Source organism: Natronococcus amylolyticus DSM 10524 (assembly GCF_000337675.1).
Taxonomy (GTDB): domain Archaea; phylum Halobacteriota; class Halobacteria; order Halobacteriales; family Natrialbaceae; genus Natronococcus; species Natronococcus amylolyticus.
In genome coordinates, this window is record NZ_AOIB01000026.1 from 54,443 (window position 1) to 109,862 (window position 55,420).

General features: G+C 66.7%; 55 protein-coding genes, 1 tRNA gene and 1 pseudogene (2 of these 57 cut by a window edge). 23 read left to right on the forward strand and 34 right to left on the reverse strand.

Going from position 1 to position 55,420, the window contains the following annotated elements:
- Both C491_RS12005 and C491_RS23255 read left to right on the forward strand, forming a co-directional pair.
- Window positions 1-765, forward strand: the 3' portion of a protein-coding gene (locus C491_RS12005) for an alpha/beta fold hydrolase (RefSeq protein WP_005556581.1). It extends 60 nt beyond the left edge of the window; the window shows 765 of its 825 coding nt (coding positions 61-825); the start codon falls outside the window, past its left edge; its stop codon occupies window positions 763-765.
- Between the two features lie 60 nt (window positions 766-825).
- Window positions 826-972, forward strand: coding sequence for a hypothetical protein (locus tag C491_RS23255; RefSeq protein WP_005556583.1), 147 nt, complete (start codon window positions 826-828; stop codon window positions 970-972).
- A gap of 39 nt (window positions 973-1,011) precedes the next feature.
- Here the strand turns inward: C491_RS23255 and cruF are convergent, their stop codons facing one another.
- From cruF to C491_RS12020, 3 genes are read right to left on the reverse strand one after another with little or no spacing between them, the layout of a single operon-like run.
- Window positions 1,012-1,875, reverse strand: a complete 864-nt coding sequence (gene cruF / locus C491_RS12010; protein WP_005556585.1) for a bisanhydrobacterioruberin hydratase — start codon at window positions 1,873-1,875, stop codon at window positions 1,012-1,014.
- Window positions 1,868-2,752, reverse strand: coding sequence for a prenyltransferase (locus tag C491_RS12015; RefSeq protein WP_005556587.1), 885 nt, complete (start codon window positions 2,750-2,752; stop codon window positions 1,868-1,870). The genes cruF and C491_RS12015 overlap by 8 nt, the downstream gene beginning before the upstream one ends.
- 37 nt (window positions 2,753-2,789) lie before the next feature.
- On the reverse strand, window positions 2,790-4,271 hold the full coding sequence (locus tag C491_RS12020; RefSeq protein WP_005556589.1) for a phytoene desaturase family protein: 1,482 nt from the start codon (window positions 4,269-4,271) through the stop codon (window positions 2,790-2,792).
- A 105-nt stretch (window positions 4,272-4,376) separates the two neighbouring features.
- Between C491_RS12020 and C491_RS12025 the strand changes: the two genes are divergently transcribed.
- Window positions 4,377-5,075 carry an SDR family NAD(P)-dependent oxidoreductase gene (locus C491_RS12025; RefSeq protein ID WP_005556590.1) on the forward strand — a complete coding sequence of 233 codons (699 nt, stop codon included), beginning with the start codon at window positions 4,377-4,379 and terminating at the stop codon, window positions 5,073-5,075.
- Here the strand turns inward: C491_RS12025 and C491_RS12030 are convergent, their stop codons facing one another.
- The 3 genes from C491_RS12030 to C491_RS12040 all read right to left on the reverse strand — a co-directional run bounded on the left by C491_RS12030 (window position 5,076) and on the right by C491_RS12040 (window position 6,348).
- Window positions 5,076-5,282, reverse strand: a complete 207-nt coding sequence (locus tag C491_RS12030; RefSeq protein ID WP_005556592.1) for a hypothetical protein — start codon at window positions 5,280-5,282, stop codon at window positions 5,076-5,078.
- Between the two features lie 205 nt (window positions 5,283-5,487).
- Window positions 5,488-5,772: a translation initiation factor eIF-1A gene (locus tag C491_RS12035; RefSeq protein ID WP_083909307.1), complete on the reverse strand. Its 285-nt coding sequence runs from the start codon at window positions 5,770-5,772 to the stop codon at window positions 5,488-5,490.
- A gap of 63 nt (window positions 5,773-5,835) precedes the next feature.
- The gene (locus tag C491_RS12040) at window positions 5,836-6,348 is read right to left on the reverse strand and encodes a hypothetical protein (protein ID WP_005556595.1); all 513 of its coding nucleotides are present in this window, start codon (window positions 6,346-6,348) and stop codon (window positions 5,836-5,838) included.
- Window positions 6,349-6,786: 438 nt separating this feature from the next.
- On the opposite strand from C491_RS12040, the gene C491_RS12045 reads away from it, so the two are divergent.
- Window positions 6,787-8,376: a hypothetical protein gene (locus C491_RS12045; protein WP_005556597.1), complete on the forward strand. Its 1,590-nt coding sequence runs from the start codon at window positions 6,787-6,789 to the stop codon at window positions 8,374-8,376.
- A 150-nt stretch (window positions 8,377-8,526) separates the two neighbouring features.
- Here C491_RS12045 and C491_RS12050 read toward each other — a convergent pair whose 3' ends face one another.
- Complete coding sequence (locus tag C491_RS12050) at window positions 8,527-9,483, reverse strand: succinylglutamate desuccinylase/aspartoacylase family protein (RefSeq protein WP_005556598.1); 957 nt, start codon at window positions 9,481-9,483, stop codon at window positions 8,527-8,529.
- A gap of 117 nt (window positions 9,484-9,600) precedes the next feature.
- Between C491_RS12050 and C491_RS12055 the strand changes: the two genes are divergently transcribed.
- The gene (locus C491_RS12055) at window positions 9,601-9,981 is read left to right on the forward strand and encodes a RidA family protein (RefSeq protein WP_005556601.1); all 381 of its coding nucleotides are present in this window, start codon (window positions 9,601-9,603) and stop codon (window positions 9,979-9,981) included.
- Between the two features lie 230 nt (window positions 9,982-10,211).
- Here C491_RS12055 and C491_RS12060 read toward each other — a convergent pair whose 3' ends face one another.
- Complete coding sequence (locus tag C491_RS12060) at window positions 10,212-11,420, reverse strand: alanyl-tRNA editing protein (RefSeq protein WP_005556602.1); 1,209 nt, start codon at window positions 11,418-11,420, stop codon at window positions 10,212-10,214.
- Window positions 11,421-11,502: 82 nt separating this feature from the next.
- On the opposite strand from C491_RS12060, the pseudogene folP reads away from it, so the two are divergent.
- Together folP and C491_RS12070 are read left to right on the forward strand one after the other, a co-directional pair.
- Window positions 11,503-13,918, forward strand: a pseudogene (gene folP / locus C491_RS12065) (dihydropteroate synthase).
- 167 nt (window positions 13,919-14,085) lie between these two features.
- A complete protein-coding gene (locus C491_RS12070) occupies window positions 14,086-14,745 on the forward strand; it encodes a helix-turn-helix domain-containing protein (protein ID WP_005556610.1) in 660 nt (219 codons plus the stop codon).
- A 39-nt stretch (window positions 14,746-14,784) separates the two neighbouring features.
- Here C491_RS12070 and C491_RS12075 read toward each other — a convergent pair whose 3' ends face one another.
- Window positions 14,785-15,507 (reverse strand): fumarylacetoacetate hydrolase family protein, encoded by a 723-nt coding sequence (locus tag C491_RS12075; protein WP_005556612.1) that lies wholly within the window; start codon window positions 15,505-15,507, stop codon window positions 14,785-14,787.
- A 106-nt stretch (window positions 15,508-15,613) separates the two neighbouring features.
- Between C491_RS12075 and C491_RS12080 the strand changes: the two genes are divergently transcribed.
- Complete coding sequence (locus tag C491_RS12080) at window positions 15,614-16,501, forward strand: sulfurtransferase (protein ID WP_005556614.1); 888 nt, start codon at window positions 15,614-15,616, stop codon at window positions 16,499-16,501.
- A gap of 324 nt (window positions 16,502-16,825) precedes the next feature.
- On the opposite strand, the gene C491_RS12085 is transcribed toward C491_RS12080, so the two are convergent.
- Window positions 16,826-17,086 (reverse strand): amphi-Trp domain-containing protein, encoded by a 261-nt coding sequence (locus tag C491_RS12085; RefSeq protein WP_005556616.1) that lies wholly within the window; start codon window positions 17,084-17,086, stop codon window positions 16,826-16,828.
- 66 nt (window positions 17,087-17,152) lie between these two features.
- Complete coding sequence (locus C491_RS12090) at window positions 17,153-18,160, reverse strand: amidohydrolase family protein (protein ID WP_005556617.1); 1,008 nt, start codon at window positions 18,158-18,160, stop codon at window positions 17,153-17,155.
- A 199-nt stretch (window positions 18,161-18,359) separates the two neighbouring features.
- On the opposite strand from C491_RS12090, the gene dhaK reads away from it, so the two are divergent.
- The 3 genes from dhaK to dhaM are packed head-to-tail and all read left to right on the forward strand — an operon-like array spanning window position 18,360 to window position 20,505.
- Window positions 18,360-19,364, forward strand: a complete 1,005-nt coding sequence (gene dhaK, locus C491_RS12095) for a dihydroxyacetone kinase subunit DhaK (RefSeq protein WP_005556619.1) — start codon at window positions 18,360-18,362, stop codon at window positions 19,362-19,364.
- An 8-nt stretch (window positions 19,365-19,372) separates the two neighbouring features.
- A complete protein-coding gene (gene dhaL / locus C491_RS12100; protein ID WP_005556621.1) occupies window positions 19,373-20,119 on the forward strand; it encodes a dihydroxyacetone kinase subunit DhaL in 747 nt (248 codons plus the stop codon).
- Window positions 20,119-20,505, forward strand: a complete 387-nt coding sequence (gene dhaM, locus C491_RS12105) for a dihydroxyacetone kinase phosphoryl donor subunit DhaM (protein ID WP_005556623.1) — start codon at window positions 20,119-20,121, stop codon at window positions 20,503-20,505. The genes dhaL and dhaM overlap by 1 nt, the downstream gene beginning before the upstream one ends.
- Before the next feature lie 31 nt (window positions 20,506-20,536).
- Here the strand turns inward: dhaM and C491_RS12110 are convergent, their stop codons facing one another.
- Both C491_RS12110 and C491_RS12115 read right to left on the reverse strand, forming a co-directional pair.
- Window positions 20,537-20,746: a hypothetical protein gene (locus C491_RS12110; RefSeq protein WP_005556624.1), complete on the reverse strand. Its 210-nt coding sequence runs from the start codon at window positions 20,744-20,746 to the stop codon at window positions 20,537-20,539.
- A 101-nt stretch (window positions 20,747-20,847) separates the two neighbouring features.
- The gene (locus C491_RS12115) at window positions 20,848-21,264 is read right to left on the reverse strand and encodes a hypothetical protein (RefSeq protein WP_005556626.1); all 417 of its coding nucleotides are present in this window, start codon (window positions 21,262-21,264) and stop codon (window positions 20,848-20,850) included.
- Between the two features lie 135 nt (window positions 21,265-21,399).
- Between C491_RS12115 and C491_RS12120 the strand changes: the two genes are divergently transcribed.
- Window positions 21,400-23,499 carry a cation:proton antiporter gene (locus C491_RS12120; RefSeq protein WP_005556627.1) on the forward strand — a complete coding sequence of 700 codons (2,100 nt, stop codon included), beginning with the start codon at window positions 21,400-21,402 and terminating at the stop codon, window positions 23,497-23,499.
- A 327-nt stretch (window positions 23,500-23,826) separates the two neighbouring features.
- Window positions 23,827-25,656 carry an asparagine synthase-related protein gene (locus tag C491_RS12125; protein ID WP_049891821.1) on the forward strand — a complete coding sequence of 610 codons (1,830 nt, stop codon included), beginning with the start codon at window positions 23,827-23,829 and terminating at the stop codon, window positions 25,654-25,656.
- Window positions 25,657-25,667: 11 nt separating this feature from the next.
- On the opposite strand, the gene C491_RS12130 is transcribed toward C491_RS12125, so the two are convergent.
- The 11 genes from C491_RS12130 to C491_RS12180 form a co-directional block, all read right to left on the reverse strand.
- Window positions 25,668-26,447, reverse strand: coding sequence for an adenosylcobinamide amidohydrolase (locus C491_RS12130; protein WP_005556631.1), 780 nt, complete (start codon window positions 26,445-26,447; stop codon window positions 25,668-25,670).
- Window positions 26,435-27,463 carry a threonine-phosphate decarboxylase gene (locus tag C491_RS12135; RefSeq protein ID WP_005556632.1) on the reverse strand — a complete coding sequence of 343 codons (1,029 nt, stop codon included), beginning with the start codon at window positions 27,461-27,463 and terminating at the stop codon, window positions 26,435-26,437. The genes C491_RS12130 and C491_RS12135 overlap by 13 nt, the downstream gene beginning before the upstream one ends.
- Window positions 27,453-28,496 carry a nicotinate mononucleotide-dependent phosphoribosyltransferase CobT gene (cobT, locus tag C491_RS12140; protein ID WP_005556635.1) on the reverse strand — a complete coding sequence of 348 codons (1,044 nt, stop codon included), beginning with the start codon at window positions 28,494-28,496 and terminating at the stop codon, window positions 27,453-27,455. Before cobT ends, C491_RS12135 begins: the two co-directional genes overlap by 11 nt.
- Window positions 28,487-29,047 (reverse strand): NTP transferase domain-containing protein, encoded by a 561-nt coding sequence (locus C491_RS12145; protein WP_049891850.1) that lies wholly within the window; start codon window positions 29,045-29,047, stop codon window positions 28,487-28,489. The genes cobT and C491_RS12145 overlap by 10 nt, the downstream gene beginning before the upstream one ends.
- Window positions 29,047-29,802, reverse strand: coding sequence for an adenosylcobinamide-GDP ribazoletransferase (gene cobS, locus C491_RS12150; protein WP_005556639.1), 756 nt, complete (start codon window positions 29,800-29,802; stop codon window positions 29,047-29,049). Before cobS ends, C491_RS12145 begins: the two co-directional genes overlap by 1 nt.
- Complete coding sequence (gene cbiB / locus C491_RS12155) at window positions 29,799-30,755, reverse strand: adenosylcobinamide-phosphate synthase CbiB (protein ID WP_005556641.1); 957 nt, start codon at window positions 30,753-30,755, stop codon at window positions 29,799-29,801. The genes cobS and cbiB overlap by 4 nt, the downstream gene beginning before the upstream one ends.
- Before the next feature lie 55 nt (window positions 30,756-30,810).
- Window positions 30,811-31,449 carry an HAD family hydrolase gene (locus C491_RS12160; RefSeq protein ID WP_005556643.1) on the reverse strand — a complete coding sequence of 213 codons (639 nt, stop codon included), beginning with the start codon at window positions 31,447-31,449 and terminating at the stop codon, window positions 30,811-30,813.
- Between the two features lie 69 nt (window positions 31,450-31,518).
- Window positions 31,519-32,718 carry a M24 family metallopeptidase gene (locus C491_RS12165; RefSeq protein ID WP_005556645.1) on the reverse strand — a complete coding sequence of 400 codons (1,200 nt, stop codon included), beginning with the start codon at window positions 32,716-32,718 and terminating at the stop codon, window positions 31,519-31,521.
- Window positions 32,719-32,767: 49 nt separating this feature from the next.
- A complete protein-coding gene (locus C491_RS12170; RefSeq protein ID WP_005556647.1) occupies window positions 32,768-33,379 on the reverse strand; it encodes a translation initiation factor IF-2 subunit beta in 612 nt (203 codons plus the stop codon).
- Between the two features lie 66 nt (window positions 33,380-33,445).
- Complete coding sequence (locus C491_RS12175) at window positions 33,446-33,832, reverse strand: DUF5789 family protein (RefSeq protein ID WP_005556649.1); 387 nt, start codon at window positions 33,830-33,832, stop codon at window positions 33,446-33,448.
- Window positions 33,833-34,336: 504 nt separating this feature from the next.
- Window positions 34,337-34,410: transfer RNA gene (locus C491_RS12180), tRNA-Tyr, on the reverse strand.
- A 115-nt stretch (window positions 34,411-34,525) separates the two neighbouring features.
- On the opposite strand from C491_RS12180, the gene C491_RS12185 reads away from it, so the two are divergent.
- The 3 genes from C491_RS12185 (at window position 34,526) to ftsZ (ending at window position 36,601) form a co-directional block, all read left to right on the forward strand.
- On the forward strand, window positions 34,526-35,047 hold the full coding sequence (locus C491_RS12185; protein ID WP_005556651.1) for a double zinc ribbon domain-containing protein: 522 nt from the start codon (window positions 34,526-34,528) through the stop codon (window positions 35,045-35,047).
- Between the two features lie 199 nt (window positions 35,048-35,246).
- Window positions 35,247-35,426: a ribbon-helix-helix domain-containing protein gene (locus C491_RS12190; protein ID WP_005556653.1), complete on the forward strand. Its 180-nt coding sequence runs from the start codon at window positions 35,247-35,249 to the stop codon at window positions 35,424-35,426.
- Between the two features lie 2 nt (window positions 35,427-35,428).
- Entirely contained in the window at window positions 35,429-36,601 is a 1,173-nt protein-coding gene (ftsZ, locus tag C491_RS12195; protein ID WP_005556654.1) for a cell division protein FtsZ, read from the forward strand.
- A gap of 321 nt (window positions 36,602-36,922) precedes the next feature.
- Here ftsZ and ncsA read toward each other — a convergent pair whose 3' ends face one another.
- Together ncsA and C491_RS12205 are read right to left on the reverse strand one after the other, a co-directional pair.
- Window positions 36,923-37,897 carry a tRNA 2-thiolation protein NcsA gene (gene ncsA / locus C491_RS12200; RefSeq protein ID WP_005556656.1) on the reverse strand — a complete coding sequence of 325 codons (975 nt, stop codon included), beginning with the start codon at window positions 37,895-37,897 and terminating at the stop codon, window positions 36,923-36,925.
- A gap of 51 nt (window positions 37,898-37,948) precedes the next feature.
- The gene (locus C491_RS12205; RefSeq protein WP_005556658.1) at window positions 37,949-38,668 is read right to left on the reverse strand and encodes an alpha/beta hydrolase; all 720 of its coding nucleotides are present in this window, start codon (window positions 38,666-38,668) and stop codon (window positions 37,949-37,951) included.
- A 181-nt stretch (window positions 38,669-38,849) separates the two neighbouring features.
- Here C491_RS12205 and C491_RS12210 point away from each other — a divergent pair, with 181 nt between their 5' ends.
- From C491_RS12210 to C491_RS12220, 3 genes are all read left to right on the forward strand, one after another.
- Window positions 38,850-39,323 (forward strand): DUF4442 domain-containing protein, encoded by a 474-nt coding sequence (locus C491_RS12210; RefSeq protein ID WP_005556661.1) that lies wholly within the window; start codon window positions 38,850-38,852, stop codon window positions 39,321-39,323.
- Between the two features lie 78 nt (window positions 39,324-39,401).
- Window positions 39,402-40,052: a DUF7095 family protein gene (locus C491_RS12215; protein ID WP_005556662.1), complete on the forward strand. Its 651-nt coding sequence runs from the start codon at window positions 39,402-39,404 to the stop codon at window positions 40,050-40,052.
- 46 nt (window positions 40,053-40,098) lie between these two features.
- A complete protein-coding gene (locus C491_RS12220; RefSeq protein WP_005556664.1) occupies window positions 40,099-40,293 on the forward strand; it encodes a hypothetical protein in 195 nt (64 codons plus the stop codon).
- 354 nt (window positions 40,294-40,647) lie between these two features.
- Here C491_RS12220 and C491_RS12225 read toward each other — a convergent pair whose 3' ends face one another.
- The 4 genes from C491_RS12225 to C491_RS12240 form a co-directional block, all read right to left on the reverse strand.
- Entirely contained in the window at window positions 40,648-41,454 is an 807-nt protein-coding gene (locus tag C491_RS12225; RefSeq protein ID WP_005556666.1) for a class I SAM-dependent methyltransferase, read from the reverse strand.
- A 63-nt stretch (window positions 41,455-41,517) separates the two neighbouring features.
- Window positions 41,518-42,390, reverse strand: coding sequence for a deoxyribonuclease IV (locus tag C491_RS12230; protein WP_005556668.1), 873 nt, complete (start codon window positions 42,388-42,390; stop codon window positions 41,518-41,520).
- A gap of 114 nt (window positions 42,391-42,504) precedes the next feature.
- Window positions 42,505-43,341: a lipoate--protein ligase family protein gene (locus tag C491_RS12235; protein ID WP_005556670.1), complete on the reverse strand. Its 837-nt coding sequence runs from the start codon at window positions 43,339-43,341 to the stop codon at window positions 42,505-42,507.
- A gap of 74 nt (window positions 43,342-43,415) precedes the next feature.
- On the reverse strand, window positions 43,416-44,555 hold the full coding sequence (locus tag C491_RS12240) for an ABC transporter substrate-binding protein (RefSeq protein WP_049891825.1): 1,140 nt from the start codon (window positions 44,553-44,555) through the stop codon (window positions 43,416-43,418).
- A gap of 195 nt (window positions 44,556-44,750) precedes the next feature.
- Here C491_RS12240 and C491_RS12245 point away from each other — a divergent pair, with 195 nt between their 5' ends.
- From C491_RS12245 to C491_RS12260, 4 genes are all read left to right on the forward strand, one after another.
- Entirely contained in the window at window positions 44,751-45,653 is a 903-nt protein-coding gene (locus tag C491_RS12245; protein ID WP_005556674.1) for a serine/threonine-protein kinase RIO2, read from the forward strand.
- A gap of 188 nt (window positions 45,654-45,841) precedes the next feature.
- Window positions 45,842-46,378 carry a hypothetical protein gene (locus C491_RS12250; protein WP_049891826.1) on the forward strand — a complete coding sequence of 179 codons (537 nt, stop codon included), beginning with the start codon at window positions 45,842-45,844 and terminating at the stop codon, window positions 46,376-46,378.
- 221 nt (window positions 46,379-46,599) lie between these two features.
- Entirely contained in the window at window positions 46,600-47,748 is a 1,149-nt protein-coding gene (gene dgoD, locus C491_RS12255) for a galactonate dehydratase (RefSeq protein ID WP_005556678.1), read from the forward strand.
- Between the two features lie 77 nt (window positions 47,749-47,825).
- Window positions 47,826-48,566: a sugar phosphate isomerase/epimerase family protein gene (locus C491_RS12260; protein WP_005556680.1), complete on the forward strand. Its 741-nt coding sequence runs from the start codon at window positions 47,826-47,828 to the stop codon at window positions 48,564-48,566.
- 36 nt (window positions 48,567-48,602) lie between these two features.
- On the opposite strand, the gene C491_RS12265 is transcribed toward C491_RS12260, so the two are convergent.
- From C491_RS12265 to C491_RS12280, 4 genes are all read right to left on the reverse strand, one after another.
- Window positions 48,603-50,132: a S8 family peptidase gene (locus tag C491_RS12265; RefSeq protein WP_005556681.1), complete on the reverse strand. Its 1,530-nt coding sequence runs from the start codon at window positions 50,130-50,132 to the stop codon at window positions 48,603-48,605.
- 135 nt (window positions 50,133-50,267) lie between these two features.
- Window positions 50,268-51,764, reverse strand: coding sequence for a S8 family serine peptidase (locus C491_RS12270; protein WP_005556683.1), 1,497 nt, complete (start codon window positions 51,762-51,764; stop codon window positions 50,268-50,270).
- Between the two features lie 85 nt (window positions 51,765-51,849).
- Window positions 51,850-55,176, reverse strand: a complete 3,327-nt coding sequence (locus C491_RS12275; protein ID WP_005556685.1) for a M14 family metallopeptidase — start codon at window positions 55,174-55,176, stop codon at window positions 51,850-51,852.
- 51 nt (window positions 55,177-55,227) lie between these two features.
- A protein-coding gene (locus C491_RS12280) for a S8 family peptidase (RefSeq protein ID WP_005556687.1) crosses the window boundary here: on the reverse strand, window positions 55,228-55,420 show its end. 1,289 nt of this gene lie beyond the right edge of the window; only the last 193 of its 1,482 coding nucleotides appear in the window; its start codon lies beyond the right edge, outside the window — the gene reads right to left on this strand; its stop codon occupies window positions 55,228-55,230.

Below are 55,420 nucleotides of genomic sequence, written 5' to 3' on the forward strand. Positions count from 1 at the left end.
GGGACGGAAATCGCGTTCGAACGGACGGGGAGTGGGCCGCCACTGCTGCTCGTTCACGGGATGGTCGGCGATCGCGATAATTGGGAGGCGTTAGAACTCCGTTCTCCCCTTGCGGAACACTTCACGGTCTGTACGATGGATCGTCGTGGGCACGGCGACAGTGGTGGGGAGGGACCGTATGAAATTGAACGAGTCTTCGAAGATATCATCACCGTCGTGGAGGAAATCGAGGAACCGGTAGCGCTCTTTGGACTTTCGACCGGAGGAGTCTACGCGTTAGGAGCAGCATCACGAACCGACAATGTACGCGCATTACTCCTGTACGAACCCTCACTACAGTTCGGCCAGGGAGCGGAGGCTGCCGAGTCGTACACGGAGATGATGAGCCTGTTGGACACCGGAAAAGCCGAGGAGGCACTTCTGGTGGCGTTGGAAGACTTTGGACACCTCTCGTCGGAGGAGATCAATCTGATTCAATCATCACCGTTGTGGCAGGAGCAGATGGAGTTGGTTCACACCGTGCCATGGGAGATTGAAGCGATTACGGGATATGAGTTCGATCCGGATCAGTTTAGAAACATGAGTACACCAACCTTGTTGATTACGGGAAGCGAGTCGGCCCGCCCGTACAAGGACGGGATAAAACGGACCGAGGAGGCGCTCCCGGACGTTCACGTCGCCACAATTGAAGGTCACGGACATGCCGGATTAGCTACTGCATCGGAACGGTTCCTCGAGGAGGTACTCACGTTCGCCGGTGAATAGCTTAAACGCCCCCGATATCGGGGCTGTGATTTCGTTGTCTATCGGTTCGAACGATGAGTCATGAGCACGCAACACGATCCCCTCGAGCTCGACCAGGAGAACGCCCGCTTCGCCGCGACCGGACTTGCCGTCTGGCTGGCCCTGACGGTCCTCGCGATCGTCGTACTGCTCCTATTCGGACCGGCGATCAGCGCCATTTTCGTCTGAGCCGGTCCGAAACCGAACGCCGTTCTCGCGTCAATCCGATCAGCTCCCGCCCGGGAGCGCCGTCTTGATCATCTCGAGGTCGTACCGGTCGGTCCGGAACAGCCCCAGACAGAACAGTCCGGCGACCCCGGCGGCGATCCAGTTGCCGTAGAGCAGGTTGATCGAGCCCCACAGCAGGACGAAGCTGACCAGGTCATCGAGGATGAACACACAGGAGCGAACGCGCTCGAGCAGCGCCGCCCGGTCGAAGGCGAGATCGACGAGGACGACGGCGACGGTGCCCGAGATCGCCCAGCCGACGTAGTTCGAGAGAGGGACGCCGTAGTACCCGCCCGACTCGAACGCCCAGAAGCCGATCGCGACGGCCGCGGGATCGAGCACGAGGTCGATCGCGACGACGGCGGCGATCGCCGCGGGGATCCGGACGAGCGCCGACTCGGCCCGATCCCCGAGCACCAGCATCGTCAGCAGGTAGGCGTTGAGCACCAGCGGGATGAAAAACAGCGGCAGCGCCAGGGGCACCTCGCCGAGCAGCATCGGCCCCAGCTGGATCGTGTACTCGAAGGCGCCGTAGGGCCAGTCGGTCCGCACACCGACGATCTCGATCGCGTAGGTGTAGGCTGTCAGGAGTCCGAGACAGCCCGCGGCCCACCAGCCGATCCGGGGAAGGAGGCCGACGACCAGCGGCGAGCGCATCACGGCCGTCCCGAAGAGGATCAACAGGGGGTTGTACGCCAGCGGCTCCGGCAGGAGCCCCTCGGCGCTGGCGACCAGCGTGAGCGCACCGATCGCCGGAAATACCACCGCGATCGTAAACCGGTTCTCGCGGATGACGTCCTCGAGTCGCTGCTGGAGGTCGGCTCGGTTCCACTCGGTCGGTCGTCCCGTCGTCAGCTCATCCATACAGAATCACCCAGAGTCCGCCCATCGTCAACGCCGCACCGACGACCGTGTTGATCGCCGGGAACCACCAGTAGGCCCGATCGACGGCCACGCTCGAGGTCGCGATCGCGACGACGAGCAGCGGGTAGACGGTCATCGCCGCGCCGAGGCGGGGATCGAGCGCGGCGAACGCGAGCGCGCTCGCGAGCCAGCAGGCGCCGCAGTAGGCGTAGGTTCGGCTCTCGCCGAGAGCCGTCGCCGTCGTCCGAATCCCCGTCTTCCGATCGGGTTCGATGTCGGGGATCGCAGAGAAGGTGTGCATCCCCATCGCCCACAGCCAGCCGCCGACGACGGCGAGGACGGGCGGCTGCGAGCCCGCGACGGCGGCGTACGCCGCGGCGCCGGGCATGATGTAGAGCCCGTTCGAGACCGAATCGAGCAGCGGGGTCGTCTTGAACCGCAGCGGCGGGGCGCTGTAGGCCGCGCCGAGGACCAGAAACCCCGCGATCCAGGGCCAGGCCGCCCGCGGGACGAGCGGGAACAGCGCGAGTCCGAGTCCGCCCGTCAGCGCGACCGCGGGTGGGACCGTCCGCTGGCCTCGATAGCGCGCCTCGCGGTCCTCCTTCTTCGGGTTCGCCGCGTCGATCTCGCGGTCGAAGATGTCGTTGACGCCGTAGAGGAAGACGTTCGCCGGCACCAGGAAGTACAGGAAGAGAGCGATTGCGGCGGGCTCGAGCAGCTCCCCGACCGACGAGGCGCCGTAGGCGACCCCGACCAGTACGGGCCCGGCCAGATAGAGCCAGAACCGAGGCCGCGAGAGGACGAGCAGGTACGACAGCTCGTCGACGACGCCCCCGTTCGCGCCGGTCCCGTCGGCGGGGTTCGAATCGTCGGTCATCACTGCGGCGTCCTCCCTGCGACGTCTCGCATCCGACTCACCCGTGATCCTCGAGGACCGCCTCGGCGGTCAGTTCGCCGCTGATGAGACACATCGGGACGCCGATTCCCGGGGTCGTATCCCCGCCGACCATGTAGAGCCCGTCGACTCGCTTGGCCCGATGGGGCGGCCTGAAGAGGGCGGTCTGGCGGAGCGTGTGGGCGAGACCCAGCGCCGTCCCGTTGTAGCTGTTGTACCGATTCGCGAAGTCCTCGATACAGAACCGTTCCTCGAGGACGATCCGGTCCCGGAGGTCGGTCCCGGTGTGGTCGGCGAGATCGTCGAGAACCAGGTCGCGGTACTGTTCTCGCTGTTCGGGGGTATCCTCGAGTCCGGGTGCGATCGGGACGAGCACGAACAGGTTGCTGTGGCCGTCGGGGGCGACGTCGTCGTCGGTTTCGGAGGGGACACAGCAGTAGTAGGCGGGATCGTCGGGCCAGGCGGGCTCCTCGAAGATCTGATCGAAGTGCTCCTCCCAGTCGGTCGGGAGAACGAGGGTGTGGTGGGCCAGCTCGTCGACGTCGCCCTCGACACCCAGGTACAGCAGGAACGCGGAGGGGGCGTAGGTGCGCGAGTCCCAGTAGTCGGCGTCGTACCCCTGCCGTTCCTCCGGCAACAGCTCCTGATCGGTGTGGGGGTAGTCGGCGTTGCTGACGACCAGATCCGGTCGCAGCGGGCCCTCCGGGGTCTCGACGAGGAAGGCGCCCTCCCGACCCTTGATCCCGGTCGCGGGGCGGTTCGTCTCGTACTCGACGCCCAGCTCCCGGCCCAGCTCGGCGATCCCGTCGATGACGCCGCCGACCCCGTCCTCGGGGTACCAGACGCCGAGGTTGAAATCGACGTGGCTCATCAGGTTGTACAGCGCAGGGGTGTTCTTCGGCGACCCACCGAGGAAGACCAGCGTGTACTGCATGATCTGTTGCAGTTTGGGGTGGTCGAAGTAGTCCTCGACGTGACCCTGCATCGACCCCAGAAGCGACAGTCCTCGAGCCTGTCTGGCGACGTCGAGATCGAGGTAGTCCCGGAGCTTCGAGCGGTCCTCGTAGACGAAGTGTTCCATCCCGACCTCGTAGTTCTCGCGAGACTTCTCGAGGTAGCGCTCGAGGGCCTCGCCGGCGCCGTCCTCGTAGCTCTCGAAGACCCGCTTCGTGCGCTCGAGCTCGGGCGTGACGTCGACCTCGTCCCCGTCCTTGAAGAAGATCCGGTAGTGGGGGTCGAGGTGGGTCAGCCCGTAGTAGTCGGTCGGCGTTCGGTCGAAGTGATCGAAGAAGCGCTCGAAAACGTCGGGCATCAGGTACCACGAGGGACCCATGTCGAACCGGAACCCGTCGCGCTCGAGCCGGCTCGCGCGGCCACCGAGCTGTTCGTTCTTCTCGATGACCCGCACGTCGGCGCCCGCGTCGGCCAGGTAGCAGGCCGTCGAGAGCCCGCCGACCCCGGCGCCGATCACGACGACCGACTCTCCGTCAAGCGATTGCATACATTCCCTGAACGTCGGCCCGAGTATAAACGTACGTCATCCCTGTTCGGATTTCCGGACGTCCGCCGTCGATGGGTTCCTGTAGCCCCGCTCCCTACGCCAGCCATGGATGAGCTGACAGTTCTCGTGACCGGTGGCACGCGCGGGATCGGACGGGCCGTCGCCGACGCGTTCGCGGACGAGGGTGCGACCGTGGTCGTCGGCGCTCGAGACGGCGACGCGGTCGAGGAAACCGTCGACACCCTCGAGGAGCGCGGAGCGACAGCCGCGGGCGTTCGGACGGACGTCCGCGACGAGTTCGACGTCGAGCGGCTGGTCGAGACGGCCTCGCGGACGGGGCCGGAGGGCGGGATCGACGTGATCGTCGCCGCGGCCGGCGTCTACCACGGCGAGGCTGGCGCGACGCCGACCGATCGGGAGTCGTACGCGGCGTTCGACGACCACTGGCGGAGCAACGGTCGGGGCGTGTTCGCGACGATTCGCGAGGCACTCCCGCACCTCAACGAGGGAGCGCGGGTGCTCGTGCCGACCGGGGCGGTCGCGCGGGAGGGCAAACAGGGGTACGGCTCGTACGCGATCTCGAAGGCGACGGCGGAGGCCGTCGCACGCGGGTTCGCGGCCGACACCGACTCCGTCGTGGGCTGTCTCGACCCGGGGCAGGTCGGGACCCAGCTCTCGGGCGGAAGCGGTCGGGATCCAGACGACGTCGCGGGGATGTTCGTCTGGGGCGCGACCGACGCACCAGCCGACGACCTCGACGGGTCCGTTCTCGGTCTTCGGGAGTGGAAGCAGGCGACGCGGTAGCTACTCGTCGTTCTCGTCGTCTCGGGCGTGTTCCCGGCCGAACGTCGACAACGACTCCCAGCCGAACTCGTCGCCCAGCGTCTCGATCGCCTCGCCGATCGACGCCCGGTCCTCGAGTTCCCGCTCGGTTTCAGGACGGCCGACGACCGTCTCCTCGTCGTTGTACTCGCCCTCGAAGACGGATCGACTCGCCGTGTCGAAAAACATCGGCGTTCCCTCCGTCGTCGAGCCGACGTACTCGACGTCGCCCTCGCGCTCCCGTCCCTCATATACATACGCGAACAGCTGTGATCAAACCGCACAACCGTTGGTGTTGACGGGCAAGCCGGGACGGAGCTACCGCTCGAGACCCCGGCGGCGAGGGGTGCGGCGACGCCACTGGGAGGCGGGAGGGAACTCCGCGATGAAAATTTCAGTCGATGTGACCTTCGCGGCGAAGCTGATCGGCGTCCTGGCTGGTGTAGCGCCACTCGATGGTCGCCTTCTCGTCCTGCCAGTCCCAGGGTTCGGCGACGACGATATCGTCTTGCTCGATCCAGGTTCGGTACTTCATTCGTCCCGGAATGCGGCCGAGCCGTTCCTCGCCGTCGGCACACTGGAGCTGGACGTGGTTGCCCCCGAGGTGTTCGGTCACAACGGCGAATACTTCATCGTCGTTGGGCATACGGAGGTTCCGTCGCCCGGAGTTTTCTGACACAGGCTATCTACGACGGCCATACGTTTAAATGATTGGCGAGACGCAGTGCCGTGGGTCCGAATCTCACAGCTCCCGCTCGGAATCGGGGTTCTCGAGGTCCCACAGCAGCTCCGGCAGGAAGGCGTCGAGGTTGTCAATCACGACCCGGTCACTGACGTTCAGCCCCTCACAGTGGTCGTGTGCGGAGTCACGAATGTCGACGTGGAGGTCGCCGTCCTCGCGCCAGACGCCGAGCGGGAAGACCGAACACCGGGTCGGTTTCCAGTCCTCCTCGAGGTGCAGCGAACAGAGGCCGTCCTCCCGGAGGAACGCGCAGGCACAGCCGTCGTCGGCGACGTGGTCGTCGCGCCCTTTCTCCTCGCGGGTGACGAACTTCTCGCCGCGAAACTCCGTCGTCGTCTCGGCGAGGTTCGCCCGCTTTGCGAGCTCGAGGAGGTCGTCGCCGTACAGCAAGACGCCGTGCTGGCAGCACCAGGTGCAGTCCTCGACGCACTCGAAGGTCAGCTCGGGGTCGAACTCGACGACGACCTCGCGGCCCGGATAGACCTCGACGCGGGGAGAAGCCTCGGTGCTCACACCTGCCGAGAGGGGGCGTCCGCGGAAGTGCCTTTCCTCTCGGCTCGGCGCTCGCGCCGACTCTCGAGCGTCGATCCGCGTTCGGAAGTTACCAGTCTTCCACGAGTCGTTCGACGAGGAGGAGTCCGTTTCACGGCGGTGTACACCATGATGATCGCTGAAAGTCGGTCCGCACCCGATCGCACGATGGAAGCGCGGTTCGGAACGAGCGCGGTTTCCCACTCACTTCGTTTGTTCCGAACCGTGGAGCGAGCGGGAGCGGAGTGACCGTGGACGATCGGTATGCAAGCCGTTTCGGGTGTTGCTATAGCTGAGAAGAACGCCGTGCCGTACGCAGGTTAAATACCTCCCGAGATATCGTGGGTTGGTCAGGTGTACATTCCCACCGCTTGGAAAGTGTGTGTAGCATATAAACTGATCTGGTTCGGATATCGTTATATGAAGGGGAAGCCGAACATCATCGACAAGGACACGATCTCTGTAGTTTCACAACTCGATCCCGACCACATTCCAACCGCTACTCGACGGCGGTTCGTCGAACTGTTCGGGGCCGGTGCAATGGTTGGTCTCGCCGGCTGTATGGGCGACGATGACGAGTCAGCGGAAGAGTCGGAGCCCGAAGAGGAGGAAGACGAGGAAGGCGAACTGCTCGACCTCTCACTGGAGATCCCTTCGGCTATCGAGGACGGCTCTCCGACGTATGACGGGCGACTCAGCTTCCACGATTACACCAACGTCAGTCAAGGGCTCTACATGGGCGGAGCAGTCGCACGGGGAAGCGAGTTCGGCCACGAGAACTACCGCGCGGAGCTGGCCGACGACTACATGCGTGAGATGGGTGAGGAATGTCTCGACTGTCTCGACGAGGTGATGGATAGCTTCTGGGAGGACGGCGCGCTCACGCCGGAGTTGCGAGAGCGTGATGGAGGCTGGGAGCCCGTCGACAGTGTCGATATCACAGAGTATCCGCTCGCCGTCTACACGTATCAGGCCCACCACCGTGGCCCACGATGGGAGGATGAAGGCCACGACGACGTCTACAACGGGCTCGTGTTCAGCTGTGCGCCGTACATCTCCTCGCTCGGCTACTACCTTCTCGAGAACCACTACGAAGACGGACAGTTCTATCACGACACCGACCGCTCCGAGTTCGATACCGAGAGCATGGCGAACGGGCTAAACGCCATTAATGGCATCGGCTACGCGTGGGTTCGATACGATGCCCCCGATGGCGAGAGCGACATGGGGAAGGTCGATCACAGCGTCCTCCATGCGTTCCTCGGCTACGACGAGGAAGAACTGATCGAGGTTATCGACGAGGTCGTTCCCGTTCTCGACGATCACTGGGACGACGAGCGCGGCATCTACGATTTCGGCGACGCCACCGAGTACGATCTTCGCACGCTCGCAGCCCTCGTTCGTGGGCACAAGGCGCTGTACGAGATTCCCGAAATCTTCGGCGACGGAGCCGACTACACCGAGCGCTTTGCCGAGCGAGCGGCGATCATGGTCGAGCGATTTCTCGAGGCCGATCTCGAGGAGCCGTGGGGCCTCCCCGAGACAGTCGAGTACACCACCGATGGCGTCGTTGCGGCCTCCGACACTGTCGACGTTGCGGCCCAGTGGGAGTTCATCACGGTGTCGTTCGGTAGTTGGACGATCACGCGAGAGCGCGAAGGCGAACTGTCTCCGCTGCTGGTGAGCGAGTACAACGACGACCTCTTCGACGAGATCGGCGAGATGACCGACACGCTCCTCCTCGGCGGGATGGAGTACCAGCGTCAGGACGATGGATCGGTCGTGGCCGAACTCGATTACGAAACCGGCGACGTGATCGACGACACCCACACCGCATCCGCTCACGGCGCGTTCCTCACCGGCGTCGGAAACGTCTACCGAGACCACGAAGCGGTCGAACGCGCCCGCGATTGGGACGAGGCGGACGAAGAACTCCGCGACCGAAGCGAGGCGTTCCACGATCAGTACGTCGAGTGCGCCGAACAGCTCCGGGAGCAGTTCATTCGCTGAAAGAGTCGCGTTTAGTGGCCCCTTTATTCGGCATCATCTTACCCATACGATACTTCGTCGTACTCCGTACAAACCCGTGCTAGCTACGCACCACGCTTCCGCGATCATCCTCCGCCTCTTAGCGGCTCGAGCTCGCCGGAGACGTCGTTCTCACTCGAGGTCGGCGATTCCAGCCAGCTTCTCCCCGGCGGTGACGGCCGATTCGAGGGTCAGCGAGTAGATCACACCCGAGGTGGTGGCGGTCACGGACTGGCGTCGTTCGAACGTGGCCGGACAGTACAGCGTTCCGAGTTCGCGTCCCTCGCTCACGCGGTCGCCGATCGCTACTCCCGAAGCGGGCTCGAAGAGTCCCGATCGGTCGGCGCCGACCCGTCCCCCGTCGTCGTACAGCACCGTCTGCGAGGGAGGGTCGAGTGGCTCCGTCCGAAGCATGCCGAGCTCGCCCAGGACGTTCTCGATACCGTCGGCACCCCGTCGGGCCGCCTCGAGGTCGACCTGCCGGCTGTTCGAGAGCTCCGGGACGATCACCGTCGTTCCCGCCAGCCGCGCGGCCGTTCGCAGCGTTCCGCGGTACTCCTCGAGCGAGCGATCCGGCTCCGGGTCGGTCATGAGGTAGTCGGCGCCGAACACCGACGCGAGTCGTCGGGAGTCGTGCTCGCCGTTCTGAAATCGGACGTGCTCGAGCATGTCCGCGGTGCCGCTGTGAAGGTCGATCACGACGTCCGCGGCCTCGATCAGCTCCCAGAGGCTGGCGACCGTTCGCTCCTGAAGCGTGCCGTCGTCGTTTCCGGGCCACACCCTGTTGAAGTTCGGGTTGACCGCGTCGACGGCCTGGGGCGTTACGTAGGAGCCGTGATCGAACGCGAGGCTGTTGACCACCGGAACGGCGACCACGGTTCCCGCGAGTTCGGCCTCGAGCAGCCGCTCGTGGAGTCGGCGCAGCGCCGCGGTCCCGTTCAGTTCGATCCCGTGCTGTGCGGCCTGCAGGTACACCGTCGGCCCGGGCCCGCCCTCGTACCGGTGGACGGTCACCGAGACGTCCGTTCCCGATGGGAGTCGAGCGAGCGTCCGCTCGCTCACCGAGTGGGAGACGGTCTCGTGTTCCATACCCGATGGAGCCAGCGCCGCGGCTTGTAGCTTTGGTCGCGGCTGCTCCTGGCGCGACCAGCTACGTTCGCAGGCCTGGAGCCGAATTTTAAGACACCCCGACCAGTATGTCGGGGCGTGAAACGAACGATCCATACCGACGACGCACCGGAGGCGGTCGGCGCGTACAGCCAGGCGACGACGAACGGAAATCTCCTGTTTACGGCCGGTCAGCTGCCGATGACGGCCGACGGAGACCTCCTCGACGACGAGTCCGTTGGCGACCAGACCCGACGGTGTCTCGAGAACGTCGAGGCGATCCTCGAGTCCGAGGGCGGCTCCCTCGAGGACGTCCTCAAGATGACCGTCTTCCTGAACGATATCGACGACTTCGACGAGTTCAACGAGGCCTACAGCGAGTTCTTCGACGAGGAACCTCCAGCCAGAAGTGCCCTCGAGGTCGGCGAGGTGCCGAAAGGCGCGGCTCTCGAGGTCGAGGCGATCGCGACGGTAGAGTAACGCCCGCTCGAGCCGCTTTTCCGACGTTCAACTCCTCGAGAGCGACCGGTGTAGGTTTACACAGATCGGATCGCCCCTGCGGTGAACTCCCCTCCTCGAGGTGGCAAACCAGTACGAAACAACACGTGTCCGTTCCTCGAGAAGATGTGGTTGACTCCGTCGATTGCCCCGACTGCTCGAGGGAGAGACGATCTCGAGGACGGATCACCGGAATTTCGCTGCCGGTCCGTTCAGCGCTCCCGGCGAAGGTAGTCGACGACGGCCTCGGGATCGGCGTCGAGGCCGCCACCCTGGGCGAGCGTCTCGCCCCCGCCACCGCCCCCGCCGAACTCCGCAGTGACGTCCTCGACGATCCCGCTCGCGTCCGTCTCGCCCGTTGTCGCCGCTACGACGAACGCGCTCCCGTCGACACCCGTCAGCACGACGATGTCGCCGACCCGTCCGGCGCTCTCCTGGGCTCGTTCGGACGCGTCGTTCGGGCCGATCCCGTCGACATCGAGCGTGCCGACGACCCACTCCTGGCCGTCCCGCTCCACTGCGTCGCCGGCGAGGGTCTCGAGGCGGTTCTCGAGCAGTCGGTCCCGAAGCTCGTCGAGTTCGGCCTCCAGTTCGGCGTTGCGCTCGGCGACGGCGTTCGCTCGTTCCGGCAGCTCCGAGACGCCGGTCTCGAGGGCGCTCGCGGCACGTGTCGTCGCTCGCGTGCGGTCGGTTCTGGCCCGGATCGCTGCCGGACCGACCGCGTACTCGACGCGGACGAGGTCCGCACCGGGGTTCGAGATGTCCAGCACGGCAAGCGGGCCGATCTCGATCGTGTTCCGGACGTGGGTGCCGCCACAGGCCGCGATATCCCAGTCTTCGATCTCGACGATCCGGACGGTATCGGCCCGCTCGGCTTCCGGCGTGAGGTTGAAGACGATCTCGTCGTCGGCTCTGGCCTGCTCGATGTCCATCTCACGCCAGGTCACCTGTCGGGACTCCCAGACCGCCTCGGCGAGCATGCGCTCGAGCGAGAGGGCGTCGATCGCGTCGGGCTCGCTCGTCTCGAAATCGATCCGACACGTCTCGGTTCCGATGTCGAACCCGCCGTAGCCGTGGTCCTCGAGCAGCCGCCGTCCGGCGCCGTACAGCATGTGACTGGCGGTGTGAGCCCGCATGCAGTAGGTTCGGAACCCCTCGTCGATCGATCCGACGACGGTCTCGCCCGCCTCGAACTCGGGGGTCGACGCCAGCGTGTGGACGACCGCGCGGTCCTGCGTCTGAACGTCGACGACCTCGGCGTTCCCGATCGTTCCTCTGTCGGCCGGCTGACCGCCGCCTTCCGGGTAGAAGTACGTTTCCTCGAGTCTGACGTCGGTTCCGTCGACGGCCCGTACCCTCGTCTCGAACTCGGTTACGTAGGGTTCCGCGGCAGCGCGGCTCCCCGTTGCGTCCGGTGTCATGCCGGGAGTATCGGGGCACGCCGCCATAACCGTGCGGGACGCTGTCAGTACTTTCATGGTGGCGCCCGGCACCACGGTTGGTATGGAGTACCACGAGTCGGTCGACTCCCTCGAGTCGCTGCAACGACGGCGACCGAAACTCGGGACGGAGACGACCGCGACGCTGCTCTCGGCGCTCGGTCGACCACACGAGGAGATCGACTGCGTCCAGATCGCGGGATCGAACGGGAAGGGAAGCACGGCGCGGATGCTCGAGCGAGTGCTCCGCGAGGACGGGCTCGACGTCGGGCTCTACACCTCGCCGGACCTCGATGACGTGCGCGAGCGGATCCTCGTCGACGGCCGGAAGATCCCGAAGGATCGCGTCTGCTCGTTCGTCGTCGAGATCGAAGATGCGGTCGAACGGCTCCGGGAGGAGGGTGACGCGCCGACGTACTTCGAGGTGCTCACGGCGCTTGCGCTCTCACACTTCGCCGCCGAGTCGGTCGACGTCGCCGTCCTCGAGGTCGGGATCGGCGGGCGCTACGACGCGACGAGCGCGGTCGATCCGATCGCGAGCGCGGTCACCAGCGTCAGCCTGGAGCATACGGACCTCCTCGGCGAGACGATCGAGGAGATCGCCCGCGACAAGGCCCAGGTCGCCCCTGTCGACGCCCCGCTCGTCACCGGCGCCGACGGGGCGGCCCTCGAGGCGATCCGAACAGAGACGGACGCGANTCTCGGTCGGCAGCGACGGTGCGGACGTGGTCGCGACCGAACACGGGCTGGACTCGCCCGTCGAGAGCGCGATCTCGATAACGGCGCCGGAGTGGTCGGTCGAGACGAACCTCCCGCTTCCCGGCACTCATCAGGCGACCAACGCCGGCGTCGCAGCGGTGCTGGCCGACCAGATCGCGTCGGTCGACCCCGACACGATCGCACGCGGGCTGCGCAAGGCCCACTGGCCCGGTCGCTTCGAAGTCGTCTCGAGGTCGCCGATCGCGGTGTTAGACGGCGCGCACAACCCGGGTGCCTGCGAGACGCTCGCGGATCTCCTCGACCGCTACGCGTACGACGAGCTCCACCTGGTCTTCGGCGCGATGACCGAGAAGGATCACGAGGGGATGGCCGAGGCCCTTCCCGACCCCGACTCGGTCTTTCTCTGTCAGCCGAACGTCCCGCGAGCCGAGTCGCTCCCGGTCCTCGCCGACGCCTTCGAGGGACGGGCGGGTCGGATCGATCAATCGGGATCGGTTCTCGAGGCGACCGAGCGCGCGCTCTCGCGGGCCGACGAGGACGACCTCGTGCTCGTCGCCGGCTCGCTGTACGCGGTCGCCGAGGCGCGCGATCGCTGGTCTCGCCTCCAGGTTCCCAAGCGAACGAAGACGGAGCCCGAGGCCCAATCGGTACTCGAGGGGATGGGACTCGAGGAGTCGGTCGTCGAGGCGACCGCCGAACGGGCCGTCGGCCGGACGGTCAAGACCTACCTCCGTGATCCGCAGGCCGAGCGGATCAGCCGAACGTTCGAGGCAATCGGCGGGAGCTGTACGCTCTCGCCGACCGAGACTTCGACCCGTCGGATAACCACCGTGCTCTCGGGAACGAACGCCCAGTTCCAGGAGCTGATCGACGAACTCGACGGCGAGGAACTCGGGTTAGCTCACGTCTCGAGTCAGCTTCGGGGGATCGTCGAGGACGACGGACGCGAGGACGATGGCCGACTCCCGTGGAATCGGGAGACGGCCGTCATGGGCGTGCTGAACGTCACTCCCGATAGCTTCCACGACGGCGGCGAGTACGACGCGCTCGAGGACGCCGTCGCTCGCGCGGAGGCGATGCTCGAGGCAGGCGCCGACATCGTCGACGTGGGCGGCGAGAGCACCCGTCCCGGCGCCGACCCCGTCCCGGTCGCCGAGGAGATCGATCGTGTCGTTCCCGTTATCGAGGCGCTCGCCGACCTCGAGGTCCCGATCTCGGTCGACACGCGGAAGGCCGCCGTCGCCGACGCGGCCCTCGAGGCCGGCGCCGAGATCGTCAACGACGTCTCCGGGCTCGAGGATCCGGAGATGCGCTTCGTCGCCGCAGACCACGACGCTACCCTCGTCATCACACACAGCCTGGATACGCCGGTCGATCCCGACCGAACGGTCGCCTACGACGACGTCGTCGAGGAGGTCGTCTACGACCTCCAGGAGACAGTCCTGCTGGCGGAACGGGCCGGCCTCGAGCGCGATCGGATCGTCGTCGATCCCGGGTTCGGGTTCGGAAAGAACGCCGAGGAGTGCTTCGAGTTGCTTTCCCGACTGGACGAGTTTCGGGCGCTCGACTGTCCGGTTATGGTCGGCCACTCCCACAAGTCGATGTTCGAACGGGTGGGCTGCGAGCCCGGCGAGCGACTCCCGCCGACGATCGCCGTTACGGCGATGGCGGCCGAGCGCGGCGCCGACGTCGTCCGGGTTCACGACGTCGCCGAGAACGACGCCGCGATTCGGACCGTTCGAGCGACCGACGACCGGTAATTTCCGTCGCTCTCGGACGGAGCGGCCCGAGAACCGACGACGAATAGCTTATGGGACTCCCATGAGCAGTGTGGGACATGATCACCCGACTCATCAGCCACGGTTCTTCGAGCAGCCGCCGCGTCGTCCACGAACGCCCTCCCCACGATCGGTCCGACCGCTGAGCGATGTCGATCACAGTCAAAGCGTACGCGGAACACGAGCACCTCGCGTTAGTGCCGACGTTGCGACGAGCCGACGACCTCGAGATCAAGGTCCTTACGCAGGCCAACACCGATCCGGGATCGCACGTCTTCCCGTTTCTCCTCGAGTACGACGACGTCGGCGAACTCGAGGGGTTCCTCGAGGCGGATCCGACCGTCGACGACTACCACCTCGTCGACGAGGGCGAGGACACCCATATCTACTACATCGAACACTCGGCGGAGACGAAGCTCCTGAGCCCCGTCGTCACGCAGGTAAACGGATTCATGTCCTCGGCCGAGACGAAGTGTCGAGGCTGGTTCGTCACCCTCCACCTCCCCGACCGGGAGGCGCTGACCACGATCTGGGAGTACTCCGAGGAGTACGACGTGAGTTTCGACATCGTCGAGGTATACGGCCGGGCCCGCAACGAGACCGGCGTCGCCTACGGACTCACGGAGGAACAGGTCGAGGCGCTGACGGTGGCCTACGACTGTGGCTACTTCAGCGAGCCTCGAGAGATGGCCCTGAGCGATATCGCCGACGAGATCGGGCTCTCCTCGACGGCCATGAGCGGGCGGCTCCGACGCGGGATGCGGAACCTGATCTCCGCCGCGCTGATGGACGGAGAGGACATCGAGTAGGCGCCTCTCCGACGCAGTTGTAAAATAGGCGGCGAGCGACTACTCGCTCGAGTCGACGATCTCGTTTCGAAGCGTGCCGACGCCCTCGTAGGTGATCTCGACGGTGTCGCCGGGTTCGACCAGCCCCGGGTTCGCGGGGCTGCCGAAGGCGACGACGTCGCCGGGACGGAACGTAAACCGCCTCGAGAGATAGGAGACGATCTCGTAGGGGTCGAACAGCATGAGCTCCGTGTTCGCGTCCTGGCGTCGCTCGTCACCGATGTCGGTGTGCATGTCGATTTCCCGCGGATCGAGGTCGGTCTCGAGCCACGGCCCCAGCGGGCCGGAGCCGTCGAACGCCTTTCTCGCCGTGCGACCCTGCTGGTCGAGGGCATCGACGTCGTTCATGATCGTGTAGCCGCGGACGACGTCGGGGACCTCGTCCTCGGAAACGTCGTGACAACGCTCGTCGATCACGGCCGCGAGCTCGCCGGCATAGGTCAGCTCCTCGGTGAACTCGGGGTACTCGATGGGCTCTTCGTGGGCCAAAAGCGACGCCGGCGGCTTGATGAAGAAGTCGGGCTCCTCGGGACGCTCGTACTCCATCTGGTCGAGCGTCTCGGCGTAGTTGCGCCCGACGCAGTACATTGCCGATGGCTCGCAGGGCGGGAGGAGGTCGCCGTCGACGCCGACCTCGTACTCGTCGCCGTCCGTGTGGACGACGCCGTCCTCGTACTGTCCGGTTACCGGTCCGTCGGCCGTCTCGATTCTCGCGAGTCGCATTGGCGGTGGTCGTCAGTCCAGCGGCGTATGTGTACCGATCCGGTTTCGGACGTGTCGGCTCGGACCGTGTTACCCTTTTCTCGCTGCTCGTCGGAGCACCCCTCGCATGAGCGAGTACGACACCGACGTGTTGGTTTCGGCGGATTGGGTCGAAGACCACCTCGAGGAGTTCCAGGCCGACGATCCCGACTACCGTCTCGTGGAGGTCAACAGTCCCGAGTCGCCCGACGAGGGCGACTTCCCCTCGCGGTACGACGAGGGTCATATTCCGGGCGCGATCGGAATGCAGTGGGACGAGGACCTCTCCGATTCGGACCAGCGGGACATCCTCAAGAAGGAGGACTTCGAGCGAGTCGTCGGCGACCGCGGCATCGGCGAGGAGTCGACGGTCGTCTTCTACGGGAACGGCTGGATCCCCAACTGGTTCGCGCTCTTTGCCTACTGGGAGTTCAAGTACTACGGCCACGAGGACGCCCGCGTCCTCGACGGCGGGAAGGACTACTGGGTCAACGAGGACTACCCGCTAACCGACGAGGAACCAGAGTTCGATGCCGTCGAGTACACCGCAAAGGGACCCTTCGAGAGCATCCGCGCCTACCAGGACGACGTCGACAAGGCTCGCGAGGCCGGCATCCCGATGGTCGACGTCCGCTCGCCCGAGGAGTTCTCGGGTGAGATTATCGCACCCGAAGGACTCCAGGAGACCGCCCAGCGCGGCGGCCATATCCCCGGCGCCTCGAACGTCCCCGTGAAGACGAACCTGCGCGACGACGGCCGATTCAAGGGACCCGACGAGCTCGAGGAACTGTACGCCGATTCGGGGATCGACGGCGACGAGAGCGTCGTCACCTACTGCCGAGTCGGCGAACGGTCGGCAATCGCCTGGTTCGCCCTGCACGAACTGCTCGGCTACGAGGACGTCCACAACTACGACGGCTCCTGGACCGAGTGGGGGAATTTGATTCGGGCGCCGATAGAGAAGGGAGAGAATTGAGCGAAGCGAAATTCTCCCGAAAAGCGAGCGGGGAGCGACAGCGACCCGCGAGCAGGGCGAGAGTGAGTGAATGCAACGAACGAACTCTCGGAAAAGTGAGCGGGGAACGAACGTGACCCGCGAGCAGGGCGACGACCTTCTCCCGAGAACGGGATCGACACGAGGACGTCGCACCACCCAGTCCTCGAGCGGGGCGAGTGAGAGCTGCGCGAATTCGGTCCTGCGGGGCGCTCAGACGGGTTCGTCGTTCGAGACCGCTATCGGCGACTCGAGCACCGATCGCTCGAGCGCCGTGCCGGGCACGACGAGTCGGCTACTCCCGACTCACTCGGTGGGCTCGTCGTCGACCTCCCACTCGAGCGTGACGGTGATCTCCTCGCGTTCGCCGCCGAGCATCGGCGAGCGTTCCTCGACCTCGATTCCGTACTCGAGCGTCGAGGAGGGCGTCAGCGCCAGCGTCTTGTTGCCGACCTGTACGTCGATCGGGCCTGCGCCCTGTCCGCGGATCTCCCGAGCCAGATCCTGCAAGAGGTCGGCTGCTTCCTCGCGCGAGACGTCCTCCTCGTGGTCCGTCTTCTCTGCCATGTACGTGTACCCACCGTCCGAACTGATATACGTTGGCGACGAAGTGGCAGGCCCAGTATTGCGACCCTAGCGGAGCACGTCCTCGAGGTTCCGATACCGGATCGCCTCCCGCGCCGAGCGATCGAGGTCGAACCGGTCGAACAGCTCGAGTTGCGGGACCGCCTGGCCGGGATAGATGTAGTCGGTGCCGAAGATCAGCTGCTCCGAGTGTGCTTCGAGGAATACCTGTCCGAACGCGGGATCCCGTGTCAGCGCGTTCCAGCCCGAGATCCCCGAGAGGTCGCCGTAGAGGTTGTCGTATCGCTCGAGCAGCTCCGGGACGCGACCGGGCTCGTCGATCTCGCCGTCGGGGTAGTCCCCGAGATCAGCCTCCTCGACGTCGGTTGCGACGTGAGCCCACCAGCCGTGGGCGTGTGCGAGGAAGTCCACCTCCGGAAAGGAGGCGACGACGTCCTCGAGTCTCGGCAGTCCGACTTCGTCCATCATCGCCTTCTCGTCGGTGTGAAACAGGATCGGGAGCTCGTGCTCGGCGCCCAGCTCGTAGATCCGTTCGGCACGGGAGTCGTCGATCGCCACGCCGGCTTTCAGCTCGCCGAACCCCCGGGCGCCCCGCTCGACGTAGCGCTCGAGCAGCTCCTCGGCGGCGTCCTCGCCGTAGACGAGCGTTCGGGGATCGATCGTACAGAACGGGAGCAGGCGCTCCGGGTAGGGTTCGACCTGCTCGAGGATCCACGGGCTCGAGGCGAGCACGGGGTAGCTCTCGGGGGAGTCGAGCGCCAGCACGACCGCGCGGTCGATGCCGTTGTCGTCCATCCACGCCACGAGGTCGTCGGCCGAGAGCGGCTCTCGGCCCAGGGTCTCCTCGGGGATCAGGTGACAGTGGGCGTCGACGAGCGGCTCGTCCTCGAGGTCGTCGTCCCGCTGTGTCTGCCTCTGGTCCGCGCCGACGGACCCAGTGCCGCCGATCGTTCCGGCCGCGGCGATCCCCGCGGCGCCCTCGAGCGTTCGGCGTCGCGTCGTCCGCCGATCGTCGGCTGTCGATCCGTCGTCCGCTCCGGGTCCGTGTTCGTCCATACGCGCTCTCCCACCGACGCCGTGAAAATCCCGAGGGGGACCGGTCGGGGTTCCGACCAGTTCCGTACCCGTTGTCTCGTCGATGATGCCTCGCCGGCGAATGGAGTTCTCGCCGTTCCCTCCAGGTCGATCGCTTCTCGAGCGACGTGGTTGCGAGCAAGCGTTATCATGCTATGTGTCCACGATATCCGTAGGAAGTATGAAGAAGCTCATCAACGAACCGGATGCGGCCGTCGACGAGATGCTCGAGGGGATGGTCGCGGCCCACCCCGAACTGCGCCGGCTCGAGGGAACGGAGGTGGTCGTCCGTGCCGATGCTCCGGTCGAGGGAAAGGTCGGCATCGTCTCGGGCGGTGGCAGCGGTCACGAGCCGACCCACGCAGGCTACATCGGGGACGGGATGCTCGACGGCGCGGCCGCGGGCGAGGTCTTCACCTCGCCGACGGCCGACCAGCTGAGCGAGATGATCCAGGCATGCGACGGCGGCGAGGGGGTGTTCTGCGTCGTCAAGAACTACGAGGGCGACGTGATGAACTTCGAGACGGCGATCGAGATGGCCGAGATGGAGGCCGATACCGACGTCGGGTACGTCGTCGTCGACGACGACGTCGCCGTCGAGGACTCGCTGTACACCTCGGGCCGTCGTGGAGTCGCCGGGACGATCTTCGTCCACAAGGCCGCCGGCGCGATGGCCCACCGGGGCGCCGACCTGGCGGAGATCGAACGCGTCGCCGAGAAAGTAACCGACCGCGTCGGAACGATGGGGACGGCGCTCACCTCCTGTGTCACGCCCGAGAAGGGCGAGGCGACGTTCGACCTCGGCGAGGACGAGATCGAGCTCGGGATCGGCATCCACGGCGAACCGGGCACCGAACGCACCGAGATCATGTCCGCCGACGAGATCACCGACCACCTCGCCGAGGCCGTCCTCGAGGACCTCGGGGTCGAGTCGGGCGCCGAGGTCGCGACGATCGTCAACGGGATGGGTGGGACGCCGCTGATGGAGCTGTACGTCGTCAACCGCCGACTCCAGGCGTTGCTCGAGGATCGCGGCCTCGAGACCTGGAACGCCCGCGTCGGTGACTACATGACCTCCCTGGACATGATGGGGTGTTCGATCACGGTGCTCGAACTCGACGACGAGCTGAAGGAGCTGCTCGCGTACCCGGCCGAGACACCCGGATTGACCGTGACGGAGGGCTGAACTCCGGGATGGACCGAGAAGCTCAGGCCGAGGCGATCCGCGAGGCGACGGCGGCGATGGCCGACCGGATGGCGGCTGAGAAGTCCGTTCTGACCGACCTCGACTCCGCGATCGGCGACGCCGACCACGGCGCGAACATGAACCGCGGGTTCCAGGCCGCCCTGGAGCGACTCGAGGACGCCGATGACGACCCCGCCACACTCGTCAAGACCGTCGGCGTCGCGCTCGTCTCGGAGGTCGGCGGCGCCGCCGGCCCGCTGTACGGCGGCTCGCTGATGAAAGCGAGCGGGGAACTCGAGGAGGGAGTTACCGCCGAGTCGTCGGTCGCGTTCGCCGAACGGTACCTCGAGACCGTCGAGGAGCGAGGGAAGGCGTCCGTCGGGGACAAGACGATGGTCGACGCGATCACGCCGGCGGTCCACACCTACAAGAAGTCGATCGAGGTCGACGACTGTGACCCCCTCGAGGCGCTCGGAAAGGCCGTCGACGCGGCCGAGCGCGGCGTGGCGTTTACGACCCCGATACGCGCCAAAAAGGGGCGGGCGTCCTATCTCGGCTGGCGCTCCGTCGGCCACCAGGACCCCGGCGCGACGAGCACCCTCTACCTGCTTGAGGAGCTGCTCGAGGTCGCGAGGGAACACCTCGACGGCGACGTCGAAACCGACGCCGAAGCCGACGTCGACCCCGAGGAACTCGCGGAGCCGGCCGCCGGCGGAGAAGTTGACGAAAGCGCGAACAGCGACGGAGGGAGCTGATGGTCGGCATCGTCGTGGTCTCACACAGCGAACGAGCCGCCGAGGGGATCCGCGAGATCGCCCGGGAGATGGGCGGCGACGTCCGGATCGAGGCCGTCGGCGGAACCGGGGACGGCCAAATCGGGACGACGCCGGAGCCGATCCGCGAGGCGGTCGAGGCGGCTGACGGGAGCGGCGAGGGCGTCGTCGTTCTCGTCGACCTCGGGAGCGCCGTGATGAACGCCGAACTCGCCCTCGAGGAGGCCGCCGTCGACGAGGCGGTCGTCGCGGACGCACCGGTCCTCGAGGGGGCGCTCAACGCGGCCGTCGCGGCGACCGCGCCGAACGCGACCGTCGAGGCGGTTCGCGAGGCTGCTGAAGAGGCGGCTGGCGTCTCGAAGCTGTAATCGTTCGTGGCTACCGGCGGCCGAGCGACCGTCAGCGTTCGACCAGAAGGAAGGTTCGAGAGCCGCGACGCTCGAGGGAGACGCGGTCGGTCTCGAGGTTCGCGTCGACGTAGGTCTGGATCTCGTCGAGGTGCAGTGAGGAGACGTCGACTCGGCGTCTGGGTGCCTCGACCGTCGCGGCGGCGTCGGTCGGCTCGGTTCGCTGGCTCCGGGCGTCGATCCGCAGTACGGTCTGGGACATACCTATCGATCGGGCGGACAGCACGTCAATCCGAGCCGTCCGGAGTGAAAGTGAAAGTACGGGACGGCGGATCGGACGTCGAGTTCGACCGGCTCGACGGGCTACTCGAGAGGTTTGACCGAAACGGTCGTCGAGCCGTCGGCGGTCTCGAGCGCGACCGTCTCGACGATCGCCTCCCGCGCTCGCTCCCGCCACGCGTCGACCGCCTCGGCGTGGCGCTTTCGGACCTCCTCGGTTTCCCCCGACGGCGCCTCCTCGCGTTCGTCCTCGAGGGTCGGGTAGTTCGCGACTGTCTCGTCCTCGAGGAGCGTCTCGGGCTGGACGTGGACGGCGCCGGTCACGCGGGTGTCGTCGGCGCGGTAGACGTGAATCCGGGCCCGCATCCGACCGTGGAACGGGGGTGTCATGCGAAGGACCGCCGCTCCGGGATTCTCGCGTCCGTAAACGAAGGCGTCGACGACGTCGTCTCTCGAGACGGCGATCGAGCGAATCGCCGACGGATCCGCATCGGCTGTCATCGACTCCCGGTACGGATTCAGCGGTGTTAACGGCGGCGGGTCGCCCTCGCATCAGCGCCGTCGGTCGACGTTTCGGGACCGACCCGGCAATGGAATAGCTAGTCCTTGATGTGTCGGGCGGGTAACGGTCGGACGATGTGGCTCCATCGGGGCGCGGGTGCGCCGAACGTCGCTGCCGTCGCAGGAGAGTCGCCGATCTCGATCCCGTTCGACGATCCGATCCTCATCTTCGGACTCGCGATGGTGATCTTTCTTGTCGCTCCGCTGGTCCTCAAGCGCTATCGGCTGCCGGGGATCGTCGGGATCATCCTCGTCGGTGCGGCGATCGGCCCCAACGGCGTCCACCTGCTCGAGCGCGACGAGACGATCCAGCTGCTCGGCGAGGTCGGGCTGGTCTACCTGATGTTCGTCGCGGGCCTCGAGATCAACCTCAACCAGTTCGTCGAGTACAAGGACCGCAGCGTCGTCTTCGGGCTGCTCTCCTTTCTCATCCCGCAGGCCGTCGGCACGGTCGTGGGCGTCTACCTCCTCGATCTGACCCTCGCGGCGGCGTCGCTGTTCGCCGCCATCTTCGCCTCGCACACGCTGCTCGCCTATCCCGTGGTCAACCGTCTCGGAATCGCGAACAACGAGGCGGTGACCGCGACGATCGGCGGAACGATCCTGACCGACACTCTCGCTCTGCTCGTGCTCGCGGTCGTCATCGCCTCCACCGACGGGGCGCTCGACGCCGCGTTCTGGCTCCAGCTCGGCGTCGGGCTGACCGTCTTCTTCGTCGGCATCTGGCTGCTCGTCCCCCGGCTCGGGCGCTGGTTCTTTCGCGGCCACGCAGAGGAGAGCTACTTCGAGTTCCTGTTCGTGATGGCCGTCCTCTTTCTCTGTGCGTTCCTGGCCGAGCTCGCCGGTGTCGAGCACATCGTCGGCGCCTTCCTGGCCGGGCTCGCGCTCAACCGCCTGGTTCCGGAGACGGGCCCGCTGATGAACCGCATCGAGTTCGTCGGCAACGCCCTCTTTATCCCCTTCTTCCTGCTGTCGGTCGGGATGCTCGTCGACGTTCGCGTCCTCCTCGCGGGCGCCGACACGCTGGTGATCGCCGGCTCGCTGATCGTCATGGTCTTCACGACGAAGTACGCCGCGGCGTGGGCGACCGGACGGCTCTACGGGTACGATCGCGACGAGATCCGGAGCATGTTCGGGCTCTCGGTCGGCCAGGCCGCCGCCGCGCTGGCGATCGTCCAGATCGGCTTCGACGCCGGCGTCCCCGGGTTCGGACTCGAGATGATCAACGCGGTCGTGCTGATGATCCTCGTCGTCGCCCTCGTCAGTCCCGCCGTCGTCGAGCGCTCCGGCGGCATCCTCGCCCGGAACCGCGAGCAGCGACCCTACGATCCCAGCGAGACGCCACAGCGGATCCTCGTCCCGGTGTCGAGCGAGTCCCGACACGCCGAATCGCTGCTGGATCTCGCCTTCGCGATCCGCGACCCGCGCGTCGGGGAGCCGGTGCGCGCGGTCTCGGTCGTTCGCCCGGAGTCGGTCGCGCGAACCCGATCCAGGGTCGACGCGGCCGAGGACCGGCTCGAGACCCTCGAGGAGTACGCCGCGGGTGCGGAGGTTCCCCTCGAGGGCCGCGCGCGGATCGATCACAACGTCGCCTCGGGGATCGTCCGCTCGGCGCTCGAGAACCGAATCACGTCGCTGGTCATCGGCTGGGACGGCGCCCGCTCGCGGGAACAGCGGGTGTTCGGCCACACGATCGATCAGGTGCTGCGTCGAACCACCCAGCTGACGCTCGTCGGGCGGGTTCACGAACCGCTCAACACGACCCGTCGAATCGTCCTGGTCCTCCCGCCGGGGATCGACCGCAACGACGGCTTCCAGGAGGCGGTCCACACGGCGAAACTCGTCGCCGAGCGAACCGGAGCGCCGATCCGCGTCCTCGCGCTCGAGGACGATCCCGAACGGCTCGAGGGGCTGGCCGCCGCCGTCGAGCCAGACGGCTCGGGGGCGATCGAGTCGGTGGCAGACTGGACGGCCCTTCGCTCGCGGCTGCGCGAGAACGTTCGGGCCGAGGATCTCGTCGTCTGCGTGAGCTCCCGCCGAGACGACCCCGGCTGGCATCCCGAGTTGCAGACGCTCCCCAAGCGCATCTCCCGGCTCACGGCGGGCAACTTCGTGATCATGTATCCCGCGACGGAAGAACGCGAGGACGATCGGCGGTTCCTCCGGCTCACGTAGCGACGCGGGTCGGGGTCGACGTTGGGGTCGAGGTCTGCAGGGGATCGACCCGGCCTCGTCGCTCGGCCGACCGGCGGTAAGTCGAAACCGTCCGAACGCCGGAGTCGACTCGAATGTCGTCGATCAGGCCGCAGATCAGCGCGTCGACCGAGCCAGCGAAGACGTGGGGACCCTCGCGTCACGACCGTTCGGCGGTATACGAGTAACACGAAGCAGGAAGGACACAGCACTAACATAAGAATATTTAACTTTTTCAAATAAAATCTACATCTCGGATTAATTGACAAACCGTTGAATTGATCACGGGATGGGGAAGATTGCTAACGGATGCCTGGAACGACTATTGTCAGGTGTTGCGGGGGGAACGCTCACGAACAGGGGAGGGTCGATCGCGTCCTCGATTCCGTCTGCTTTACCGAGTCCTACGATCGCGAAACGGTGGTTCGGAACGCCGAGGGGACGGTCGCGTCCACCGGGTACGACACGTATCCGACCGAGGTCGTCGAAACCGACGAGTGGACGATCCTGCTGGAGGGTCGGATCTACGATCGCCGCGATACCGAGGCCGCGCTCCGGAACGTGGCGGCGTGGATCGACGAGGGGAACGTCGAGCGCTTGTCGGAGTGGGTGGCGACGCGTGACGGTGACTTTCTCATCACCGTCGTCGACCGCGCGAGCGGGAGTACCTGGGTCGTCAACGACGTTTTCGGACGGCTCCCGACCTACCGTACTACGGTCGGAGACACGACGATCGTCACCCGCGAGCTCAAAGTCGCCCGGCGGCTCGCGGCCGTCCTCGAGGGACGACCCGTCGGCGTCGACCGGCTCGGTCTCGGACAGATGCTGCTGTTCGGTTACCCGCTTGGAACCCGGACGCCGTTCGACGGCATTCGACAGCTGCCGCCGGGCTCGCTGCTCGAGGTCGAGCGCGACGAGGTCACGTCGCTCCACGAGTTCCGGTTCGACCGCTACGAGAACGACGATCGGAGCGTCGCCGAGAACGCTCGCGCGCTGACGGACCGTTTCGTCGAGGCGTGTCGCCGACGCGCCGGAACGGTCGAGACCTCGATCGTCTCGCTGAGCGGCGGGCTCGACTCGCGCGCGGCTATCGCCGGCTATGACGCGGTGCTGGGCCGCGCGTCCGGGGGGACGCTGCTCGCCGCGACGTCGGTACGGGAGGACGGCGCTAACGCCGACGAAGCGAACGTTGCTCGTAAGGTCGCCCACTCCCTCGACGTGCCGTGGTCGTCGTACTTCGTCGACAGGACCGAGCGCCACCGGAAGGCCCTACTGGAGATGACTCAGGGGATGAACACCGTCGGCATGTCGCTGGGTCTCGACTTCGCCGAGCAGCTCGCCGCCGACCACCCGGGAGCGGCCCTGGTAACCGGCGACGGCGGGGACAAGATCTTCCCCGACCTCACGCCGCCGACTGCGGTCGACTCGAGGACGGAGCTCGTCGAGACGCTCGTCCGAACGAATCAGCAGTTCGCACCGGACGAGATCGAGGACGTGATCGGCCTCGACGCGGATCGCCTCGTCGACTCCGTCGCCGAGCGGATCGACGCCTACTCCGAGGCGACGCTCGAGGGGGCTCACGTCCACTTCCTGATCCGCGAGCGCGGCATCAACATGCTCAACCACGGCGAGGACCGGACCCGCCACCATCTCTGGACGACGACGCCGTTCTACGCGCCGGACCTGTTCGCGGCGGCGATGGCCTGCCCGCCCGAGCAGAAGGCGGGGACCGAGCTGTACCGCGAGTTTCTCTCCCTGCTCTCGAGGGAGCTCGCCGAGATCGAGTACGTCGATTTCGGCGTCCCGATCACCTCCGTCGAGTACAGGGCCAAGAAGTTCGCCTACGGCTGGCTCGGCGCGCGGCCGGCGCTGAAAGAACGCGTCCGCTCCCTCGTGGAGTCCCAGGGTAGTGGGGGCGGGATCCACTCCCGGCAGCTGCTCGCCGAGGCCGTCGCCGATGCCGACGGGCTCGGTCGCCACTTCTCGGCCGAGGAAATCCAGCGGATCGCCTGGGACGGAAGCGGCCACCGCCCGCATCAGCGATACCAGCTGGCGACCCTCGTCGCCGCGCTCGACCCGATCGAATCACGCGTACGACAGCCAACACAGGCTCGGCCCGTGATGCAGAAACGGCACTGAGAACGCGTCGACTACCCTTCGGGCTCGCCGTCGGCCACCCCGAGCCCGGGCTCGAGCACCTGCGCCCGAACGTCGGTCGAGACGCCGTAGGCCGCGTCCTCGAGCGAGTCGGGGCATTCTACGTCGCTGTCGGGTCTGTAGTGGGCCCGCAGCGAGGCTCGAACGGCGTCACGAACGCAGGCTCGAGTCGACGCCCCGACGGTTGTCGCGCTCCCGGAAAACGCCGCTGGCTCGCCGCCGGGGTCGTGGCCGACGATGATCGCGTCGGTCGTCGTTCCCGGAAATCCCGTCTCGGCGAGCAGCGTCGCCGCCTTCGCCTCCGCGGCGACCGCGAGGAGGTTCGCCAGTGCCCCGTCGGCGAGCCGGCGGTCGGCGTACACGACGACGTTGACGGTTCCGGTGGGCGACCCGGAGTCCGAATCTCCGGCGCTCGAGGACTCGAGCGAGCCACCCGACGGCTCCATCGGCAGCGCCGCGGGGTTCGAGATCCCCGCGGTCGCGTACGCGGTCACCGGGCCGCAGTGTGCGCCCCGTGCGTCGGCGACGTCGACGCCCGTAAACAGCACGGGACCCGGATCCTCGAAGCCGGCCCGCTCGAGCCGTTCGTCGGCGTACGCCTCGAGGTCGGTTCGACCCCATCCCTCGGGTACCGAGACGTTGTACGCGCAGGCGGCCCGCTGGCGCCCGCCGTTCCACCCCGTCGAGAGCCACTCGGTTTCCGGTCGGGCGAGCCGTAAGACGCCGTCCCGTCTGCGGCTCTCGAGGTGGGGTCCGTCGCTCACGGCGGACACCCCAGCGCCTCGAGGAGTCGATCGTTCGCCTCGCGGTCCTTGACCGCCACCCGGACGTGGGAGTCCAGTCCCCGGAACGTCGTCGCGTCCCGGATCGCGACCCCGTTCTCGCGAGCGCGCTCGAGGACGTCCGCCACGCACCGATCGCCGACGTCACACAGGAGGTAGGGAGCGTCCGAGGGGGCGACCTCGAAGCGGGCCGAAAGCGCCTCCCACATCCGCTCGCGCTCGCGGGCGACCCGGGTGCGGGTCTCGCGGACGAACTCGTCCTGGCGCAGACAGTAGGCGCCGACCCGCGCGGCGGGCGTTCCCAGCGACCAGGTCCGACGGGCTGTCTCGAGGTCGTCCCGTAGCTCACCGCTCGCGACCGCAAAGCCCGCCCGTAGCCCGGGGAGACCAAACAGTTTCGTGAGCGAGCGCGCGACGACGACGTCCTCGCTGTCGAACTCTGTGACCGACGAGAGGTCGGTAAACCCGAGGAACGCCTCGTCGACCAGCAGGGTCGTTCCGGCCTTGCCACAACGGGTGGCAAACGCCGCGAGCGCGTCGGTGTCGGCCGCCTCTCCCGTGGGATTGTTCGGCGTGCAGACGACCGCCAGCGCGCAGTCCGCGAGCGCGTCGGTCCCGATCTCGAGTACGTTGTCAGCGTGGACGAACGCAGGTGTCGCACCCTGCAGCTGAACCTCGCGGGCGTACTCGCCGAAGCTGGGGTAGGGGACCAGTGCGCTGTCGCCGGGCTCGAGGATGCACTCCATCGTCAGTCGGATCGCGGCTAACCCGCCCGGCGTCGGGATCACGCGCTCGGGATCGCAGCCGACGAACTCGGCCCCGGCCGCCCGGTAATCTGGGTAGGCGTCGTCGGGGTAGCGTCGACTCGCCTCGAGGGCGTCCCGGTAGACCCGTTCCGTCCCGTCGGGCGTCTCGGGGTTCGTGTTCGCCGAGAAGTCCAGGATCTCGCGGTCGGGCTCGCCGCCGTGGGGCACCCGCTCGGCGGTGCGGATCGCGTCAGGATCCATGCGTTCCCTCCGGGCGCTCGGCCCGTTCATCGATCGCTCCGTCGCGCTCGTCGTCGATCCCGAGTCGCCGGCAGACCTCCTCGAGCCGATCCCTGACCGCACCCATCTTGCCGTCAGAGACGAGCGAGAGCGCGCCGCCCATCGCGACACCCTCCTTCGCCTCGCCCGCACAGTAACGGGCCATCGCGACGTGATCGTGCCCGTCGAAGCCGGGGTCGGTGACCGTCAGCTCACAGTCGAGGCGGGCACACGCTTTGGGGAGAGCCTCCTCCTGTTCGTCGGCGACGAATGAGGTCGTCGCGATCCGAATCGACTCGTCGATTCCGGCGTGTCGGAGGAGGGCCGCGACCGCGACCATTTGAGTTCCGCCGGCGAGGATCACTCGAGCCCCGTCCTCGAGCGCCCCGGCTGCGATCCCGGCGACGGCGGCCTGGACGGGGTCGCCGACGACCCGAATCGCCCGCAGGGGGTCGTCCTCGCAGTCGCCCGGCTCGAGTCCGCTCGCCTCGAGGCCGCGCTCGACGACGCGTCGCTTTCGCTCGAGGGGGTTCTCGGGCAGCGACGAGGACACCCCAGCGGGCTCGCCGAGGGCGGTCAGTGCGCCGAGGGCGGTCGTCGTCCCACCCGGGATCGTCTCGCCGAGCAGGAGTTCCTCGTCCGAAAGCTCGCGGCCGTACTCCCGTGCGCGCTCAAAGAGCCCTTCGGCCCCGCGGACGGCAACGGGGTCGCGGACGTCGGCTCCGGGCTCGGCCTCGAGATCGACCGTCGGCACGGCGGTCGGCTCCGCGAGACCCGCGTCGACGACCGTCAGGTCGAAGCCAACGGCCTCCCGAACCGCGCGGGTCACCGCCGCGGGCGTCGGACAGCCCGTCGGACTCACGGGTACGACGGGCGCGGCGATCGGCTCGCCGTGAGCGAGGATCTCGGCGTCGGCCGCGGGCGTGTGGGCCATCAGCTCCGGGGCCGCGCCCGCGGCGCTGATCCCGTCGATCAGCGCCGTCTCGGTCGTCCCCGCGGTCAGGACTACTCGCATCGGTCCTCCGCGATGCGGGCGTCTTCGAGTCGGTTCACGTTCACCGCCAGTCGCGGGTCGTAGCTCACCTGTGTCATGGATTCCTCCGCGGTGCCGACGACGTTGACCCCGGTCGGTGCGAGGTGAGGGGCGTCCTCGAGTCGGGTGTCGACGCCGACCCCCAGACGGCGCTTCAGCGCTGCGGGGACGCAGACGGTCCTCGAGGCTTCGCACTCGCCGTGGATCGCGAGGACCCGATCGACGACCGCGTCCTCGAGCAGCGGGAGGTCGGCCGCGACCGATAGCACGGGTGGCTCGACCGCGGGATCCTCGAGGGCCGAGAGCAGGTCGGTCACGTACCCCTCGCCCTCGGTTTCGATCGTCCGGACGGCGTCGGTTCGCTCGAGATAGTCGGCCGTCTCGGGGGCGTTCGGCGAGACGACCGCGAAGGCCGTCTCGATCCGACTCACCTCGAGGCCAGCCAGCACGCGATCGACCATCGGCGTCCCGGCGATCGGGTGCAACGGCTTCTCGTAGGGGCTCTCGAGGCGGGTCCCCCTCCCGCCGCACATCAGGAGAGCGTCCACGCGATCACCCCCGCGTGCAGTCCGACGACGCGGCCGATCTCGGTGGCCGCACCGAAGACGTCGCCGCTGACGCCGCCGAGGTTGCGCCGCGCCCAGAGCCAGGGGAGCGCGACCCCGACGAGCGCCCCCGGAACGGCAAGCGCTGCGGGATGGGGCCAAAGGAGTACTGCGGCTCCGAGGACGAAGACCGCGGGCGCGATGAATTGACCCGAGGCTGTCGCTTCGGTCAGCTGGCTCCCCATCCCCTCGTGGCTCGCGGTCCCGAAGCAGGCCATCGCGGCCAGCCCGAGCCTGGCGCCGACCTCCGCGGCGATTGCGCCGCCGACGGCCGTCACTGGCGGGAGCTCGGCGACGCCGAGAGCGCCGAGCGCGAGCCCCGCAACGGTCAGCGAGACGGCCAGGAGCGCGCCCACTCCGGTAGTCGTATCCTTCAATACCTCCCGACGGCGCTCGAGATCCCCGTGAACGACGAGGGCGTCGCCCAGGTCCGCGACCCCGTCGAGGTTGTGGATCCCCACGACGACGTAGACCGCGAGCAGGTAGCCCAGCGCGACCGTTGGCGCCGCGAGGACGTCGGCGGCCAACAGCGGGATCGCGGCCAGCGCGCCGACGACGAGCCCGACGAGCGGGAACGTCGCCGGGCGCGAGCGGAAGGTCTCCCAGTCGCCCTCGCGGTGGCCGACGGGGAGTCGCGTGAGAAAGGCGAGGGCGCCCCGACAGGCGCCGAGCCAGGTCCTCACGCGACCACCCCCGCGCCCGCGGTCGACAGGAGCGCCTCGAGCGCAACTCCCAGTGCGATCGCGAGGACGGCCGCGACCAGCGCCGCGCGGAAGACCAGTCTCGTCGCCCGCTCGCCGTCCTCGAGGGTCGGGAGCGCGGCGTCGGGGTTCAGATCGTAAACGCCAGGTTTGCGGAGCCGAACCGGGAGCGCGCAGGCCAGCGTCGCCATCGGCCACCCCGAGTTCGGCGACGGGGGCGTCCGGGCCCACGCTCGAGCGCGGACGAGTGCCCCGGGGTCGGCCGCGGCGACGGCGATCGTGACGGCGCTCAGCCTGGACGGGAGCCACATCACGAGATCGTCGAGGCGCGCGCTCGCCGTTCCGAGGGGTTTCGAGGGGTAGCCGAGCATCGAGTCTAGCGTGTTGACGCCTTTGATCCAGGCCGCTGCGGCGGCCGCGGCGGGCAGCGAGAACGGGGCGAGGACGGCGAAGGGAAGCAGCGTCGCGACCAGCCCGTCCGCGAGGTTCTCGGCCGCGCTCTCGAGAGCCGCGCTGCGGAGTTCGGCGGGCGAAAGGTCCTCGGTGTCGCGTCCGACGAGGCCCCGAATCCCCTCGCGGGCCGTCTCGAGGTCGTCCGCGGTCGCGGCGACGACCTCGCTCGTGAGCTCAAGCAGCATTCGCAGGCTGGTCGTGAGGTAGAGGACGAGTCCGGCGATGGCTGCGCCCGCAACGGGGTCGACGGCCGCCGCGACGAGGACGAACCCGCCCGCGGCGACGGCGGGAATCAGCGGGATGACGAGCGCGATCGGGACGCCCAGCAGTCGCTGGACGCGGTCGTCGTCGCTCCAGGGGCGATCGAGCGCCCCCACGAGCCGGCCGAGCCACGCGACGGGGTGGGCCGCGTTCGGCGGCTCCCCGACCAGGCGATCGAGGCCGAGGGCGAACCCGACCAGCGCGGCCGTCGTCAGCGTCATACGGATAAGGTTGGTCGTGCGTCGCTCGCGTTTCCGTTCGTGTTCGCGCTTGCGCTCACGGTTCGATACCTCCCTCGAGGCTCGCCAGCGTTTCGGGGACGTCAGTGAGGGGGACGTCCTCGAGCAGGATCGCGGTGCCGCCGACGTCCTCGATCCCGCCGTCGGTTCGGGGGTCGTCGCCGACGTGGATCAGTTCCGATGGCGCGACGCCGAGCTCGTCGGCCGTCAGTTCGAAGATTTCGGGAGCGGGTTTGCGCCAGCCGCAGGCGACACTCGTAACGACAGCGTCGAACCCGTCCCGCTCGAGGTCGGCACGGATGAGCGTCCGGGCGACGAGTTCGGGCACGCTGCAGTTCGAGCAGATCGCTACGGGCCCACGGGTGCGGGCGGCCGCGACGGCCTCGAGCGCTCCCGCTCGAGTCTCGACGTCGGGGTCGAACGCCGCGACGACCGCGTGTCTGACGACGTTGTTCTCGAACTCGACCCCGCGGCTCGCGAGTGCGCGGCTGACGTGGGCCGGAAGCGGTACCTCCGCGTTCTCGGGGGGGTCGACGTGCGGGCTCGCGTAGGCGTCGGCCCAGTCGGTGGGGACGTCGACGCCGCGAGAGTCGAGTTCGTCGGCGACGGCCTCCGCTGGCGTCGCGGGCTGATCGACGTCGACGAGCGTGCCGAAGAGGTCGAACGAGACTGCCACGTTCGCGTAACGAGCACAAGCTGACTTTACTCTCGCGGTCGGCGTGCGGAGTCGGCTCGGGATCCGGAGTTACTCGAGCCCGATGATGTTCGACTCGAGATCCCGGGGATAGTAGGTGAGCCACTCGATTCCCCCCTCGGTGACGGCGATCGTGTCTGAGTGGCGGTAGCCGTAGCTGTCGGTGTAGAGCCCGGGCTCGATCGTCCAGACGTGACCCGGCCGGATCACGGCGTCCTCGTCGTCGTAGCTCGTGTGCTCGCTCTCGCAGTGGTCGCCCCACCCCTCGTCGATATACGGTGGTTCGTGGCCCGCGAGGCCGATGTTGTGGCCGACGTGGTGCTGGGCGAGGTCGGCCACGCCCTGCTCCTCGAAGTACGCCTCGACGGTGCGGTCGACGTCGGCGATCGGGACGCCGGGGCCGAGCGCGTCGATCGCGATCTCCTGGGCCTCCTTCATGAGCTCGAAGTAGTGGATCTGCTCGTCGCTTGGCTCGCCGACGAACATCGTCCGCTCGAGTTCCGAGTGGTAGCCGTCGACGTTGGCCGTCGCACCGGTCACGAGGACGTCGCCATCCTCCAATCGTCGGTTCGCCGTGTGACCGTGGGGGAGCCGGCTCTGCTCGCCCGTGATGTAGCCCGCGCTGACGGGGCCGGAGCCGCGGGTTCGGGGGACGTAGCGGTCGCCCAGCGTATCGAGCATCACCCGCGAGGCGTCGGTGGAGGCGCGCTGACTCACCGTCGCGGGATGGACGCCGGGCTCGGTGTAGTCGGCGAGGTAGCGGTGGCCAAGGTTCGCCCACTTCGCGGACTCCCGGATGAGGTCGATCTCTGCGTCCGACTTCTCCCAGCGCAGGCGAGGGACCCAGCTCTGGGTGTCGATCTCGAGAAACTCGCTCAAGGCGGGACCCTGATATCCCATCGTCCCCGGCGCGCCGTCGGCGTCGGCGGCGACCCTGGTAACGTCGAGGTCCTCGAGCATCCCGACGACGGTCCCGATCGGGCGGCCGCCGGGGTAGTCGCGGTAGTGATGAACCGTCTCGATCCGCGGGTTCTCCTCGACGCGCTCGACCTCGAGTCGCGGGACCGTAATCGCGATCCGCTCGTCGGTCACCGCGAGCGCGACCGGGCGCTCGGTCTGGATGTGGTCGAAGCCGGTCAGGTACTCGATGCTCGTCGCGCCGAACCAGACGCCCGCGTCGGCCTCGATCCCCTCGAGCCGCGATCGGACGTCGGACAGCCGTCGCTCGAACTCCGCCGGAGGAACGTGCATACTACAGCAAGGTGGGAGCGACGGCAAAAACGTTCAGGACGGTGCTGCCTCAGTCGATTCGAGCGAACGCCAGGTTGCCGGAGATGTTCTTGATGTAGATATCGACGACGTCGCCCTCCTCGGCGCCGGGGACGAAGATCGTGTAGTTGCCCTTCTCCGCGACACCGTCGCCCTTCCGGCCCGTGCCGGTGATCTCGACGGTGTAGGTCTGGCCCTCCTCGACGGCGTCGGCCTGCTGTTGCTGCTGGCTGCTCGTCGAGCGCTTGGTCACGGGACGGAACGCACCACAGGCGTCACAGCGAAGCATCGGGGTGCGGTTCTCCCGGACGAGGCGGGTGTCGGGCAGGCCACACTCCGAACACAGCACGTACTCGTCGACGTAGGCGTCGACCGCCGCACTGAAGTCCTGCTCGGAGAAGGTCCCGTTGTACCGGCCACGGCCGCTCTCGAACTTGCCGCTGGTCCCCAGTTCGCGCTGGACGAACCGGTGAAGGTGTTCGTCCTCGCGCGAGAGGACGTCGGCGATATCGCCGAGGTTCGTAAACCGCGTAAACGCACCGTCCTTCTGGGCGTGGGGGTCCGGAATCTCCAGTCGACTCTCGTCGCCGCCGATATCCGGAACCTCGTCCATCGCACGGTCGAGACTCGATTCGTAATCCATACTCGAGTCCAAACGTCGCTGACGTAAATCCGTTCTGTTCTCGGCGCCCGCGGCCGAATCGGACGCTCAGAGGGCGTCGCCGCCGCTCTCGCTGACCGATCCCTGTCCCTCCTCGTCGAGACCCTCGAGGTCGCGCTCGGGGTTGGCCTCGCGGGCGTCGCCGGCCTCGCCCGTGAGTTCGCCGTAGACGGCCTCGCGAACCTCCTCGGGCGAGTCGTACTCCTCGCCGGCCAGCCGGTCGAAGACGCTGCCGAGTGACTCCGTCTCGTTGGGCATGTCGATCGGCTCGCTGCCGTACTCGGTCGCGAGCTCCTCGCTCGAGACGGGGTACTCGAGCGATCCCAGGTCGCGCTCGACCGCCTCGAGGATCGACTCGGCCTCGTCGGCCCGTTCGGACTTGCGTTGTTCGGCCCGGTCCTGTGCGCGGTCACGACTCGGTCCGTCGTCGCTCATGCGCGGTCGTACGACGAGCCCCGACAAAAGCGGCCGGCCGGCGAGGGCGGGGCCGTCCAGCCCGGCTCCGCCCCGGTTTCCACTCCGCCGGGAAACCGTCACCACCACCTACCCCGACTACAGTTCGACGTCTCGATATATAACGATTTTCCACAAACAATTCGGGTCGGTAATAGGGCCGTTGCACCTTCGATGAACGAGTCCTTGTAAGGACGATCTCGTAGACTAAGTTCTAAGCGCATTCTCCTCTTTCACCATAGCGAATCACCAAAAGGGTCGAATGTGGACTCAATAGCAAGTCTGCCTCGAGGGGATTCCGGGTGAATGACGAAATTCTGGCTCTATTCAGTCAATCTGGATAGTGAGGTTAGGAATTCGCTCTCCCCAATTTGAACTCGCCGAGACAGTCCGGGATGCTCGCTTCGCTGCGCTTCCGGGCTGTGACTCGTCTGCTCAAATCGGGTCGGTTGGACGTTTGACTGCTCACGTTGTTCGCAGTAAAAGTCCGCCCTCCCCGATTTGAACGGGGGGCAAGTCGATCTACAGTCGACTGCTCTACCAGTCTGAGCTAAGGGCGGGCGCATCTCAACGTAGTTCCCGAGGGAGACATAAGGGTTATCATTCGAGGCGGGTTCGGTTCTCGCTGACCAGATAATTGATATAGGTGGGATGACAAGGATCGCTCGAGAGAGGATGAGCAAGATCACGTTCCGCGCGGACGATGACCTCGTCGCCCGCCTCGAGGAACTCGAGGCCTCCAAGAGCGAGGTCATGCGCGAGGCCCTGCGGGCCTACCTCGAGGGATCGTCGGACTCGCCTGACCGAACAGGCGAGACGGCGATCGACGACCTCGTCCGCGAGCGCGTCGACGACCTCCTCACGGAGCGACTCGCCGAGCTCCGGGCCCAGCGTCCGTCGGAGCGTGGACAGGACGTCAACGTGACGATCTCGCTCGAGGACGGGACGCGTAACGCCACTGACGCCCGCGTGTCGGCGGTGTCGGACACCGATTCCGACGCCGACCGCGGCTCCGAACCCAACTGTGCACAGTGTGGTGAGACGGTCAGTCCCGACCACGTCTACTGCCCGAACTGCGGCGAGAAAACCGCCCGACGGCTGTTCTGTGACTGCGGGGACGAACTTCGCTCGGACTGGGCGTTCTGTCCGGGCTGTGGCCGCCGGACACCGGCTGCCGACGTTCTCGACTCCACATAAGGACTCGTGTAATACACAGAACCTCGTGTCGGACGAAAGCTTTAATATCTTCGACAGTCTCGCATTTAGTCGCGTAAGACGGTTGTCTTACACCAGCCGGCGAACGCCGGAAACCGCCCGATGTCGGGCGGATTGGGTGTAAGACACCGTGCGTCTGACAGGGGCGCACACCGTCTTACCCCCAACGGGGAATACAACAATGGAGCGTGTGACACTGCGAATCCCGAAACAGCAGATCGAGGAGGTCGAACAGTTAGTCGACTCGGGCGAGTTCCCGAATCGGAGCGAGGCGATCCGCTCGGCCGTCCGTGAGATGGTCAACGAACAGTCCGACGGTCGGACCGAACAGACCGGCAAACGCAACTGGGCCAAGGTGTAACGATGCAGGATATCGTCCAAGATGCACTCGAGAACGCCGAGGAGGAGGCCCGGGAGATGGAAGCCGAGATGGACGGCGACGAGTTCGGGGAGCCCCGAATCGTCATCGTCGGCGCCGGCGGTGCCGGCAACAACACCATCAATCGGCTGTACAACATCGGCGTCGACGGCGCCGACACGGTCGCGATCAACACGGACAAACAGCACCTGAAGATGATTGAGGCCGACACGAAGATCCTGGTCGGCAAGTCGCTGACCAACGGGCTCGGCGCCGGCGGCGATCCGTCGATGGGCGAGCGCGCCACCGAGATGGCCCAGAGCACCGTCAAGGAAGTGCTCGGCGACGCGGACCTCGTGTTCGTTACGGCCGGCATGGGCGGTGGGACCGGCACCGGTGCCGCCCCCGTCGTCGCGAAGATCGCCAAGGAGCAGGGCGCGATCGTCGTCGGCATGGTCTCGACACCGTTCAACGTCGAGCGTGCCCGCACGGTAAAAGCCGAGGAGGGCCTCGAGAAGCTGCGTAACGAGGCCGACTCGATCATCGTGCTCGACAACAACCGCCTGCTCGACTACGTCCCGAACCTCCCGATCGGCAAGGCGTTCTCGGTGATGGACCAGATCATCGCCGAGACCGTCAAGGGAATCTCGGAGACCATCACCCAGCCGTCGCTGATCAACCTGGACTACGCGGACATGTCCACGATCATGAATCAAGGCGGCGTCGCCGTAATGTTGGTTGGCGAGACCCAGGACAAGAACAAGACCGACGAGGTCGTCAAGGACGCGATGAACCACCCGCTGCTGGACGTCGACTACCGCGGCGCGAGCGGCGGACTCGTCCACATCACCGGCGGCCCCGACCTCACGCTGAAAGAGGCCGAGGGCATCGCCGACAACATCACCGAGCGCCTCGAGGCCTCGGCGAACGTGATCTGGGGCGCCCGGATCCAGGAGAACTACAAGGGCAAGGTGCGGGTCATGGCGATCATGACCGGCGTCCAGAGCGCCCAGGTGCTCGGCCCGTCGACCCAGAAGCAGGCCGACCGCTCCCGCGCCAGCATCGAGGGCGCCGGCGACGGCGACTTCGACGCGAGCAACAACGTCAAACACGGTGCGAAGAGCGACGGCGGCCGGAACGAACTCGAGCGCCAGAACGGCGTCGACGTCATCCGGTAGTCGGGCACACCCCTGACACACCACCAGCGGATCCCGCTGACGACGCGCGACCGGACCGACACCGACACACCACGGTTCGGTCGCGTTTGCGATCGACACACCACGCGACGGCCGTCTGACACACCACGGCTCGGCCGTCGCCACGATTGACACGACGCGACCCCGCACCGGCAACCGACACACCACACCAGCCGGTCGCCGGGTATCGCTTCTCGAAGGAGTACTTGTCTCGAGTGACGACGCCGGATTCGAGCGACTCGTCGCTCGAGGGGGCGTTTACTGGTGTAACTCGTGGCGCGAACGATGTCGCGTCTTACGAACTCAGGCCAGCGACTCGAGCAGTCCGCACTTCCGACAGACCTCCCGCGTCGTCGTCGAGCCGCACTCGGCACACTCCCTGAGGTCGGGACCGCCGTCGTCGTCCTCGGCCTCGCCTGCGCGGTCGTCGGCGACGATGCCGGCCAGCTCCTCGTACCCCGAGAGGATCGAGTGGCGGGTTCCGGGGTGGTTCTCCTCGAGATCGTACAGGAGCTGCTGGATCTCGCCGCGGTAGGCCTCGCTGGCGTGGGGACACTCCGTGATGTGAGCGGGGAGGTCCTCGACGTGGGCGTACAGCGCGACCTCCTTTTCTGGAACGTCCCGCAGCGGTTTCGCCCGCGGGACGAACTCCTCCTGCTCGCCGCGCTCCGAGACCGGCCCCAGGCTCGCGTCGAAGTGCTTGGCCATCTGGGCGACGTCGCCCTCGAGGAAGTTCATCAGCGCAGTCTGGGCCTCGTCGTCGAGATTGTGGCCCGTCAGCAGGAGGTCGGCCTCGAGTTCCTCGGCGTACGTCGAGAGCAGATCCCGCCGGAAGACTCCACAGTAGGCACAGGCCGCCATGTTCTCGGGGTCGTCCTCGACGACGTCGTCCATTCGGATTCCGAACTCCTCCTCGTAGCTGACGACCTCGTGGCGAATCTCGAGTTCGTCGGCGAGGTCGACGCAGGCCTCGAGGCTCTTGTCACGGTAGCCCTCGATCCCCTCGTGGATCGTCAGTCCGACGAGTTCGATGCGTGGATCCTCGGCGAACGTGTCGTGGAGGATCTGCGTGAGCACGACGCTGTCCTTCCCGCCCGAGAGTCCGATCACCCAGGTTAGCGGATCGTCGGGTGTCACGTCGTGTGGAACGAGGTCGTCCCGGCGCACCCGTCGGCGCACTCGCTTCTCGACCGACTCCCGGAAGTGGTGTTCGCAGAGGTGTGCCCCCGAGTAGGCGGCGTGCATGATCGCCTCCCCCTCACACCGGTTACAATCCATCGGCGGCAGTTACCAGCGAGCGCGTATGTCGGTTTCGGCTTTTCGGCTCGTTCAGGCAGGGACCGTCTCGCGCGCCTCGACCGCGTCGGCGCCCTCCTCGAGCGCCTCGAGCAAGAGCTCGACGTAGCGCTCCCGTCCCGGCGAGGAGAACAGCTCGTGGCCGCCGTTGTACAGGACGACGTGCTCGGCGGGCACCCGGTGGCCGATCGGCCGAAGGCTGATAACGGGGTCGGTGAGCGAGCAGAAGACGACGGCGTCGTGATCGATCGTCAGCAGGTTCTCCTGGGCGTGGCGCGTCTCGCGGACGAACGTGGGCGAAACCCACCGCGGGATCGTCGCGAGCTGATGGTCGGTCGCCTCCTGTCCGAGGGCCTCCCGGTCGAACTCGCCCGCGGGGAGACAGGGGAACGTCGACGGAACCCTGGAAGCCCCCCCGAGCAGCGGCTCGGAGTAGCGCTCGCCGTACCCCCAGAACGGGCTCAGGTAGACGTGGTTGTCCGCGCCGTCTAACGCCTGGCCGATGAGCGCGCCCGCGCTGTGACCGAGCAGCTGGTACTCCTCGAGATCGAGGACGTACTCGGCGATCGGCTCGAGCCAGTCGGCTTTGAAGTCGTCGATGTTCGTCGGGAGCTCGAAGGCGTGGACCCGGTAGCCGGCCTCGGTCAGCTTCCCGATGAGCCAGCTGACGTTCTCGTGGGTCCAGCGGTTCCCCCAGCCCATGACGAAGACGAGCTCCTCCTCGCCGTCCTCGTTGAAGACGCGGTGTCGCATACGGATCCGTTCGTCGGACACCGATAAAAATCTGCGCTCTTGACACGACCTGCCGACTCCGCCCGTCGGGGCGGCGACCGAGCGCCGCCTCGAGGAGCCACCGCTTCTCGGTCAGTGACAACTCCCGGACACCGAGAGAGCGTTTGCTAACGACTTTCGTTCCCCGTCCTCGAGAGATCGTATGCTCGATGCGCTTCGCTCGCGACTCTATCGCCTCGGATTCAACCTGTTTCCGGCCTACCGTCGAACGGGCGGCCGAGTCACGTACATCGCCCCCGACTGGCGGGAGGTTCGGGTGAAACTGCCGCTCTCCTGGCGCACGAAGAACTACGTCGGAACGACGTTCGGAGGCAGCATGTACGCCGCGGTCGACCCGTTTTACATGATGATGCTCCTCAAGAATCTCGGCGACGAGTACGTCGTCTGGGACAAGGAGGCCGAGATTCGCTTCAAGAAGCCGGGTCGGGAGACGCTGTACGCGCGGTGTACGATCACCGACGAGGAGATCGCGGCGATCGAGGCCGAGCTGGCGACCGAGGGAACGGAGTCGGTCGACCGCCACTACACCGTCGACCTCGTCGACAGCGAGGGGACGGTCCACGCGACGGTTCGTAATACGGTGTACGTGACGACCGATCGGGAGAAGAAGGCCTGACTCGTGACGGGTCCACGGTCGCCGATTCGAGCCGGGACTGAGAAACCGTTTTGCGACTTCGGACCCGACGTCGACGCAATGAGCGAGTTTCCCCGCGAGGAGGCGGTCGATCGACTCGAGGCGCTGGTCGAAACCGTCGAACGCGAGCGCACGCCCGTTCCGGTCCGCGAGATCTGGGCGTTCGGCGACATCGCGCTCGGGCTCGATCCCGTCGAGCGACTCGACGTCTACCTGACGAAGGACGTGTTGATGCGCGACGACAGCTCGTCAGCTGCGGTCGGCGAGGAGCACGGCATCGAGGGCGTCGGACAGTCGGTTCGAGCCGACTGGGCGGCCGAGTACCCCGAGTACCTGCGCGCGAACGCCAACGGCCACGCCGCTCCCGAGAAGTGTCTGGCCGCCCAGCTACTCGGCGAGAACGAACCGATCCACCTCGAGGTCTGTAACGCCGGGTTCGAGGACAACGTCACCCAGCGACTGCGCGGCGCGACGCTCCGGGAGGATTACACCCAGCTGCTGGATCCCCGCGGCGTCTGTCTCTGGGTCGACGGTACCCGGAGCGACGAGGCGTTCCGCAAGCTTCGGGAGAGCGATCTCGCCCTGCCGACGCTGTCGGCCGCCCTCGAGATGCTCGGCATGGAGGAGGAAGAAGCCGGTGAGGCCGCCCGGGAGGTCCACGCCTGGCGCGAGCAACAGGAGGGCGTGACGGTGCGGGGCGACGTCGTCTGAACGCCGTCATACGAACTATTTTGTCGTCTCCATCGGAGATGTCGGTATGAACACGTCGTCGTTGACGACGGGCCTCGACACCGCCCGTCTCGCGGTGTTTGCGAACGTCGCGCTCGTGCTCACGGGATCGGTGCTGGCGCTCGTGAACGTCCTCGATCTCTGGACCGGGATCGTCGTGGTCTGTGCCGGGTTGATCGGAGTCTACGTCTCGCTACTCGGCCGAAGCGAGGAGTCGGACTGACGAGGGTCAGCGATCGAGCGGTCGAAGCTATCGCTGTGAACCTTCCGTTGGACGTGTGATTTCGAACCTGTTATTTGCACGAGCAACTCTGCTGGGGAGGACGTGAGAATCCGTTAGCTTCTGTCAGTATTACCGCGAAAGCCCCTGCCGTTCTCGGGCGTTCTGCCTCGCTGCGCGCGCTCCTTACAGCCGCGTGCTTACGTCGTCGGAACGCCCGAGAACGCCAGCCCCCTTTCAGTCCCACCCCGTGGTGGTTGGTTGGCGCTGCAGACGTATCACCGGCTGTTCCCTTCGCTTACCCACGTAACAACCAGCCACTCACCGAACCGACACACACCGCCGTTCCACTGCCGACTACTGCGCCTCGGCTACTCGCCCAACCGTCACGAAGAACGGAATCGCTTCACGCCGACGATACGTCCGCTCTTCCATCTGCTCGATCACGTCCCGGCCCATCGACCGCCACTCGCTGCGGAGGGCGTCGTACTCCTCGTTCGTCAGGTCGCCCTCGAGCATCGTCTCCCGGTCGTCGGCCAGCCCCGCACCCGTTGCCTTCCGCTGGGCGATCGTCAACGCCGCCTCGCCGTAGGGGGGCTCGATCGTCCGCTCGTGGTCGTACTGGCGGGTCTCGAGCACCTCGAGCCCTGCCTCCGTAAACGCCTCGCGGGCATCGGCTCCGAGCGTGACGTCAGTTCCGACCCCCTCGAGGTAGGCCCGTCGGGCCTGGTCCTCGAGTCGCTCCTCGCTCGCGACGCTCGAGTCGACCGCGACGGCGCCGTTGTCGGGTTCGACGGCCGCGACGAGATCGCTCGAGACGCGGGCGAACTCCCGGATCGCCGCCTCGGGATCGGGCAGGTTGATCAGGAGCGCCTGACAGACGACGAGGTCGAAGCTGTCGTCGGCGAAGGGGAGCCGAAGGGCGTCGCCAGCGACGACCGGAACGTGCTCGCCAGCGAACTCGAGTAAGTCCGTGTCGGCGTCACAACCCACCACCTCGCCGGGACACTCGGCGGCGAGCACGCGGCTCAGCTCGCCGGTACCACAGCCGACGTCGAGCACGCGCTCGCGGGAGTCGAGGGCGAGGGGCTCAAGCGCCTGCCGGGAGTCGTCCCACATCCCCTCGCGGGTCCGCTCGAGGTAGGCTTCGGAGAACTCGCGCACGGCTTCTCGTAGTGCCAGCGGGAGTAAAAACGGGTCGGTTCCGAGCGTCGTCGAATCGGGCGTTTACGTGTCCTCGCGGAGCTCCTTCGTCTTCTCGATGTTCCAGGCGAAGCCCTTGCCGTCCTCGGTGGGCGTCTCGAGGGCAAACGGCAGCTCCCGCAGATCGGGGTGGTTGACGATGGCGCGGATGCCGTCCTCGCCGATGTACCCCTCGCCGATGAGGGCGTGTTCGTCCTTGTGGGTGCCGACATCGTGTTTCGAGTCGTTGAGGTGGATGTACTCGAGGTGCTCGAGGCCGACCTCGTCGTCGAACCGGGAGACGGTTTCGTCGACGGCCTCGGGCGTGGTGAGGTCGTTGCCCGCGACGAGCGTATGGGCGGTGTCGATGCAGATGCCGATCTCCTCGTCCGTGCGGTCGATGATCCCTGCGAGGTGGGCGAACTCACCACCCAGCTTGGTGCCGCTGCCGGCGTCGGACTCGATGAGGATCTGCACGCCGTCGGGGACGTCGAGTTCGTCGACCAGACTCGCCGCGTTGTCGAGGCCGCCCTCGACGCCGGCACCCGTATGCGCGCCCAGATGGACGTTTACGTACGGAATGCCCAGCGTCTCGGCGGCGTCGAGTTCGGCCTGCATGCTCTCTTTGGACTTCTCGCGGAGGTCGTCTTTCGGCGTACAGAGGTTGACCAGGTACGAGGAGTGGATCACCCACGGCCCCTCGAGCAGATCGTCGCTCTCCTCGCGAAAGCCCGCGGCGGCCTCGTCGCTGATCTCGGGCTGGGCCCAGACCTGTGGCGACGTGGTAAAGACCTGTCCACAGTTGCCACCGAAGGCGACCTGGCGGTGAACCGCGTTACGGATGTCGCCGTAGGGCGGTGTTTCGTCGTCGGAGGAGACGCGCGAGCCGGAGATCGAGACGTGTGCGCCGACCTTCATGGCTGGCAGTCAGTACCGGTTCGTGATAGGGGTAACGGACGACGCTACGCGCTTCGGCGCTCGCGCCTCGGCGAGCGAAGCACCTCGAGTCGGGTCTCGAGGAACGGAACCGTCCTACTGCCCGCTGGCCTCGAGGACCTCCCGATCGCGAACCCAGGCGTCCACGCCGTACTTCCGGTCGGCGAGATCGCGGGCCGCCTCGAGTTCGTCCTCGTGCCACTCGCCGTCCGTCGCTCCGCACCACTCCCGCAGGGAGTCGGCGACGGTTTCGACGGCAGTCTCGCGGTCGAGGCTCGTCTGCTCGCGGATGCTCGTCACTCGGTTGACGAACGTCTCCGCAGTCACGTCGCTGTCGAAGACGTCGACGTGGTGGTTTGGCTCGAGGTCGTACGACAGCGAGCCGTGCTGGATCACGACGTCTCGCTGTCGGTACTGGGCGTTACCGCTGAGTTTCTTCGCGTCCTCGCCCGAACTCGCGGGTGCGACCACGTCGTGGGCCGGATTGATATCCCGTAGATAGCAGGAGGGGTAGTAGATCGACGCCTGTTCGGCGCCCGCGAAGTCGGCGTCGATCCCCATGCGGTCGAACGCCTCGAGAATCGGTTCGCAGAACAGCGCGTAACAGTCCATCAGATCTCCCGGTACCTCCTCGGCGGGCGCGACGATCGTGTAGGAGATGTCGGCGTAGCGGTCGTGGTAGATCCCGCCGCCGCCGGTCTGCCTGCGGGTGACGTCGATCCCCGCCCGTTCGCAGTATTCCCAGTCGACCGAGTCGGGATCCTGCCGGTAGCCAAGCGAGAGCGTGCTCGGCTCCCAGGAGTAGACGCGAACCGTCCGGAGGTCGTCCTCGAGCGCGGTTCGGCCGGCGATCTCCTCGAGGGCCATCTGTGTCGCTCCCTCGCGGGGCTCGTCGGCGATGAGCCGCCAGTCGCGGTCGGCAAGCGTGGTCATGTCGTGTGGATCGACCGCGCGGGTGAAAGCGGTTGCGACGGACGGCGGTGAAGGTCGGTCGCTCGCGTGCCGTCCTATGAACTCGTCTGAACATCCGTGACCGCGTCGGAGAGGTTGTCGTCGTGCTCAGCGAGGTACTCCCAGTCGGGAAAGGCGATGCTTTCGGCCTCCTCGGTCGTCGTCGGCAGATCTTCCTCGAGCCCCTCGGCGTACTCGATGTCCTCGCTGCTGAACGCCAGCGGCGCGTGTTCGGACCACTCCGACTGGACCTCGGCGTCGAGCAGGAAGTTGAGGAACTCCTCGGCCTCGTCCCGGTGATTCGTGCCCTCGACGACACACCAGTTGTTGAACCAGCCGGTGGTCTCCTCGGGCATCGTGTAGGTTATCCCGTCGTAATCGTCGATGTCGTACGCGACCGAGGCGTAGTACCACTGGGCGACGTCGATGACGTCGTTCTCGAAGTCCTGCCAGACGTCTTCGCCCGAACTGGCCCACCCCTCGACGTTCCAGGACTCGAACTCCGCGAGCACGTCGTCGTGGAGTTCCTCGTTGTGCATCTCCTCGGCACCCTCGGCGTCGTCCATCCCGATCGCGGCGGCGTAGAGGGGGTACCACCAGAACCCGGTGTCGACGCCGACGCCGTCGCTGTCCCGGGCGGCCGAGGAGAACTCGCTCCAGCTCTCGGGTTCGACATCGGCGTCCTCGCGGTGGAGAACGGCACACGGCGAGCCGTCGACCGGTACTCCGTACTCGGTCTCGCGCATCTCCCGGTAGAACTCCATCACGCCGTCGAGGTTCGGGACGTTCTCTTCACGAATCGGCTCGAAGAGGTCGTCTTGGCGACCGTAGTAGTAGAAGTTTCCCTCGGCAACCGTAACGTCGAACGGCGGCTCGTCCTCTGGGGCGTTCCGGATGTCCGTGAGGATGTCGTCCCAGCCACGCTGAATTTCGAGGTCGGTGTCGTGTTCGTCCTCGTAGCGAGGGACGACGGACTCCTCGAACCGATCGGCGTAGTGACCGCTCCAGACGCTTACGCGCAGGGAGTCGGTTCCGTCGGCCAGCTCCGCACAGCCGGCGAGTGCGGTGGCCGAGCCGGCGACTGCAGCCGTCAGGAAACGGCGTCTCGAGGTCACTCCCTCGTTCGATGGAACCGATGAAACGCGTTCCGATTCGGCATCAGTGGACTCCACATCCCGTTTGGGGTATGCGGCCATGGCTGGGAAGGTTGCATCGATGCACACGGATAATAGCTCGGCCGGAACGAGGGCCGATCCTCGTCGAACCGGGCGAGGAGTTCTGCACAGATCCGCCATACGGGTTTTGTATCGCACTATGTCGTATACGGGAGCGGGTAGTGTCGTCGGAACGCGTCACGACGTTTTTACGTACACGGCGGGTACGGCGACTATATGGTGCGGAACGTCGCCGAGTTACTGCCGGAGCTCGAGGAAGAGGACTTCTATCTCCTCTCGGGCGTGGAGCAGGGTATGCGCTTCTCGGAGTGGGTCCAGCGGGAGAAGATCCCGAAGTTCGCCAATCTGACCGAGGAAGAGGTCGACTACCGCCTCGAGCGCTGTCTCAAACGTGGGCTCGTCGAGAAGAAGACGATCCAGTACGAGGGGTACACCCTCCAGTTCGAGGGGTACGACGCGCTCGCGCTGCGAGCGCTCGTCGAGCGAGAGACGATAAGCGAGTTCGGCTCGCCGCTGGGGGTCGGCAAGGAGAGCGACGTCTACGAGGTTCGCTCCTACAAACCCCTGGCCCTGAAGTACCATCGCGAGGGGTACACGAACTTCCGGGAGGTCCACAAGGAACGCGACTACACCTCCGACAAGGACCACGTCTCCTGGATGTACACCGCGCGCAAGGCGGCCGAGCGCGAACACGACATCCTCGAGGAGCTCTACCCGGACGTCGCCGTTCCCCGGCCGATCGATCAGAACCGCCACGCCATCGTCATGGAGAAGATGGACGGCGTCGAGCTCTCCCGGACGAGACTCGAGCCCGATCAGGTGCTCGGCGTGTTCGACCTGCTCGTCACCGAGATCGCGGGCGCGTACGAGGCGGGGTACGTTCACGCCGACATGAGCGAGTACAACGTCTTCGTCAACGAGGAGGGTGTGAAGGTGTTCGATTGGCCCCAGGCGGTTCCGACCGACCACGCCAACGCCGACGAGTTCTTACAGCGCGACCTCGAGAACGTGCTCGGTTACTTTCGGCGGAAGTATCCCCAGTACGTTCCCGACGACCTCGAGAGCGACGATCTGGCGGCCTCGATCGCCGACGGATCCTTCGAGTCGGTCCGCGAGTAGCGGTTCTTTCGTCCCGAGTGTGGTCGGCCTCGAGGAGCGGTCAGCGTCCGTCTCGCAGAAGTATAAACTTCATGTAGTTATACAAAACTACCACCGGTCCCGATTTCCGCCGGTTCCCTCCGACCAAGAGATAGTCACGGTACGGGGGCAATGAGAGGGTTATTCTGGCAGAAGCTCCTACTTCTCCTATGGTAGAGAATGACACTCAATTGATCGACGGCGTCGGTCGCTGGGGCGGCGGCTTCACCGGCGGTCTGGCCGGCGGTATCGCGATGGGAGTGCTCCTCCATCTCGGCGGGAACCAGATCGAACTGCTCGGCGGCCTCGCACCGATTCCGGCCGCGGACGTCGGCGCGGGCTGGACGATCCACCTGATACTCAGTGTGCTGTTCGGGCTGACGTTCGCGGCGATCGTCACGAGGCCGTCGATCCAGGACGTCGTCGGCAGCTTTCGGGAGTATCTCATCGCCGGAATCGTCTTCGGAACGGTGCTCGGCATCGTCGCCGGGGGACTGATCTTTCCGGCCGCGATGGCGCGGGCCGGGATCGGAGCCTTCCCGCTGCCGTTCTTGCCCGTCCCCGGAATGGCGGCGGAGTTGTTCGCAGCGCTCCTGTTTGCGGTCGGTCACCTCGTCTACGGACTGGTCCTCGGCGCGGTGTTCGCGGCCGTCAACGGGATCGCTCCCGAGGCGATCCGCGGCCGGGTCCCGGTTTCCGATCGGTAGCCGACTCGGCGTCACGGACCGTCGATCGCCCCGGTCCCCGTCTCGGTGCTCAGTCGTTGTCGTCCCGTTCTCTTATTATCGCTCGAGTTCGACCTCGGGAACGTCGCGTACCGGACGGCTGGCTCGAGAGGAGATCCGTTTCTTGGCCGTGGGCTCCGCCACGGTGGTGAAAGCGGACATCGACGCAGCTCCCGGTAACGCCGCGGCGGACTCACGATACTATGCGAATCACCGACTACGAACTGTTCGAGGTCCCGCCCCGCTGGCTATTCTTGAAGGTGACGACGAGCGACAGCACCGTCGGCTGGGGGGAACCGATCGTCGAGGGCCGGGCGAAAACGGTCAAGACGGCGGTCGAGGAACTGCTCGAGAACTACCTGCTCGGCGAGGATCCGAGCGCGATCGAGGACCACTGGCAGGCGATGTACCGTGGCGGCTTCTACCGGGGCGGACCGGTCCTCATGTCGGCCATCGCTGGCGTCGACCAGGCGCTGTGGGATATCAAGGGCAAGCGCTTCGACGCACCGGTGTACGAGTTACTCGGCGGGAAGGCCCGCGACCGCGTTCGCGTCTACCAGTGGATCGGCGGGGATCGCCCGCGGGACGTCGGTGGCGCGGCCCGCGAGAAGGTCGAGGCAGGGTTCAGCGCGCTGAAGATGAACGCAACGCCCGAAATTCGACCCGTCGATAACCCTCGTGCCGTCGAGGAGGCCGTCGACCGCATCGCTGCGGTCCGGGAAGCCGTCGGCAGCGAGGTCGACATCGGCGTCGACTTCCACGGTCGCGTTTCGAAACCGATGGTCCGTCGGCTGGCTCGAGCGCTCGAGCCGTACGACCCGATGTTCATCGAAGAGCCAGTTCTCCCCGAACACAACGACGCGCTCGCCGACATCCGGGCAGCGACGACGATCCCGATCGCGACCGGTGAGCGCATGTACTCCCGGTGGGACTTCAAGGAAATCTTCGAGTCGAACGCTGTAGACGTGATCCAGCCCGACCTCTCTCACGCGGGCGGGATCACCGAGGTCAAAAAGATCGCCGCGATGGCCGAGGCCTACGACGTCTCCGTGGCACCGCACTGCCCGCTCGGACCGATCGCACTCGCCTCCTGCATCCAGGTCGACGCCTGTTCGCCGAACGCGCTCATCCAGGAACAGAGCCTGGACATCCACTACAACGAGGGTGGCGACGTCCTCGACTACCTCGAGGACCCCTCGGTCTTCGAGTACCGGGACGGCTACGTTTCCCTTCCAGACGGCCCGGGACTGGGGATCGAAATCGACGAGGACGCCGTCCGCGAACGGGCCGGCGCCGTCGACTGGCACAATCCCGTCTGGCGCCACGACGACGGTAGCGTCGCCGAGTGGTAGCTGCCGAGTGCGTCCACCGGATCGCGTACCGCCGCCAGTACCGGTAGTTCATTACCGGGTCGGTGTGTGAACTACCTATGTCCAAAACCGCGATCAACCTCTACAGCGTTCGCGACCTCGAGGACTCGACGACCGACGTCCTCGAGCGCGTCGCTGGCGCGGGCTACGACGGCATCCAGTTCGCCGGGGAGTACTCGCCGCTACACGACGATCCCGACGAGATCGTCGAAACTCTCGAGACGTGCGGACTCGAGGTCGCGCCGCCCCACGTCGGGATCGAGACGCTCGAGGACGACCGGGACGCCGTCCGCGGGGCCTACGCACCGCTCGAGATCGAGGGCGTCGTCGTTCCGTGGCTCGACCCCGAGCAGTTCGAATCCGAGGAAGCGGTCGACAACACTGCCGAACGCCTCGACGCACTGGCCGACGAACTCGCGGCCGACGGCTGGACGCTGTCCTACCACAACCACGACCACGAGTACGTAGAGCTCGGCGAGGAGTCGGCGTTCGAGCGCTTCCTCGAGGCGAGTGACATCGGAATCGAACTCGACGTCGGCTGGGCGCTCGCGGCCGGCGACGACCCCGCCCAGCGCCTCCGGGAACTCGAGGGACGAGTCGGGACTGTCCACCTGAAAGACATGGACGTCAGTGGAGCGGAGCCGACGTTCGCCGAGCTCGGCGAGGGCGACGTCGACGTGCGGGCCTGTATCGACGCCGCCACGGACGCCGGCGCGGAGTGGCTCGTCTACGAGCACGACGACCCCGACGATCCCGCCGCGTCGCTCGAACACGGCGCGGCGTTTCTGGACGAACTGTAGCGGGATCGGAGAACGAAGAGCCGTGCGGTCGCCCGTCTACCCGTCGCTTCCGGGAGCGATCTCGATCTCGTCGAAGCTGGCCAGATCGCCCGCTTCGGCCCGTTCGACGGCGTCGAGCGCGTCGACGTAGCCGGCGCCGACCGATTCTGCGGTGTAGTCGTCGTGGACGTCCTCGATAGCCGTCGCCTCGAGCGTCGTCAGCACGTCCATCGGGTCGGGGTACTCGCCGTGGGACTCGTAGTAGGCGTCGACGGCCAGCGTCGCACAGCCCGCGGTGACGGGACAGGACATGCTCGTCCCCGACATGGGTCCGTAGTACAGCTCCTCGTCCGGCTCGGCGACGTTGAGCGGATCGGCGGGATTGAGCGTACTCACCACGTCGCCACCCTTCGCGGCGACGCCGTTACGGTAGATCCCCAGTGGGCCGTCGATCTCGTCCTCGTCGGCTCCCCCGTACAGCGTGGTGAGGTTCTCGTAGGCCGACTCGCGGTCGTAGTTGTCGTGGTCCCAGGAGCCGTCCTGGGGACGCCCGCGCGAGGAGAAGTCGGTTACAGTTTGATCGGCTTCGGTCGCCGCGACGCCGAGGACGTGGGGCGCTTTCGTATACTGGCTCAGCGTCCCCTTCTCGGGGCCGCTGTTACCCGCCGAGAACACCGGCAGGACTCCATCCTCGTGGGCCTCCCAGGTGGCGACGTTCATCGGGTCGTCGGGGACGAACGGTCGGTCGTCATCGACGGGGCCGTAGGAGTTCGAGACGACCTGAACGTCGTGGTCGCCCTCGCGCTGGCGCCGGAGCAGGTCGTCGTAGGCCGCGACGGTGTAGACGACCAACAGCCCGCCGGCGCCGCAGGCGTAGACCGTGAGGTCGGCGTCGGGGGCCATCCCGGCGTACTCGCCGTCGCTCTTCGAGCCGTCGCCGCCGACGCTGCCCGCGCAGTGGGTGCCGTGGCCGCTGTTGTCGCTGTCGACGAGGCCGACGTCCTGCCACCACAGCGGGTCGGTGACCTCGGGGACGCCGACGTACTGGTAGTTGGCCTGCAGGTTCGATTCGAGGTCGGGATGGGCGCCGTCGACGCCCGAGTCGACGACGACGGTGTGGGCGTTCTCGCCGGTGTAGGCGGTCTCGAGGCCATCGCCCGCCACCACTTGATCCGCTCCCGTATCAGTGCGGGCGTCGTCGTTGTGGTACTCGAGTTCGTAGTTCGAGGAGACGTACCGGACTTCCGCCCAGCCCGCGACCCGCTCGATCAGCGGACCGGTGAGTTCGGCGTAGGCCATCGGGAGGACGGCGAACCGGCCGACGAGGACGTCGAGATCGAGCAACCGGTCGGCGTCCTCGTTGGTTTCGAAGACGACGATCGTCTCCTGGCTCTCCTCGCTCTCGAGGTCGAGCGCGTCGTCGACGAGCGTGTCGCCGACGCTGGTAAGTCCGTCCACGATATCGCCGACCAACGCGCTCGCGCTACCCGTGAAGCCGATTCCGCCAGCGATCCCGGCGACGCCGGTTCCCGCGAGGAACCGTCGCCGCGTCGACTCGTCGGTCGTCGGTTGTGACTGTCGCGTCATGTGGTATCTACCCTCGCAATTTCTGTTATCCCTACTTCATTTTTTGCCTTTCAGTCGCTTGCTCTTATGAAGATAGTATAAAATACAACAAAAGTCTACGGATAAGCTGGCTCAGATCGTTGGGTTCCGGTCCGACTACTCGCCGCCAGGTGCGATTGTGGCCTCGCCGAAGTCGGCGAGGTCGTCTGCCTCCGCCCGTTCGACCGCGGCGTAGACGTCGGCGAACCCGGCACCGACCGATTCCGCGGTGTAGTCGTCGTGGACGTCCTCGACGGCCGTCGCCTCGAGCGTCTTCAGCACGTCGATCGCGTCGGGGTACTCGCCGTGGGTCTCGTAGTAGGCGTCGACGACCAGCGTCGCACAGCCGGCGACGCCGGGACAGGCCATACTCGTCCCCGAGAGGCGGCCGTAGAAGATCTCCTCGTCGGTTTCGGTCGCCTGCAGCGCGTGGGTGGGGTTGAGCGTGCTCATCACGCTTCCGCCCTTCGCGGCGACGCCGTTGCGGTAGACTCCCAGCGGGCCGTCCGGGTCGTCGCCCGAGTAGAACGCCTGGTGGTTCTCGAAGGCCGTCTCGCGGTCGTAGTTGGTCACTCCATCGAAGTCGGGGGACCGTCCGCGCGAGGAGAAGTCGGTTACCGTCTGGTCGGCCTCGGTCGCCGCCACACCCAGGACGTGGGGGCCGCGGGTGTAGAAGTTAAGCGTGTTCGTCTCGGGGCCGTCGTTGCCGGCGGCGAACACGGGCAGGATGTCGGCCTCGAACGCGTGCCAGGTGGCGACGTTGCCCGGATCGTTCGGGTCGTAGTCCTCGTCCTCGGCCAGCCCGTACGAGTTCGACACGACCTGGATATCGGTCTCGCCCGACTGCTTGCGCTCGATCATGTGGTCATAGGCCGCGACGATCGTGACGAGCGTCAGCGAGAGGTTCGCCGAGTAGGAGGTCAGCGCCGTGTCGGGAGCGATCCCCTTGTACTCGCCGTCGCTCTCGGTGCCGTCGCCGCCGACGGTGCCACAACAGTGGGTCCCGTGCCCGTTGTCGTCGGTGTTCACGGGCCCGAGGTCCTCCCAGAGGACGTCCTGCTCGAGCGGATCGCCGACCCACTGCCAGTTCGCTTCGAGGTTCCCTTCGAGGTCGGGGTGGGCGCCATCGACGCCGGTGTCGATGACGGCCGTGTGAACGTTCTCGCCGGTGTAGGCCGTCTCGAGGTCCTCGCCGTCCTGGACGCGGTCGGCACCGGTCGTCTCCCGGCTGTCGTCGTTGAAGTACTCCAGGTCGCGGTTCGCGGAGACGTACCTGACCTCGTCCCAGTCGGCGACCGCGAGCAGCTGCTCGCCCGTGAGTTCGGTGTAGCCGACCGGGAGGACCGCGAAGGAGTGATACCCCAGAGCGAGGTCCAGTTCCGCGAGGCGGTCGACCTGGTCGTTCTCCTCGAAGACGACGAGGGTCTCCTGGAGGGCGTCGCTCGCGGTGTCGAGCGTCTCGTCGACGATCGTCTCGTCGGCCGCCGCGCTCCCGGCGAAGGGGAGCGTCGTCGCGAGACCGGCGGCGCCGACGCCGGCGACGAATCGTCTGCGGGTCGATGCACTGGCTGCGTCGGTTCGCGTCTCGGTGGTCGAGTTTGTGGTGTCTGTCATGGTCGTGTTCGGGTATCGGTTGGTCGTTTCTCGGTTCGATCGATCGTGTCGCCGACTCGCAACCGGGATCGTCCCGGCAGTTCGGTTACGTGTCCTCCGCGACGACGGTCACCTCTCGGTCGGTCCCCTCGAGGTCGATCCACTCCCGGTCGGTCAGCGTGGCGTCGTCGTCGGTATCGCGCGAGACGGCGATCGGACCGAACTCGTAGACGTCGCTGTCCAGGACGTCGTCGGGTGCCTCGGCGAAGTGGGTCAGCTCCTCGTAGGCGTCCTGGGGATCGTCGACGCCGAAGTAGACGTGGGTGCCGCCGTCCGTCGCCGGCGTCGTCGCCTCGACGTCGCCGTGGTCCTCGTCGACGTCCCAGTTCTCGGGCACCGTATCGCGGACGAGGACGGGCTCGTCCTCAGGCTCGAGGACCTCGACGTCGAGTTCGGTGCGGTTGGTCTGGCCGCCCGTGAAGACGGAGCCGGAGTCATCGCGCTCGCCTGTGGCCTCGAACTCGGGTTCGGGCTGGGCGACGGGAGCCGGATCCTGGTCGGCGTCGCCGATCGTCCGCTCGAGGTCGCCGTCGACGAACCGGCGCTGTTCCATCCCGAGGGCGTTGACGAACGCCGTGAGCCCGAAGTACGCGAGCACGTAGTTTTTGAGCCCGAACGGGTGGAGCTCCTCCTGGCTGGCCGGCGGCAGGAGGCCGCCGATCGCGTGGATGCCCTGCCACTCCTCGTCGTCGGTGAAGATCGAGCCCGCGCTCACCAGATCGTCGGTCGTGCCGGCGACCGCACCGCCCGACGCTTCGAACGCGTCCGCGTCGAGCAGCGTCATCGGGGCGTCGTCGGCGTAGGGGTAGCCCAGTGGCGCCACCTTCCAGGTCATCCGCTGGATCGGTCGGGTGTCGGTCAGCAGCGGGTGGTCCTCGTCTTTGTCCTCGAGGTGACTGACGCCGAACGTCTCGTCGGTGACGTCGTCGTCGCCGATCTCGGAGGCGGTCTCCATGTCGGCCAGCAGGTGGAGGCCGGTGTCGGTCACGACGAGGTTGCCGCCCGCGTCGACGAACTCGTCGACGTTTGCGACGTACCCCTCGGGGTCGTCGCCGCGGTCGTCGTGGACGATCACGAGGTGGTCGGCGTCGACGCCCGCTTCGGCGACCTCCTCGGGGGTGAGCGCCTCGGTCGCGACCAGTTCGTTGTCGGTATCGAAGTCCTCGAAGAAGGCGAGCGGCGTCACCTCGTACGCCTCCTGTTCGAACCCGAGCGCGTCGCGCGGATCGGGGTGGTCGTACTCGGACTGGAGGGTGCCGACGTTGACGTCCATCGCGACCGGGTTCTCGGCCATCAGGCTCGTGATCTCGAGGCTCCACTCGCCGGCGTCGGGCTCTCGAATCACGAACGGCTCGAAGTCGTGGTGGGCCTCGCCGCCGGTCTCGGAGGGGCGGTAGGCGCGGACTTCCTCGCCGTCGGGATCGAAGAGGACGACGTCGGCCAGGTCCTGCTCGGCGTGGGCGTGGACCGAGAGGGTGTGCAGCCCCTCCGCGACGTCGAAGGCGACGGTTCCGGTCTCCTCGGGGTCGACCTCGGCCTCGTACTGCTCGCTCGAGAGGTCGGTGGTGGTCTCCTCGTTATCTGGATCGTCCTGCAGGAACTCGAGGTCCTCGGAGCTGCGGGTGAGGGTATCGCTCGTGACGTAGGCAACCGTCTCGCCCTCGCCGTCGGCGGTCGCGACCTCGCTGTCGACGTCCCGCAGCGCGTACTCGGTCATCGTCCGCATCGATTCCATGTAGCCCTCGACCCACATCTCGGCCAGGGCGGGTTCGTACTTGTTCCCGCCGACCATGTGGCTGTACGCCATCTCGAAGGCCATCGTCGTCATGTCCAGGCCGCCCCGTTCCTCCGAGGCGCCCATGAAGCCGATCAGCCCGCCAGTGATGGTGTAGCCGATCGTGTCCCAGATCGTCGAGTAGTCGTAGGCGGTCTCGGGGAGTACCGGGAAGCCCATCGCATCGGTGTTGAAGTCGTCCGTCGCCGCCTCCTGTGCGTCGGCGAGCCCCTCCCATTCGTCGAGTTTCTCCTCGAGACTCTCCTCTAAGACCTGATTCATCTCGTAGAGATCGTGGAACTCGTCCTGGGTGTACTCGATCTGGTTGATCAGCCCCAGGATGAAATCGGAGTTCCACAGCATCGCGTGGAGGTCGGCGCCGTGGGTGAGGTTGTCGTACTGGCGGAAGTGCTCGACGGCCCCCATCGCGTCCGGCACCGTGTTGATGATGTCGTGAGGGTTGTCCTCGGCCCAGCGGCTCTCGTCGGGTTCACCAGGGTGGTGGGCCGGGTCGATCCACCCGATGCTGGGGTACTGGCGGTTGGTGTCGAACACCTGGGAGTTGCCCCGCTCGTACTGCGGCCAGGCGGGGAGGCGGGTGTCGTCCCGCCCCTCGCCGGCGACCTGCCAGCCGCTGTCGTACTGCGGATCGCGAGCCACCCAGCCGTCGGGGTTCACCGAGAGGATGATGAGCACGCACTCCTCGAGCAGCCGCTCGTACTCGGTCTCTCGGCCGGTCACGATGCGCTCGATGAAGCGGTAACAGGCCTCGGGACCGGCGCGCTCGAGGCCGTGTATCGAGGCCTCGAACACCACCTTCTGTCGGTCGGCGAACTCGTCGCTCTCGCGGAACTCCGCAACGGTGTCGTACCCTTCGGGCGGTTTCGTCAGTTCGGCGACGTGGAGGTCCTTCGGGTCGTGCCGGTCGGTGAAGTTGTTGGTGTGGCCGGGGCTCTGGTCGTAGGTGACGTCGTGAGGGTTGTCCGCGTCGGCGAGCGCGTAGAAGTTGAGCGTGTCCGCGTGCTCTGCCTCGAGGTGGTCCATCCCGTCGATCATCTGCTCGTAGTGGATGAAGTCGACGGAGCGATAGGGCGCCGGGAAGACGCCGAGCGGGTACTCACCCAGTCGCCAGAACGGGTTCGAGCCCGGCGTGTAGCTCAACTCTTCGGTGCTCGGGAGGTCGAGGGCCTCCTCGACCTGCGCCGTCGTCAGCTGCGCGTAGACGGCCGGCGGACTCTCGAGGACGAGGTCGTCGTTCGTCGCCGCCTCGAGGTCGAGGCCGAGGCCCAGCAGGTCATCGATCGCCGATTCGTCCTCGAGGCGAATCAGCGTCGCGACCGCGTAGTCGTCGGGTGTGTGGTTGACGACGTACTCGTACTCGTCGGTCATCGCCGAATCCACGAGGTCGGCGACGGCGTTGCCGGGCAGGGTCAGCGCCGCGCCGACGGCCGCGGCCAGCTTGCCGAACTGCCGGCGGTCGATGGAGACGCCGTCGAACGCGCCTGCGTCCGGGACCTCGTGGCCGTGACCGTGGCCGCGGTGGTCGTGTTGGTCGTCGGTTTCGCTTCCTCGGTCGGTGGATGGATCGTGCTTGCTCATAGTCTCTGGAGTTCGCGTCTGGTCGGTTGGTCGGTCGGTTCGGTGCCGTCGCTACTCTCCGCCGGCCAGTTCGATCTCGTCGAACGTCGCCAGGTCGCCGTCCTCGACCCGCTGTGCGGCCGCCAGCGCGTCGACGTAGCCCGCACCGGCGTTGGTCGTCGTGTAGTCGGCCGTCCCGTTCGCGTCCTCGAGTTCGTCGGTCGCCGCGAGATCCGCGGTCGCCTCGAGCGTCGAGATCACGTCG

Excerpts from the sequence above, each read along its gene's own strand:
- C491_RS12115 (WP_005556626.1), bottom strand. The coding sequence starts at position 21,264 with ATGACAGCCGATGCGGATCCGTCGGCGATTCGCTCGATCGCCGTCTCG.
- C491_RS12235 (WP_005556670.1), bottom strand. The coding sequence starts at position 43,341 with ATGACCACGCTTGCCGACCGCGACTGGCGGCTCATCGCCGACGAGCCC.
- C491_RS23255 (WP_005556583.1), top strand. The coding sequence starts at position 826 with ATGAGCACGCAACACGATCCCCTCGAGCTCGACCAGGAGAACGCCCGC.
- C491_RS12045 (WP_005556597.1), top strand. The coding sequence starts at position 6,787 with ATGAAGGGGAAGCCGAACATCATCGACAAGGACACGATCTCTGTAGTT.
- C491_RS12120 (WP_005556627.1), top strand. The coding sequence starts at position 21,400 with ATGTGGCTCCATCGGGGCGCGGGTGCGCCGAACGTCGCTGCCGTCGCA.
- C491_RS12265 (WP_005556681.1), bottom strand. The coding sequence starts at position 50,132 with ATGACGCGACAGTCACAACCGACGACCGACGAGTCGACGCGGCGACGG.
- ncsA (WP_005556656.1), bottom strand. The coding sequence starts at position 37,897 with ATGGATTGTAACCGGTGTGAGGGGGAGGCGATCATGCACGCCGCCTAC.
- C491_RS12015 (WP_005556587.1), bottom strand. The coding sequence starts at position 2,752 with ATGACCGACGATTCGAACCCCGCCGACGGGACCGGCGCGAACGGGGGC.
- C491_RS12070 (WP_005556610.1), top strand. The coding sequence starts at position 14,086 with ATGTCGATCACAGTCAAAGCGTACGCGGAACACGAGCACCTCGCGTTA.
- C491_RS12260 (WP_005556680.1), top strand. The coding sequence starts at position 47,826 with ATGTCCAAAACCGCGATCAACCTCTACAGCGTTCGCGACCTCGAGGAC.
- C491_RS12110 (WP_005556624.1), bottom strand. The coding sequence starts at position 20,746 with ATGTCCCAGACCGTACTGCGGATCGACGCCCGGAGCCAGCGAACCGAG.
- C491_RS12215 (WP_005556662.1), top strand. The coding sequence starts at position 39,402 with ATGAGCGAGTTTCCCCGCGAGGAGGCGGTCGATCGACTCGAGGCGCTG.
- cruF (WP_005556585.1), bottom strand. The coding sequence starts at position 1,875 with ATGGATGAGCTGACGACGGGACGACCGACCGAGTGGAACCGAGCCGAC.
- cbiB (WP_005556641.1), bottom strand. The coding sequence starts at position 30,755 with ATGACGCTGACGACGGCCGCGCTGGTCGGGTTCGCCCTCGGCCTCGAT.
- C491_RS12080 (WP_005556614.1), top strand. The coding sequence starts at position 15,614 with ATGAGCGAGTACGACACCGACGTGTTGGTTTCGGCGGATTGGGTCGAA.
- C491_RS12245 (WP_005556674.1), top strand. The coding sequence starts at position 44,751 with ATGGTGCGGAACGTCGCCGAGTTACTGCCGGAGCTCGAGGAAGAGGAC.
- cobT (WP_005556635.1), bottom strand. The coding sequence starts at position 28,496 with ATGCGAGTAGTCCTGACCGCGGGGACGACCGAGACGGCGCTGATCGAC.
- C491_RS12075 (WP_005556612.1), bottom strand. The coding sequence starts at position 15,507 with ATGCGACTCGCGAGAATCGAGACGGCCGACGGACCGGTAACCGGACAG.
- C491_RS12175 (WP_005556649.1), bottom strand. The coding sequence starts at position 33,832 with ATGAGCGACGACGGACCGAGTCGTGACCGCGCACAGGACCGGGCCGAA.
- C491_RS12170 (WP_005556647.1), bottom strand. The coding sequence starts at position 33,379 with ATGGATTACGAATCGAGTCTCGACCGTGCGATGGACGAGGTTCCGGAT.
- C491_RS12205 (WP_005556658.1), bottom strand. The coding sequence starts at position 38,668 with ATGCGACACCGCGTCTTCAACGAGGACGGCGAGGAGGAGCTCGTCTTC.
- C491_RS12240 (WP_049891825.1), bottom strand. The coding sequence starts at position 44,555 with ATGGCCGCATACCCCAAACGGGATGTGGAGTCCACTGATGCCGAATCG.
- C491_RS12230 (WP_005556668.1), bottom strand. The coding sequence starts at position 42,390 with ATGAAGGTCGGCGCACACGTCTCGATCTCCGGCTCGCGCGTCTCCTCC.
- C491_RS12050 (WP_005556598.1), bottom strand. The coding sequence starts at position 9,483 with ATGGAACACGAGACCGTCTCCCACTCGGTGAGCGAGCGGACGCTCGCT.
- C491_RS12125 (WP_049891821.1), top strand. The coding sequence starts at position 23,827 with ATGCCTGGAACGACTATTGTCAGGTGTTGCGGGGGGAACGCTCACGAA.
- C491_RS12090 (WP_005556617.1), bottom strand. The coding sequence starts at position 18,160 with ATGGACGAACACGGACCCGGAGCGGACGACGGATCGACAGCCGACGAT.
- C491_RS12025 (WP_005556590.1), top strand. The coding sequence starts at position 4,377 with ATGGATGAGCTGACAGTTCTCGTGACCGGTGGCACGCGCGGGATCGGA.
- C491_RS12030 (WP_005556592.1), bottom strand. The coding sequence starts at position 5,282 with ATGTTTTTCGACACGGCGAGTCGATCCGTCTTCGAGGGCGAGTACAAC.
- dhaK (WP_005556619.1), top strand. The coding sequence starts at position 18,360 with ATGAAGAAGCTCATCAACGAACCGGATGCGGCCGTCGACGAGATGCTC.
- C491_RS12220 (WP_005556664.1), top strand. The coding sequence starts at position 40,099 with ATGAACACGTCGTCGTTGACGACGGGCCTCGACACCGCCCGTCTCGCG.
- C491_RS12060 (WP_005556602.1), bottom strand. The coding sequence starts at position 11,420 with ATGACACCGGACGCAACGGGGAGCCGCGCTGCCGCGGAACCCTACGTA.
- C491_RS12275 (WP_005556685.1), bottom strand. The coding sequence starts at position 55,176 with ATGAGCAAGCACGATCCATCCACCGACCGAGGAAGCGAAACCGACGAC.
- C491_RS12020 (WP_005556589.1), bottom strand. The coding sequence starts at position 4,271 with ATGCAATCGCTTGACGGAGAGTCGGTCGTCGTGATCGGCGCCGGGGTC.
- ftsZ (WP_005556654.1), top strand. The coding sequence starts at position 35,429 with ATGCAGGATATCGTCCAAGATGCACTCGAGAACGCCGAGGAGGAGGCC.
- C491_RS12145 (WP_049891850.1), bottom strand. The coding sequence starts at position 29,047 with ATGTGCGGCGGGAGGGGGACCCGCCTCGAGAGCCCCTACGAGAAGCCG.
- dhaL (WP_005556621.1), top strand. The coding sequence starts at position 19,373 with ATGGACCGAGAAGCTCAGGCCGAGGCGATCCGCGAGGCGACGGCGGCG.
- C491_RS12085 (WP_005556616.1), bottom strand. The coding sequence starts at position 17,086 with ATGGCAGAGAAGACGGACCACGAGGAGGACGTCTCGCGCGAGGAAGCA.
- C491_RS12250 (WP_049891826.1), top strand. The coding sequence starts at position 45,842 with ATGGTAGAGAATGACACTCAATTGATCGACGGCGTCGGTCGCTGGGGC.
- C491_RS12210 (WP_005556661.1), top strand. The coding sequence starts at position 38,850 with ATGCTCGATGCGCTTCGCTCGCGACTCTATCGCCTCGGATTCAACCTG.
- dhaM (WP_005556623.1), top strand. The coding sequence starts at position 20,119 with ATGGTCGGCATCGTCGTGGTCTCACACAGCGAACGAGCCGCCGAGGGG.
- dgoD (WP_005556678.1), top strand. The coding sequence starts at position 46,600 with ATGCGAATCACCGACTACGAACTGTTCGAGGTCCCGCCCCGCTGGCTA.
- C491_RS12135 (WP_005556632.1), bottom strand. The coding sequence starts at position 27,463 with ATGGATCCTGACGCGATCCGCACCGCCGAGCGGGTGCCCCACGGCGGC.
- C491_RS12190 (WP_005556653.1), top strand. The coding sequence starts at position 35,247 with ATGGAGCGTGTGACACTGCGAATCCCGAAACAGCAGATCGAGGAGGTC.
- C491_RS12185 (WP_005556651.1), top strand. The coding sequence starts at position 34,526 with ATGAGCAAGATCACGTTCCGCGCGGACGATGACCTCGTCGCCCGCCTC.
- C491_RS12165 (WP_005556645.1), bottom strand. The coding sequence starts at position 32,718 with ATGCACGTTCCTCCGGCGGAGTTCGAGCGACGGCTGTCCGACGTCCGA.
- C491_RS12270 (WP_005556683.1), bottom strand. The coding sequence starts at position 51,764 with ATGACAGACACCACAAACTCGACCACCGAGACGCGAACCGACGCAGCC.